The organism is Streptomyces sp. MNU76 (assembly GCF_020982545.1).
Taxonomy (GTDB): Bacteria; Actinomycetota; Actinomycetes; order Streptomycetales; family Streptomycetaceae; genus Streptomyces.
Map to the genome: position 1 here is coordinate 1,321,574 of NZ_JAJKLK010000001.1, position 57,671 is coordinate 1,379,244.

Genomic DNA, 57,671 nt, shown 5'->3' on the forward strand with positions numbered 1-57,671 from the left:
CGCATGAGACGCGTGACGCGCATCGGCCGCGTCCGACGCACGAGGCGGACGAGGCGACCGCACACGGTGTGAAGGGGACGGTGAGTGAGTCCGACGAACGAACTCGCGGGGACGCCGGGCGAGTCCGGCACCCGACCCCACAGGGAGGGCGCGTGAGCAGGAAACCCGAACTGAGGGGCCGGGCGGCCCGTCTCGCGCGGCTCCTGCCCACGCGGCCCAAGGGCGCCGCCCGCACCCCCTTCGTCCTCCTGGTCGTCCTCCTCCTGGGCGGCGGCCTCATCGGCCTCCTCGTGCTGAACTCCGCGCTCAGCGAAGGGTCGTTCAAGCTCGACGACCTCCAGGACGACGTGAAGAGCTACACCGACGAGGAACAGGCGCTCCAACGGGACGTGGACGCCTACTCCGCGCCCGACGCCCTCCAACGCCGTGCCCGCGAGCTGGGCATGGTCCCCGGCGGCGACCCGGCCTTCCTCGACCCCGACGGCACGGTCAAGGGCATTCCGAGCGCCGCCCAGCAGACCGCGGCCCGAATGCCGCTCGTCCTCGCACCCGAGATCCTCGACCCCGGCCCGCCCGCGAGCCCCACGCCCTCCGGGAGCCCGACATCCTCCGGGAGCCCCACGCCCTCCGGGAGCTCGACGTCCTCCGGCTCCCCGACACCGCCCGCCACGCCGACGCCGACCGGGCCCGAGCCGCAGTCGCACGCCCGGACGCCGCAGCCCCCGGCCACCCCACCACACCGCCCGCACAGCCCACCCAGCTCCCGACGACCCCCGGCAGGTGACGGAAGTGGCCGATTCAGGCAGGCAGCCCCCGCCGCCGCGTACCCGGACCAGCCCGGCCCGTACGACCCGGCGGTAAGCGCCGACCGGGACCCGGCGCCCGCCCGCCGCACAGCGCCGTCCGGCCGCGCCCCGGCAGCCGCCCGGGCGCACCATCCGGCTGGGCAGCCCCCGCCCCCGGCTGCGCATGGTGAGCCTCGCGCTGACCCTGGTGATGATCGCCTTCGTCGTACGGCTGCTCCAGGTGCAGGCCGTCGACGCGAGCGAGTACGCCGCCAAGGCCGACCAGAACCGTTACGTCGGCCGGGTGCTGGCCGCCGAGCGCGGCGGCATCACCGACCGCAACGGCGTCGCCCTGGCGATGAGCACCGACGCCAACGACATCACCGCCGACCCGACGATGTTCACGCGCGAAGAGCTGAAGATCGACGACGGGCCCGAGCAGGCGGCAGCGCTCCTCGCGCCGATCCTCGGCGCGGACCAGGAGACCCTCACCGAGAGGCTCCGCACCAAGAACACGCGCTATGTGCTGCTCGCCCGCCGCCAGACCCCCCAGGTGTGGAACCAGATCAGCGACCTGAAGACCGCGCTCGTCAAGCGGGCCGCGGACGAGAAGGACACGGTCAACGTCCTGGCCGGCGTCTTCCAGGAGCCCAGCAGCAAGCGCGTGTACCCCAACGGCGACCTCGCCGCCGGGATACTGGGCTGGGTCAACGCCGAGGGCAAGGGCGGCGGCGGCATCGAGCAGCAGTGGAACGACCGTCTCTCGGGCAAGGACGGCAAGATCCGCTACGCCCAGTCGGGCGGCCGTCTCGTGCCCACCGCGGGCTCCACCGAGACGCCCGCGGTCGCCGGCTCCGACGTCGAGCTGACCATCGACCGCGACATCCAGTGGGCCGCGCAGAACGCCATCACCGAGCAGGTGAAGAAGTCCAAGGCGGACCGCGGTTACGTGATGGTGCAGGACACCCGCACCGGCGAGATCCTCGCCATGGCCAACTCGCCCGGCTTCGACCCCAACGACCTCACCAAGGCGAACCCGGACGCGCTCGGCAACGCGGCCCTCCAGGACGCCTACGAACCCGGCTCCACCGCCAAGGTCATGTCGATGGCCGCCGTGCTGGAGGAGAACGTCGCCACCCCGGGCACGCATGTCACCGTGCCCAACCGGCTGCACCGGGGCGACCGGCTCTTCAAGGACGACATCGACCACCCGACCTGGTACCTGACGCTCAACGGCGTCCTCGCCAAGTCGAGCAACATCGGCACGATCCTCGCCACCGGAGAACTCGGCCGCAACCAGCAGGAGTCCAACAAGATCCTCTACAACTACCTGCGCAAGTTCGGCCTCGGCGAGTACACCGGCCTGGGCTTCCCCGGCGAGACCAAGGGCATCCTCGCCGCACCCGGCGACTGGTCGACCTCGCAGCAGTACACGATCCCTTTCGGTCAGGGCGTGTCGATGAACGCCATGCAGGCGACCTCCGTCTACTCGACCATCGCCAACGGCGGCGTACGGGTCGAACCGACCCTCGTGCGGGGCACCAAGGGGCCCGACGGCCGCTTCACCCCCGCCCCGAAGCCCGGGAAGACCAGGGTCGTGAGCGAGAAGACGGCGAAGACCCTCGCCCGGATGCTGGAGTCCGTCGTGGACGACGAGGAGGGCACGGGCACCAAGGCCCGCATCCCCGGCTACCGGGTCGCGGGCAAGACGGGTACGGCCAACCGTGTGGATCCCGCCACCGGCAGATACCGGGGCTACACCTCGTCGTTCGCCGGGTTCGCGCCCGCCGACAAGCCACGGATCACCGTCTACTGCGCGATCCAGAACGCCACCAAGGGCAACTACTTCGGCGGCCAGATCTGCGGCCCCATCTACAAGGAAGTCATGGAGTTCGCCCTGAAGACCCTCCAGGTGCCGCCCACCGGGGCCAAGCCCGCGAACCTGCCCGTCACCTTCGCCCCTGACCCGCCCCGTCCCACCCCGATCCGCCCGCCGATCAGCGCAACAGCCAGGAACCGACTCGTGACCATGATCACTCCCGACCCCGGGAACCACGCCCCCGAGCCCCGCTCGCACAAACCCTCGCTTCGCCCCGTTGGGGGTGCGCCCGGTACGCTCACCGCCGTGCCACACGCTGATCAGTCCCAAACCACCCAGAAGGACGTTCCCGTGACATATCCGGGACCGCCCAGGCCGGCCCACGTCTCCGCCACACCCCTCGCGGAACTCGCCGGCCAGCTGGGTGCCGAGCAGCCGGCGAGCGCGGACACCACCCAGGTCACGGGCATCACCCACGACTCGCGCGCCGTCCGCCCCGGCGACCTGTACGCCGCCCTGCCCGGTGCCCGTCTGCACGGAGCCGACTTCGTGGACCAGGCCGTCGGCCTCGGTGCCGTCGCCGTCCTCACCGACCCCGGCGGCGCCGAGCGCGCCGCCGCGGCCGGGCTGCCGGCCCTCGTCGTCGACAACCCGCGCGCGCGGATGGGCGAGCTGGCGGCCACCATCTACGGCCGGCCGGGCGGCGACCTGCTGCAGATCGGCATCACCGGCACCTCGGGCAAGACCACCACCGCCTACCTCGTGGAGGGCGGCCTGCGGACCGTCCGCTCCACCGGACTCATCGGCACCGTCGAGATGCGCATCGGCGACGAGCGCATCAAGTCCGAGCGGACCACCCCCGAGGCCACCGACCTCCAGGCCCTGTTCGCCGTCATGCGCGAACGCGGTGTGGACTCGGTCGTCATGGAGGTCTCCAGCCACGCCCTGGTCCTCGGCCGGGTCGACGGCTGCGTCTTCGACGTCGCCGTCTTCAACAACCTCAGCCCGGAGCACATGGAGTTCCACTCCGGCATGGAGGACTACTTCCAGGCCAAGGCGCAGCTCTTCACCCCGGAGCGCAGCAGGCTCGGCGTCGTCAACCTCGACGACGAGTACGGCCGTCGGCTCGTCGACGAGGCCACCGTCCCGGTCGTCACCTTCTCCGCCGAGGGACACCCCGACGCCGACTGGCGCGCCGAGGACGTCCGGGTCGGCCCGCTGGACTCGACGTTCACCGCGGTCGGACCCAAGGGCGAGCGGATCGTCGCCAGGTCGCCGCTGCCGGGCACCTTCAACGTCGCCAACACCCTGGCCGCCGTCGCCACGCTGGCCGTCGCCGGGATCGACCCGCAGACCGCCGCCGACGGCATCGCGGCCGTACCGGGCGTACCGGGCCGGCTGGAGCGGGTGGACGCCGGGCAGCCGTACCTCGCGGTCGTCGACTACGCCCACAAGACGGACGCCGTCGAGTCGGTCCTCAAGGCGCTGCGCAAGGTCACCGAGGGCAGGCTGCACGTCGTGCTCGGCTGCGGCGGCGACCGGGACACCACCAAGCGCGGACCGATGGGCGCCGCCATGGCCCGGCTCTCCGACACCGCCGTACTGACCTCCGACAACCCTCGCTCCGAGGACCCCCTCGCGATCCTCGCGACCATGCTCGAAGGCGCGGCGTCCGTGCCGGCCCACGAGCGCGGCGAGGTCCTCCTCTTCGAGGACCGGGTCGCCGCGATCGCCGCGGCCGTGGCCCGCGCACGGCCGGGCGACACCGTGCTCGTCGCGGGCAAGGGCCATGAGCAGGGCCAGGACATCGCCGGCGTGGTCCGTCCCTTCGACGACCGCCAGGTGCTCCGCGAAGCTATCCAGCAGACCCAGGGATGAACTTGTGATCGCCCTCTCTCTCGCCGAGATCGCAGAAGTCGTCGGCGGGCAGACGCACGACATACCGGATCCGTCGGCGCTGGTCACCGGACCGGTCGTCCGGGACTCCCGTGAGGTGGAACCGGGCAGCCTCTTCGTCGCCTTCGCGGGCGAGCGCGTGGACGGACACGACTTCGCGGCCGCTGTCGTCGAGGCGGGCGCGGCAGCGGTGCTGGCGTCCCGCCCCGTCGGCGTGCCAGCGATCGTGGTCCCCGATGTGCAGGCGGCGCTCGGCGCCCTCGCCCGGCACGTCGTGCGCAGGCTCGGCACGACCCTGGTGGCCCTCACCGGCTCCGCCGGCAAGACCAGCACCAAGGACCTGATCGCCCAGGTGCTCCGGCGCAAGGCGCCGACGGTGTTCACCCCCGGCTCCCTCAACAACGAGATCGGGCTGCCCCTCACCGCCCTCAGCGCCACGGAGGAGACCCGTTTCCTCGTCCTGGAGATGGGCGCCCGCGGCATCGGCCACATCCGGTACCTCACCGAGCTGACCCCGCCGAGGGTCGGTCTCGTGCTCAACGTCGGCACCGCCCACATCGGCGAGTTCGGCGGCCGCGAACAGATCGCCCAGGCCAAGGGCGAGCTGGTGGAGGCCCTGCCCCCCGCCGAGGACGGCGGCGCCGCGATCCTCAACGCCGACGACCCCCTGGTACGCGCCATGGCCTCCCGTACGAAGGCCCGGGTGATCCTCTTCGGAGAGTCCGGCGAAGCGGACGTACGCGCCGAGAACGTGACGCTCACCGAGGCCGGACAGCCCTCGTTCAGGCTTCACACACCCTCCGGTGCAAGTGATGTGACCATGCGCCTGTACGGTGAGCACCACGTGTCGAACGCGCTCGCCGCGGCCGCCGTCGCCCATGAGCTGGGCATGTCCGCAAGTGAGATCGCCACCGCGCTCTCCGAGGCGGGCTCCCTCTCCCGCTGGCGCATGGAGGTCACCGAGCGCCCGGACGGCGTGACGGTCGTCAACGACGCCTACAACGCGAACCCCGAGTCCATGCGGGCCGCTCTGCGCGCGCTCGCAGCCATGGGCAAGGGGCGGCGGACCTGGGCGGTGCTCGGCAAGATGGCCGAGCTCGGGGACGAATCGCTCGCCGAGCACGACGCGGTCGGACGGCTCGCCGTCCGGCTCAATGTCGGCAAGCTCGTCGCGGTCGGGGGCAGGGAAGCGTCCTGGCTGCAACTGGGCGCATACAACGAGGGTTCGTGGGGTGAGGAGTCGGTGCACGTGTCCGACGCACAGGCGGCGATCGACCTGTTGCGCAGTCAGTTGCGCCCGGGGGACGTCGTACTCGTGAAGGCGTCCCGGTCGGTCGGGCTCGAGAGCGTGGCGCAGGCGCTGCTCGACAGCGGCAACGAGGGTGAGGTTGCCGCGCGATGATGAATCAGATCCTGTTCGCAGGAGTCATCGGTCTCTTCCTGACCCTGGTCGGTACCCCGCTGCTGATCAAGCTGCTGGCCCGCAAGGGGTACGGCCAGTACATCCGGGACGACGGCCCGCGTGAGCACGCCAGCAAGCGCGGTACGCCGACCATGGGTGGTATCGCCTTCATCCTGGCGACGATCGTCGCGTACTTCCTGGCCAAGGTGATCTCGGGCCAGCCGCCGACCTTCTCCGGTCTGCTGGTGCTCGGCCTGATGGCGGGCATGGGCCTCGTCGGCTTCCTCGACGACTACATCAAGATCGTCAAGCGTCGTTCGCTCGGCCTGCGGGCCAAGGCGAAGATGGCCGGCCAGCTGATCGTCGGTATCGCCTTCGCGGTCCTCGCGCTGCAGTTCCCGGACGCCCGCGACCAGACGCCGGCCTCCACCAAGCTCTCGTTCGTGCAGGACTTCGGCTGGTCCATCGGCCCGGTGCTGTTCGTGATCTGGGCGCTGTTCATGATCCTCGCCATGTCGAACGGCGTGAACCTGACCGACGGTCTGGACGGCCTCGCCACCGGTGCCTCGGTGCTCGTCTTCGGCGCGTACACGTTCATCGGCGTCTGGCAGTTCCAGGAGTCCTGCGCCAACACGGAGACGCTGACCAACCCGACCGCCTGCTACGAGGTACGGGATCCGCTCGACCTGGCGATCGTGGCCTCCGCGCTGATGGGCGCCTGCCTCGGCTTCCTGTGGTGGAACACCTCGCCCGCGAAGATCTTCATGGGCGACACGGGTTCGCTGGCCCTCGGCGGCGCGCTCGCCGGTCTCGCGATCTGCTCCCGCACCGAGCTGCTCCTCGCGCTCCTCGGCGGTCTGTTCGTCCTCATCACCATGTCGGTCGTCATCCAGGTCGGCTCGTTCAAGCTGACCGGCAAGCGGGTCTTCCGGATGGCCCCGCTCCAGCACCACTTCGAGCTCAAGGGCTGGTCCGAGGTCCTGGTCGTGGTCCGCTTCTGGATCATCCAGGGCATCTGTGTGATCGTCGGACTGGGCCTCTTCTACGCGGGATGGGCAGCGGACAAGTGACCGACTGGCAGGGCAAGCACGTCACCGTCGCCGGTCTGGGCGTCTCGGGCATCCCGGCGGCCAAGGTCCTGCAGGGCCTCGGCGCGGTGGTCACGGTCGTCAACGACGGCGACGACGAACGCGCCCGCGTGCAGGCCGCCGAACTGGAGGCGCTCGGCATCACCGTGCGCCTCGGCGACGGCGCGACCCTGCCGCAGGGCACCGAACTCGTCGTCACCGCCCCGGGCTGGAAGCCGGACAAGCCGCTCTTCACGGCCGCCCGCGCGGCCGGCCTGGAGATCTGGGGCGACGTCGAACTCGCCTGGCGGCTGCGGGGCCCCGACGCCGCCCCCTGGCTGGCCGTCACGGGCACCAACGGCAAGACCACCACCGTCCAGATGCTCGCCTCGATCCTGACGGCCGCGGGCCTGCGCACGGCCGCCGTCGGCAACATCGGGGTCTCGCTGCTGGACGCGGTCCTCGGCGACGAGGAGTACGACGTCCTGGCCGTCGAGCTCTCCAGCTACCAGCTGCACTGGGCGCCCTCGCTGCGCGCCCACTCCGCCGCCGTCCTCAACCTCGCCCCCGACCACCTCGACTGGCACGGCTCCATGGAGGCGTACGCCGCCGACAAGGGCCGTGTCTACGAGGGCAACCGGATCGCCTGCGTCTACAACGTCGCCGACAAGGCCACCGAGGACCTGGTGCGCGAGGCGGACGTCGAGGAGGGCTGCCGGGCCGTCGGATTCACGCTCGGCACGCCCGGCCCGTCCCAACTCGGCGTGGTGGAGGGCATCCTGGTCGACCGCGCCTTCGTCGAGAACCGGCAGAAGAACGCCCAGGAACTCGCCGAGGTCTCGGACGTGAACCCGCCGGCCCCGCACAACATCGCCAACGCCCTCGCGGCCGCCGCCCTCGCCCGCGCCTACGGGGTGCCCGCCGCGGCCGTACGCGACGGTCTGCGGGCCTTCACCCCGGACGCCCACCGCATCGCGCACGTCGCCGACGTGGACGGCGTGGCGTACATCGACGACTCCAAGGCCACCAACACGCACGCGGCGGGGGCCTCGTTGGCGGCGTACGAGTCGATCGTGTGGATCGCCGGCGGACTCGCCAAGGGAGCCACCTTCGACGAACTCGTCGCCGGTGCCGCCGGGCGGCTGCGGGGCGTCGTGCTGATCGGCGCGGATCGCGCGCTGATCCGGGAAGCGCTCGCGCGACACGCGCCCGAAGTGCCGGTCGTCGACCTCGACCGGACCGACACTGGGGCGATGCTCGCCGCCGTCCGCGAGGCGCGGACGCTGGCGCGGACGGGCGACACGGTGCTGCTGGCGCCGGCCTGTGCGTCGATGGACATGTTCGTCAACTACAACAGGCGTGGGGACGCGTTCGCGGAGGCTGTGCGCGAACTGGCCTCCACGGACGGCTGACCCGGCCCGGCTTCGCCTGGCGGCGCCGGGTGAGACTGGGAGGGACGCGTGACACGGAACTGGTCGGTCGGCGGCGAGGGCGCCCCCGATGCCGAGTAGCCGTACGAGCCGTGCGCCCCTCCAGCGTGTCACCCGGCGGCCCCCCGTCCCCCGGCCGCCGCGCGAGAACCCCCTGCGGCGGCTGCACACCCGGGCGCGCAAGGCCTGGGACCGGCCGCTGACCGCGTACTACCTGATCCTCGGCGGCAGTCTGCTGATCACCGTGCTGGGACTGGTGATGGTCTACTCGGCCTCACAGATCACCGCCCTGCAGAAGTCGCTGCCCGGGTCCTTCTTCTTCCGCAAGCAGTTCCTCTCGGCCTCGATCGGCACTCTGCTGCTGCTCGTGGCCTCGCGGATGCCGGTCAAGCTGCACCGTGCGCTGGCGTATCCGATCCTGGCCGGCTGTGTGTTCCTGATGGCCCTGGTTCAAGTGCCCGGGATAGGGCAGTCGGTCAACGGCAACCAGAACTGGATCGCCGTCGGCGGCTCCTTCCAGATCCAGCCCAGCGAGTTCGGCAAGCTGGCGCTCGTGCTGTGGGCGGCCGACCTGCTGGCCCGCAAGGAGGACAAGCGGCTGCTCACACAGTGGAAGCACATGCTGGTGCCGCTCGTTCCGGTGGCGTTCCTGCTCCTCGGGCTGATCATGCTCGGGGGTGACATGGGCACCGCGATCATTCTCACGGCGATCCTGTTCGGCCTGCTGTGGCTCGCGGGCGCCCCGACGCGGCTCTTCGCGGGCGTGCTGTCGGTCGCCGGACTCCTCGGGCTCGTCCTGATCACCACCAGCGAGAACCGGATGGGCCGCCTGGCCTGCATCGGAGCCACCGAGCCCCGGACCGGCGCCGACTGCTGGCAGGCCGTGCACGGCATCTACGCCCTGGCCTCGGGCGGAATCTTCGGCTCCGGGCTCGGTGCCAGTGTGGAAAAATGGGGCCAACTCCCGGAAGCGCACACCGACTTCATCTTCGCCGTCACCGGTGAGGAACTGGGCCTCGCGGGGACGCTGTCGGTGCTCGCCCTCTTCGCGGCTCTAGGCTATGCGGGTATCCGCGTGGCCGGACGCACGGAGGACCCCTTCGTCAGGTATGCCGCGGGAGGCGTGACCACCTGGATCACCGCTCAGGCGGTGATCAACATCGGTGCGGTGCTCGGTCTGCTGCCGATCGCCGGAGTCCCGCTCCCGCTGTTCTCCTACGGGGGATCCGCCCTGCTGCCGACCATGTTCGCCATCGGGTTGCTGATCGCGTTCGCGCGCGACGAACCCGCTGCGCGGGCGGCGCTTGCGATGCGGCAACCTCGCTTTGGTAGAAAACGGGGCGGTGGTCCTTCGGGGCCCGGGAGATGGAACACGATGCGACGGCGTGTCTCGGCACGTTCGTCCGGAGAGCGGTGAATTTCGGTGCATGTCGTACTCGCCGGTGGCGGAACCGCCGGTCACATCGAGCCCGCGCTCGCCCTCGCGGACGCCCTGCGCAGGCAGGACCCGACCGTGGGCATCACGGCCCTGGGCACGGAGCGCGGCCTCGAGACACGCCTCGTCCCCGAGCGCGGCTACGAACTCGCGCTGATCCCCGCCGTACCCCTGCCGCGCAAGCCCACCCCCGAGCTGATCACCGTGCCCGGCCGGCTGCGCGGCACGATCAAGGCGACCGAGCAGATCCTGGAGCGCACCAAGGCGGACGCGGTCGTCGGCTTCGGCGGCTATGTCGCCCTGCCCGGCTACCTGGCCGCCAAGCGGCTCGGCGTGCCGATCATCGTCCACGAGGCCAACGCCCGCCCCGGCCTCGCCAACAAGATCGGCTCCCGCTACGCCGCCCAGGTCGCCGTCTCCACCCCGGACAGCAAGCTCCGCGACGCCCGCTACATCGGCATCCCGCTGCGCCGCTCCATCGCCACGCTCGACCGCGCCGCCGTGCGCCCCGAGGCCCGCGCGCTGTTCGGCCTCGACCCCAACCTGCCGACCCTGCTGGTCTCCGGCGGCTCCCAGGGCGCGCGTCGGCTCAACGAGGTCGTCCAGCAGGTCGCGCCCTACCTCCAGCAGGCCGGGATCCAGATCCTGCACGCGGTCGGCCCGAAGAACGAACTGCCGCAGGTGCACCAGATGCCGGGAATGCCCCCTTATATCCCGGTACCGTACGTGGACCGGATGGACCTCGCGTACGCCGCGGCGGACATGATGCTCTGCCGCGCGGGCGCGATGACCGTCGCCGAACTCTCCGCCGTAGGGCTCCCGGCCGCCTACGTCCCGCTGCCCATCGGTAACGGCGAACAGCGGCTGAACGCCCAGCCGGTGGTCAAGGCCGGCGGCGGACTGCTGGTCGACGACGCGGAACTGACCCCCCAGTGGGTCCAGCAGAACGTGCTGCCCGTCCTCGCCGACCCGCACCGGCTGTACGAGATGTCCCGCGCCGCCAGCGAGTTCGGCCGCCGGGACGCCGACGACCTGCTCGTCGGGATGGTGTACGAGGCGATCGCGTCGCGCCGTTAAGGGCGCGACAGGAGGCAGGGGAGCGTGGCCGGACCGACCACCGCCGAACGTGGCGCAGACGAGGATCTGGAGTCCGGCCCGCCGCCCCGGCGGAGGCTCCCGGCCCCCCGGCGCTGATCGCCGCCGCGGTCGTGCTGGTGCTCCTCGGCGGCGCCTCGCTCTGGGTCATGTACGGCTCTTCGTGGCTGAGGGTCGAGCGGGTCTCCGTGTCGGGCACCCGGGTGCTGACGGAGGCCCAGGTGCGCGAGGTGGCCGCCGTCCCGCTCGGCGACCCGCTGATCTCCGTCGACCTCGACGCGATCGAGTCACGGCTGCTCGCGAAATTGCCCCGAATCGACTCCGTCGAGGTAACCCGTTCCTGGCCCCATGGAATCGGGCTGAAAGTGAGTGAACGTACTCCGGTTCTAATGGTCGAAGCGACCGGAAATTCGGGCAACTACGTCGAAGTGGACGCGAAAGGTGTGCGTTTTGCCACGGTTTCACGCGCCCCGGAAGGTGTCCCCCTCCTGGAATTGACGGTCTCCAGGTCCGGTTCGTCCGCCGCCAGCCTGCGGCGATTCGGCGAGGACCGGCTCGTTCGGGAGGCCGCGCGGGTCGCCGACGCGATTCCGGCCGCGATCGCGCCCCAGACCCTGGTCGTCAAGGTCCGTTCCTACGACGCCATCTCGCTGGAGCTGAGCGGAGACCGTACGGTCGCCTGGGGGAGTGCGGAGAGGGGGCGCGCGAAGGGCCGCGCGCTCACCGCGCTGATGAAAGCGGCGCCCGATGCGGGGCACTTCGACGTGAGTGTCCCCACCGCGCCCGCGTCATCGGGGAGTTGACGCACATCCGCGCAGGCCAGCACCCTGGTTGGGCACCGCTACGGCTGATCACATAGGGTGAAAAGAAAAACGGGAGGTTCGGCGTGTTCGTTGAACGTGCGCCACTTGTCGACTTAGTGTCCTGTTCGGAAGAGTCCAAGGAACAGTCACACTGGTAACCCTAAACTTCAGCGTTAGGGTTCGGGTCGGCGTTCGGACCGTCCCACTTCGGCATCAGTCGTCGGCTCGCGGGTACCCCGCGAAGCGGCGACACGTAACTCGAGGCGAGAGGCCTTCGACGTGGCAGCACCGCAGAACTACCTCGCAGTCATCAAAGTCATCGGTGTCGGCGGCGGTGGTGTCAATGCCATCAACCGGATGATCGAGGTCGGTCTCAAGGGCGTCGAGTTCATCGCCATCAACACCGACGCGCAAGCTCTGTTGATGAGCGACGCCGACGTCAAGCTCGACGTCGGCCGTGAACTCACCCGCGGACTCGGCGCCGGCGCCAACCCGGCCGTCGGCCGGAAGGCCGCCGAGGACCACCGCGAGGAGATCGAGGAGGTCCTCAAGGGGGCCGACATGGTCTTCGTGACGGCCGGCGAGGGCGGCGGCACCGGCACCGGCGGCGCGCCCGTCGTGGCCAACATCGCCCGCTCCCTCGGCGCCCTCACCATCGGCGTGGTCACCCGCCCCTTCACCTTCGAGGGCCGCCGCCGCGCCAACCAGGCCGAGGACGGCATCGCCGAGCTGCGCGAAGAGGTCGACACCCTCATCGTCATCCCGAACGACCGGCTGCTGTCCATCTCGGACCGCCAGGTCTCCGTGCTGGACGCGTTCAAGTCGGCCGACCAGGTCCTGCTCTCCGGTGTCCAGGGCATCACCGACCTGATCACCACCCCCGGTCTGATCAACCTCGACTTCGCCGACGTCAAGTCCGTCATGTCCGAGGCCGGTTCGGCCCTCATGGGCATCGGCTCGGCCCGCGGCGACGACCGCGCGGTGGCCGCCGCCGAGATGGCGATCTCCTCGCCGCTCCTGGAGGCCTCCATCGACGGCGCCCGCGGCGTCCTGCTCTCCATCTCCGGCGGCTCGGACCTCGGTCTGTTCGAGATCAACGAGGCCGCCCAGCTGGTCAGCGAGGCCGCCCACCCCGAGGCCAACATCATCTTCGGCGCGGTCATCGACGACGCCCTCGGCGACGAGGTCCGCGTCACGGTCATCGCGGCCGGCTTCGACGGCGGCCAGCCCCCGGCCAAGCGGGACAACATCCTCGGCTCGGCCGCGGCCAAGCGCGAGGAGCCCGCTCCGGCGCGGCCCGCCGAGAACCGCCCGTCCTTCGGTTCACTCGGCAGCGTCAAGCCGAAGGAGGAGCCGCCGGCGCCCGCCCCGGAACCGGTGAACGAGGTTCCGGTCGCCCCGCCGGTCCCGCCGTCCCGGTCCTACTCGGACAGCGCCGCGGAGGAGCTGGACGTGCCGGACTTCCTCAAGTGATAGGACGGCGCGAGAACGTGAGCGGCGCGCACTTCGCCTTCACCGACAGGTGGGGCGGGGTGAGCGCCGCTCCGTATGAGGAGCTCAATCTCGGCGGGGCGGTCGGGGACGACGCATCCGCCGTGACGACCAACCGGGAGCTGGCGGCCAAGTCGCTGGGTCTGGAACCCGACCGGGTCGTCTGGATGAACCAGGTGCACGGCGCGGATGTCGCCGTGGTCGACGGACCGTGGGGGTCCGGCTCCGGCACTGGTTCCGGCTCCGCCTCCGGCGACATTCCGCCCGTCGACGCGATCGTCACCACCCGGCGCGGTCTCGCGCTCGCCGTCCTCACCGCCGACTGTGTGCCCGTGCTGCTGGCCGACCCGGTAGCCGGGGTCGTCGCCGCCGCTCACGCGGGCCGGCCCGGCATGATCGCCGGGGTGGTCCCCGCGGCCGTACGGGCCATGGCCGAACTCGGCGCCGACCCCGCCCGGATCGTCGCCCGCACCGGACCCGCCGTCTGCGGCCGGTGTTACGAAGTGCCCGAGGCGATGCGCGCCGAGGTGGCCTCCGTCGAGCCGGCGGCGTACGCCGAGACCAGTTGGGGCACGCCCTCCGTCGATGTGTGCGCCGGAGTGCACGCACAGCTGGAGCGCCTCGGGGTGTGCGACCGGGAGCAGTCGCCCGTGTGCACGCTGGAGTCGCGCGATCACTTCTCGTACCGTCGCGACCGCGCCACAGGGCGACTCGCGGGATATGTCTGGCTGGACTGAGGGGCATGACCGACCGTAAGACGCAACTCGCCGGAAATCTGGCGAAGGTGGAGGAGCGCATCGCCGCGGCCTGCGTGGCCGCGGGCCGCAAACGGGAAGAGGTGACCCTGATCGTGGTCACCAAGACCTACCCGGCGAGCGATGTGCGGATCCTGTCGGAACTCGGTGTGCGCCACGTCGCCGAGAACAAGGACCAGGACGCGGCGCCCAAGGCGGCCGAATGCTCGGATCTGCCCCTTGTATGGCACTTCGTGGGCCAGTTGCAGACCAACAAGGTCCGTTCTGTGGTGCGTTACGCGGATCTCGTGCAGTCCGTCGATCGTTCCAGGCTTGTCACGGCTGTGTCGAAGGAAGCCGTTCGGGTCGGACGTGAGGTGGGATGTCTCATCCAGGTCGCGCTCGACGCCGACGAGAGCGGCCGGGGGGAGCGAGGAGGTGTCGGTCCGGGCGGAATCGAAGAGCTGGCCGACCTCCTGGCCCGGTCGCCGGGAGTGCGGGTCGATGGTCTGATGACCGTCGCGCCGCTCACCGGGCAGTACGCCGGACGCCAACGGGCCGCGTTCGAGCGGTTGATGGATTTGTCGACCGACCTGCGCCGAGCCCATCCGGCTGCGAACATGGTCTCCGCAGGGATGAGTGCGGACCTCGAGGATGCCGTGGCGGCCGGAGCGACACATGTGCGCGTCGGCACTGCGGTACTCGGAGTCCGTCCCGGGCTCGGGTAACGTCGCCAAGAAGTCGGACCACAGCAGAAAATATGGTCATTCCGTCGAGAGGCGGGCGCAACGACCTCGTGGATCGCGGGCACTTGGGAAGTCGTCAGTCGATCCACCACAGAGCGGAGGACTCAGAGCATGGCCGGCGCGATGCGCAAGATGGCGGTCTACCTCGGCCTCGTGGAGGACGATGGGTACGACGGCAGGGGATTCGACCCCGATGACGACTTCGAGCCCGAGCTCGATCCGGAGCCCGAGCGGGACCACCGCCGGCACGAGCCGGTGCACCAGTCACATCAGTCACATCAGTCCCAAAGGGATGAATCGGTACGAGTGGTGCAGCCCCCGGTGCAGCGCGAGCCGGTGTCGCACGCCTCTTCGCTCCCCGCGGAATCGGTGCGACCCGCCCGGATCGCGCCCGTGGCGTCCATCACACAAGAACGTTCGAGTCTGGAGAAGAACGCGCCGGTGATCATGCCCAAGGTCGTGTCCGAACGAGAGCCTTACCGGATCACCACGTTGCACCCGCGGACCTACAACGAGGCCCGTACCATCGGGGAACACTTCCGTGAGGGCACCCCGGTGATCATGAATCTGACTGAGATGGACGACACAGATGCGAAGCGACTTGTCGACTTTGCGGCCGGTTTGGTGTTTGGTCTTCACGGCAGCATCGAGCGGGTGACGCAGAAGGTGTTCCTGTTGTCGCCTGCTAACGTCGATGTCACGGCGGAGGACAAGGCCCGCATCGCAGAGGGCGGGTTCTTCAACCAGAGCTGAGACGTACGACCGAAAACAGCGGTAGAGCAACACGGCATTGGGGAGAGGGAAACACCGAACATGAGCGTGGTCTTGACGATCCTCTACATCGCGCTGACGGTGTTCTTCATCGTGTTGATCTTCCGGTTGGTCATGGACTACGTCTTCCAGTTCGCCCGCTCATGGCAACCCGGCAAGGCGATGGTGGTCGTTCTGGAGGCCACCTACACTGTCACCGATCCACCGCTCAAGCTTCTGCGGCGGTTCATTCCGCCGCTGCGTCTCGGGGGCGTGGCGCTCGACCTGTCCTTCTTCGTGCTGATGATCATCGTTTTCATCCTGCGTGCGGTGGTAGCCAGCGGGATGGGAGCGGTGTGAGAGATGCGGTCTTGCCGAATGCCGACGACTACGTTGAGGTGAAGAGATGCCGTTGACCCCCGAGGACGTGCGGAACAAGCAGTTCACGACCGTCCGCCTCCGAGAAGGCTATGACGAGGACGAGGTCGATGCCTTCCTCGATGAGGTCGAAGCCGAACTGACGCGGCTGCTTCGCGAGAACGAGGACCTGCGCGCCAAACTGGCCGCGGCCACGCGCGCCGCTGCCCAGAACCAGCAGAACATGCGCAAGCCGCCGGAGCCGCAGGACCAGCAGGGCGGCATGCAGCAACAGGGTGGCATGCAGCAGGGCGGCATGCAGCAACAGGGCGGTATGCAGCAACAGGGCGGTATGCAGCAGCAGGGTATGCGAGGTCCCGGTGGACCCGTACCCGCCGGCATATCGGGCCCGCCGCAGCAGATGGGGGGCCCCATGGGTGGCCCGCCCCAGCTGCCGAGCGGTGCTCCGCAGCTGCCCGCCGGCCCCGGTGGCCAGGGTGGGCAGCAGGGTCCCGGCCCGATGGGTCAGGGACCGATGGGCCAGGGCCCCATGGGTCAGGGCCAGATGCAGCCGCAGATGGGCCAGGGCCAGATGGGCCAGGGTCCCATGGGCGGCCAGCCTCCCATGCAGCAGATGGGTGGCCCGATGGGCGGCCCCATGGGTGGTCCGATGGGCGGCCCCGGTCAGGGTCCCGGCGGCGACAGCGCCGCGCGCGTGCTCTCGCTGGCCCAGCAGACCGCCGACCAGGCGATCGCCGAGGCCCGTTCCGAGGCCAACAAGATCGTCGGTGAGGCCCGTAGCCGCGCCGAGGGTCTGGAGCGGGACGCCCGTGCCAAGGCCGACGCGCTGGAGCGGGACGCGCAGGAGAAGCACCGCGTCGCGATGGGCTCCCTGGAGTCCGCCCGCGCCACGCTGGAGCGCAAGGTCGAGGACCTGCGTGGCTTCGAGCGCGAGTACCGCACGCGTCTGAAGTCCTACCTGGAGTCGCAGCTGCGTCAGCTGGAGACCCAGGCGGACGACTCGCTGGCCCCGCCGCGTACCCCGGCGACCGCGTCGCTGCCGCCGTCCCCGGCGCCCTCCATGGCTCCGGCCGGCGCGAGCGCCCCGTCGTACGGCGGCAACCCGGGCGGCATGGGTGGAGGCATGGGCGGTGCCCCGGCTCCGGCCGCGCCCTCCTACGGCGGTCAGCAGCAGATGTCTCCGGCCATGACCCAGCCGATGGCTCCGGTCCGGCCGCAGGGCCCCTCTCCGATGGGGCAGGCTCCCTCGCCGATGCGTGGGTTCCTCATCGACGAGGACGACAACTGACGACTACTGGTACGCCGTAGGCGTCGGCAGCGTTCAGGGCGGGGCCCCGGATTTTGATCCGGGGCCCCGCCCTTTTGCTGTGCGCGGGCGGGGCGTGGTGGGGGCAGGTGTCCTGCGTACGCAACGCCGAAGGCCTGGGTCGCCGAGATTTTCGGGCTCCAGGCCTTCGGGGTGCGCGGTGGCTGTCGCGGGACGGGTCGGGGGCGCTTGCCGGCGCTGACAGGGCGCCGCTGCGCCCACCCTCCCCACTCTCGGCTTCGCTCGAGCGGGAGGTGCCCCGTCGCCCCAGCGGCACGATTGCCCGCAGCTGGGGACAGCTGAGCCCGTGCCCCTTCAGGGGCACGGGGAACTGCGCGATCAGCCGCATCTCGGCCGCAGCGCGAGGACGGCCTTGCCGGGCAGGGCGTGGCCCGGCCCGGCGCGGGACGTCACGCCTTGCGCAGGCTGAAGGTCAGCGTCAGTGCCTCGTCCGTGAAGGGCTTGCCGAACGTGTCGTCGGCCTCGCCGGAGGCGAAGTCCGTCGCGAGGACCTCGTCCGCGATCAGGCCCGAGTGCTCGGTCAGCGCCGCGGTCACCGCCGGGTCCGTCGCCGTCCAGCGGAGCGCGATCCGGTCGGCCACGTCGAGGCCGCTGTTCTTGCGGGCCTCCTGGATGAGCCGGATGGCGTCCCGGGCGAGGCCGGCCCGGCGGAGTTCCTCCGTGATCTCCAGGTCGAGGGCGACCGTCGCACCGGAGTCGGAGGCCACCGACCAGCCCTCGCGGGGGGTCTCCGTGATGATGACCTCGTCAGGGGCGAGGGTGACGGTCTCGCCGTCGACCTCGACCGTCGCCGTGCCCTCACGCAGGGCCAGGGACAGGGCAGCCGCGTCGGCGTTCGCCACGGCCTTGGCCACGTCCTGGACGCGCTTGCCGAAGCGCTTGCCCAGCGCGCGGAAGTTGGCCTTGGCGGTGGTGTCCACCAGCGAGCCGCCGACCTCGGAGAGCGAGGCCAGCGAGCTGACGTTCAGCTCCTCCGTGATCTGCGCGTGCAGCTCGGGGTTCAGGGCGTCGAAGCCCGTCGCCGCCACCAGGGCGCGGGACAGGGGCTGACGGGTCTTGACACCGGACTCCGCGCGCGTGGCCCGGCCCAGCTCCACCAGGCGGCGGACCAGGACCATCTGCTTCGACAGGTCGGGGTCGATCGCGGAGAGGTCCGCCTCGGGCCAGGAGGCCAGGTGTACGGACTCGGGGGCGACCGGGGAGACCGGAACGATCAGGTCCTGCCAGACCCGCTCGGTGATGAACGGGGTCAGCGGGGCCATCAGCTTGGTGACCGTCTCGACGACCTCGTGCAGGGTGCGCAGCGCGGCCTTGTCGCCCTGCCAGAAGCGGCGGCGCGACCGGCGCACGTACCAGTTGGACAGATCGTCGACGAACGCCGAGAGGAGCTTTCCGGCGCGCTGGGTGTCGTACGCCTCCAGGGCCCCGGTCACCTGGTCGGTGAGGGCGTGCAGCTCCGAGAGCAGCCAGCGGTCCAGGACCGGGCGGTCGGCCGGGGCCGGGTCCGCCGCGCTGGGCGCCCAGTTCGACGTACGGGCGTACAGGGCCTGGAAGGCGACCGTGTTCCAGTACGTGAGGAGCGTCTTGCGGACGACCTCCTGGATGGTGCCGTGGCCGACGCGGCGGGCCGCCCAGGGGGAGCCGCCGGCGGCCATGAACCAGCGGACGGCGTCGGCGCCGTGCTGGTCCATGAGCGGGATGGGCTGCAGGATGTTGCCCAGGTGCTTGGACATCTTGCGGCCGTCCTCGGCGAGGATGTGGCCGAGGCAGACGACGTTCTCGTACGACGACTTGTCGAAGACCAGGGTGCCGACGGCCATCAGCGTGTAGAACCAGCCGCGGGTCTGGTCGATGGCCTCGCTGATGAACTGGGCCGGGTAGCGGGACTCGAAGAGTTCCTTGTTCTTGTACGGGTAGCCCCACTGAGCGAACGGCATCGAGCCCGAGTCGTACCAGGCGTCGATGACCTCCGGGACGCGCGTGGCCGTGCTGCCGCAGCCGTCCTCGGGGCAGGGGAAGGTGACCGCGTCGATGAACGGGCGGTGCGGGTCCAGCTCCGACTGGTCGGTGCCGGAGAGCCGGCTCAGCTCCTCGCGGGAGCCGACGCAGGTCAGGTGGTTCTCCTCACAGCGCCAGATCGGCAGCGGTGTGCCCCAGTAGCGGCTGCGGGAGAGCGCCCAGTCGATGTTGTTGTTCAGCCAGTCGCCGAAGCGGCCGTGCTTGACCGAGTCCGGGAACCAGTTGGTCTTCTCGTTCTCCTGGAGGAGGCGGTCCTTGACGGCGGTGGTGCGGATGTACCAGGACGGCTGCGCGTAGTAGAGGAGCGCGGTGTGGCAGCGCCAGCAGTGCGGGTAGCTGTGCTCGTACGGGATGTGCCTGAAGAGCAGGCCACGCTGCTGGAGGTCCTCGGTGAGCTGTTCGTCCGCCTTCTTGAAGAAGACGCCGCCGACGAGGGGGACGTCCTCCTCGAAGGTGCCGTCGGGGCGGACCGGGTTCACCACGGGCAGGCCGTACGAGCGGCAGACCTTGAGGTCGTCCTCACCGAAGGCGGGGGACTGGTGGACCAGACCCGTACCGTCCTCGGTCGTCACGTACTCGGCGTTGACGACGTAGTGCGCCTCGGCCGGGAACTCCACGAGCTCGAACGGACGTTGATAGGTCCAGCGCTCCATCTCGGCGCCGGTGAAGGTCTGGCCGGTGGTCTGCCAGCCCTCGCCGAGCGCCTTGGCGACGAGCGGCTCGGCGACGACGAGCTTCTCGCTGCCGTCCGTGGCGACCACGTAGGTGACCTCGGGGTGGGCGGCGACCGCGGTGTTGGACACCAGCGTCCACGGCGTGGTCGTCCACACCAGGAGCGCCGCCTCACCGGCGAGCGGACCGGAGGTGAGCGGGAAACGGACGTACACCGACGGGTCGACGACCGTCTCGTAGCCCTGCGCCAGCTCGTGGTCCGACAGACCGGTGCCGCAGCGGGGGCACCAGGGGGCGACGCGGTGGTCCTGGACCAGCAGGCCCTTGTTGAAGATCTCCTTGAGCGACCACCAGACGGACTCGACGTACTCCGGGTCCATGGTCCGGTAGGCGTCGTCGAGGTCGACCCAGTAGCCCATGCGGGTCGTGAGCTCGGTGAAGGCGTCGGTGTGCCGGGTCACCGAGTCCCGGCACTTGGCGTTGAACTCGGCGATGCCGTACGCCTCGATGTCCTTCTTGCCGTTGAAGCCGAGTTCCTTCTCGACCGCCAGCTCCACGGGGAGGCCGTGGCAGTCCCAGCCGGCCTTGCGGGCCACGTGGTAGCCGCGCATCGTGCGGAAGCGGGGGAAGACGTCCTTGAAGACGCGCGCCTCGATGTGGTGGGCGCCCGGCATGCCGTTGGCGGTGGGCGGGCCCTCGTAGAACACCCACTCGGGGCGGCCCTCGGACTGCTCCAGGCTCTTGGCGAAGATCTTCTGCTCGCGCCAGAAGTCGAGCACCGCGTGCTCGAGCGCGGGCAGATCGACCTGGGCGGGCACCTGGCGGTACGTCGGCTCTGTCATGAGCGGGCTTCCTCCAACGGACTTGCTGCCTTCCGTCGGAGGGACGAGAGCTTCGATCCTTCGTACGCCGTGTGCGGCGCGCTCCCGCGGTACCACCCTCCTTGGCCCGCCTGCGCGCCGTGTGCGCCGGTGAGCCCCCTCATTGAGGTCGCGATGCCGGGTCTACTCGCCACGTCCCACGGACTGCGCCATGCGGTGCGGCTTTCTTCCGGCGGCTCCGGGGTGATCTTCACATCGCGCTCGCCCCCGGGCTTCCACCGTCCCCGGGTCGCTCTGGGCTGCGTACGACGCTACTCGTCCCCATCCACGCTTCTCGCTCCGCCCAGTGTACGGCGCCGTACGGACAGCGGCCGACCGGATTTCCGGCGGCCGTGGGAGGGGCTCGGCGGGACCTCGGCCGGGGTTGTCGGGCGGGAGCGGGGTGACCTGCGCGATGACCCGAATGGAGCGGGTGGGGCCTCCGGATCCTGGGACGTGCGGCGTGGCGGAATACCCGGCGGGGAGCTGGGCACAACGCTTGCAGGCTCGTCGCGCGACGGTCGTGGGGTGGGCGGAATGGGTGGTCTGCCCCGTTGCCGCGGGACTCGGGTCGATTTATCGTCCCAGCACGATACGCGTGCAAGATCACAATATGTGAAGGGGCGCGGCCATGGTGGCGAAGAAGACCGCCGTACAGCAGTCGGCGTCCGGCAGATCCACGGTGGCCTCCGGCGGTGGGGACGAGGGGCAGAAGGCCGAGGCGGTGAAGGCGGCCGGCAAGAAGAGGGTGGCGAAGAAGGCGGTGGCCACGAAGGCGGGGGCGAAGAAGGCGGGGGCGAAGCGCGCGGTGACCAGGAAGAACGCGGCCGCGAAGTCGGTCGCGGGCGAAGCGGTCGCCGGGAAGTCGGTCGCCGAGAAGTCCGGTGTCGGGAAATCGGGCGTCGGGAAGTCGGCGGGCAGGAAGTCGGTCGGTGGTGAGTCGGCCGTCGGGAAGACCGCGGCCAAGAAGACGACGGCCAAGAAGAGCACCTCTGCGACGAAGAGCACGGTCAAGAAGGCGGGCGCGGCCGAGGCCGCCGAGACGACGGGAGCCACGACGGTGGTTGCGAAGAACACTCCTGGTACGGCTACGGCGGCGAAGAAGAAGCCCACCGCCGTCCCCAAGGCACGGCCCGCCGCGGTGGAGGCCGGCGAGCTCGCGGTACGCCCCGGCGAGGATCCCTGGAGCCCCGACGAGGTGGACGAGGCCCGGACGGAGCTGCAGTCCGAGGCGATGCGGCTGAGGACCGAGCTGGAGGCCTCCGAGCGGGCCCTGACGGGTCTGATGCGGGACTCCGGGGACGGCGCGGGCGACGACCAGGCCGACACCGGGGCCAAGAACATCACGCGCGAGCACGAGCTGTCCCTCGCCCACAACGCGCGCGAGATGCTCGACCAGACCGAGCGCGCCCTCCACCGGCTCGCCTCGGGCACCTACGGTCTCTGCGAGAACTGCGGCAATCCGATCGGAAAGGCGCGAATGCAGGCTTTCCCCCGGGCCACACTGTGCGTCGAGTGCAAGCAGAAGCAGGAACGCCGCTAGCGATCGCCGACTGAGCCGCTGGTCCGCGGCGGGCGTGTCGTACCTTTGTCCTCAGTCAGGAACCTAGGTTGAGGGACTCACGTGGCAGAGGCGGAGCGCATCATCGGTACGCCGGATATTCCAGACGCGGCGGGGACCGACCCGGAGCAGTCCGACGGCGGCGACGCCGCGGCGCAGCGGACCGAGGCGGCGGCCGAGCCGCGCGGGCGGCGCCGGATCGCCGTGCTGTTCGGGGTCGCCGCGCTGGCGTACGCGCTCGACCTGGTCAGCAAGATGATCGTGGTCGCGAAGCTGGAGCACCACGAGCCGATCGAGATCATCGGAGACTGGCTGAAGTTCGAGGCGATCCGCAACGCGGGCGCGGCCTTCGGCTTCGGCGAGGCCTTCACGATCATCTTCACGGTGATCGCGGCGATCGTGATCGTGGTGATCGCCCGGCTCGCCCGCAAGCTCTACAGCCTGCCCTGGGCGATCGCGCTCGGTCTGCTGCTCGGCGGCGCGCTGGGCAACCTCACCGACCGGGTCTTCCGGTCGCCGGGTGTCTTCGAGGGCGCGGTCGTCGACTTCATCGCGCCGAAGGGCTTCGCGGTCTTCAACCTCGCGGATTCGGCCATCGTGTGCGGCGGCATCCTGATCGTGCTGCTGTCGTTCCGGGGGCTCGACCCGGACGGGACCGTCCACAAGGACTGAGTCCACGGGGGCGAGGGCGGGGCCCGGGCGGGTCCGAGACGGGGCCGACCGGGTTTTCCACAGGCGCGGTCGGGCGTGTCGTGACGGTCCGGCATACTCGTCGGGTGAGCACGATTCCCGAGATCCGTACCCTGCCCGTGCCCGACGGCCTGGAGGGCGAGCGCGTCGACGCCGCCATCTCCCGCATGTTCGGCTTCTCCCGCACCAAGGCGGCCGAGCTCGCCGCCGCGGGGAAGGTCACGGTCGACGGGTCGGTGGTCGGCAAGTCGGAGCGGGTGCACGGCGGGGCCTGGCTGGAGGTCGAGATGCCGCAGGCGCCCGCCCCGGTGCAGGTCGTCGCCGAGCCGGTCGAGGGCATGGAGATCGTGCACGACGACGACGACGTGGTCGTGATCGTCAAGCCGGTCGGTGTGGCCGCGCACCCCAGCCCCGGCTGGTCCGGGCCCACCGTGATCGGCGGGCTCGCTGCCGCCGGGTACCGGATCTCGACGTCCGGTGCCGCCGAGCGCCAGGGCATCGTGCACCGGCTCGACGTGGGCACCTCGGGCCTCATGGTGGTCGCCAAGTCGGAGTACGCGTACACCTCCCTGAAGCGCCAGTTCAAGGAGCGGACGGTCGACAAGCGGTACCACGCGCTGGTCCAGGGCCACCCCGACCCGACGAGCGGCACCATCGACGCGCCCATCGGACGGCATCCGAACCACGACTACAAGTGGGCCGTCACCGCCGAGGGCAAGCCGTCGGTCACGCACTACGACCTCATCGAGGCGTTCCGTGCCGCCTCCCTGCTCGACATCAAGCTGGAGACCGGGCGCACCCACCAGATCCGCGTCCACATGTCCGCCCACCGGCACCCTTGCGTCGGCGACCTGACGTACGGCGCCGATCCGACGCTCGCCAAGCGGCTCGGCATCACCCGCCAGTGGCTGCAGGCCGTCCGGCTCGGCTTCGAGCACCCCGGGGACGGGAGCTGGGTCGAGTTCGAGTGCGACTACCCGGCGGATCTGCAGAAGGCCCTGGACAAGGTCCGGGAGGAGACGTACGCGTGAGCCCCGTACCGGTGTCCTACGAGGTGCGCGTCGCCGACGGCCCCGGCGATCGCGAGGCGTGCTTCGCGGTGCGCAAGGAGGTCTTCGTCGTCGAGCAGGGGGTGCCGGAGGACCTGGAGTACGACGCGTACGACGCCGGGGCCGTGCACGTCCTCGCCGTACGGGACGACGGGGTGCCCCTCGGGGCCGGGCGGCTGCTGTACGGGGAGGCCGCCGCCTGCAAGACCGGAGGGGGTTCGGGGTCGGGTCCCTGGGGCGGCTCGCGGTCGTGCCGGAGGCCGAGGGCTGGGCGTCGGGGTCGCGCTGGTGCGGGCCGTCGAGGAGGCGGCCCGGGAGCGCGGGCTGACCGAGGTGGACCTGGGGGCGCAGACACACGCGCTGGGTTTCTACGAGCGGCTGGGGTATGCGGCGTACGGACCGGAGTTCCTGGACGCGGGCATACCTCATCGCGCGATGCGGCGCAGGCTTTGATGTGGCGCAGGCTTTGACGCGGTGCAGGCCTTAGCGTTGCGTGGTGCGGGTGGGGCACCCGGGCATCCGGTCGGTCGTGATCGTCCAGCACCAGCGGAGCGCCCCATGGATCAGTTGGCCCTGTTCTTCGTCCTGCTGGTGGGGCCGTGGTCAGTGTGCCGGTGGGGAGCGGCTGAAGCTGCCCGCGCCGGTGCTGATGACCTTGCTCGGTATCGCGCTGGCCATCCCGGGTTCGTGCCCAACGTGGAGATCCCGCCGGACCTCATCCTGCCGCTGCTGTTGCCGCCGCTGCTGTACGCGGCATGTGCTTCCGCTGCGGGTGGGACGGATGTCCCCTGCGTCCGGTTCCTTCCGCGCCCCGACTTTTTGCCGCCCTCCCCCTCGCCCTCCGCTCGGAGATGGGTCAGGAGCGGCAGAAGTCTGGCTCTGCCACGGGCGCAGCGGCTCTTCACCGTGCCGGTCGGCACATCGAGGATGCGGGCGGCTTCCGCCACCGGATAGCCCTGCATGTCCACCAGGACGAGTGCCGCCCGCTGATCCTTCGGGAGGGTGCCCAGAGCCTCCAGCAGCTGGCGGTGCAGATCGTTGCGCTCGGCAGGAGCGGACGCCGATTCGTGCGGCTCCAGGAGCTGTTCCAGACGCTCGGTGTCGTCGACGGGCGACGTCTTGCGGGACGCCGCCTTGCGGGCACGATCCAGGCAGGCGTTCACCGTGATGCGGTGGAGCCAGGTCGTGACGGCCGACTGGCCACGGAAGGTGTGGGCGGCCCGGTAGGCGGACACCAGGGCGTCCTGGACGGCGTCGGCGGCTTCCTCGCGGTCTCCCAGGGTCCGCAGCGCCACCGCCCAGAGGCGGTCCCGGTGCCGCCGTACGAGTTCGCTGAAGGCGTCGGGGTCGCCCTCGACATGGCGGGCCAGGAGATCCTGATCGCTCACCCCGCTGTGATCGGCGCTGTGCGCCACCGGACCCCCCTTCTTCGACGAGCTCTCAGCCCATGAACTTCACGTCGGTGATCGCCTGCTTGTATCCGGCACCACTGAACTGGTCACCGTCGCCCTTGGGTACATCGGTGAGCCAGACGAGAACGTACCGGGTCTTCACCGGCTTTTTGGTGGAGATCTTCAGGTCCGTGCCGCTCGTCCTGTTCGTAGCGATCTTCGTCATGGAGCTGAGGGGGGGCGGACGACGACAGGGAGTCCGCCGCGTACAGCGTGGCCGTGGTGTGGTCCCCGGAGTAGTAGAGCCCTATCGAGGCCGCTGACACGTCCTTGGCCGAGCCCAGGTCGTAGACGATGCCGACACCCTGCTTGAAGGGGGCCAGCGTGGGGCCGTCCCTGAAGGAGTAGGTCCTCCAGTACGTCGACGAGCTGTTGTCGTACGTCAGATCCGCGTCGTCCGCGTGCTGGGGCTTCCCGTCCGGGTAGTACTCCGCGGCGCCCGTGATGCTGAGCGCCGTGATGGGCTTTGCCTTGTCGGTGCCCTTGTCGTTGCCGTCGGTCGTCTGGCTCGTGTCCGGCTCGCCGGACTGGCCTCCCTTCCCGATGAGCGCGTCGGCCAGTTGCCAACTGCCGAGACCGAGTGCGGCGATCAGCAGGGCCGAGACGGCCCACTTGAGGGCCTTGCCGGTGCGGCTCTGCAGCGGGGGCGGCGGGGGCGGCAGGGGTTGCGTGATACCGGCGTGAGGGGACTGACGGCCATACGTGCCCTGCTGGTACGTCGTGTGCTGGTAGTCCGGCGGCGCGGTGAACGCGGGCTCCGGCGGGCGGATGCGGGGCATCTCGCCGATCGCCTTCACCAGCTCCTCCGGCGTCGTGCACGGGGACTCATGACGGGAGGCGGTGGCACCGTCGTTGACGAGCGCCCGCATGGACAGCTCCGACAGCCCTCGGTGGACGCCCGCTCGGACCTGATCGGGCGCGATGAGACCGACGCCCTTGGGGAGCCCGGAGAGGCCGTGCGCGTCGTTCTCGTACGGCCAGCGCTGGGTGAGCGCCGCGTACAGCAGCGCGCCGATCGCCTCCGTGTCCGTGCGCTGCGGGGTGTCCGAGCCGATGCCGCGCAGGGCGGCGTTCACCGCGAGACCGCGAATGCGCCACTGGCCGGAGGCGGAACGCAGCACCGCACTCGGGTTGAGCCGCAGATGCGAGAGGCCCTCCCGGTGCGCGGCGGCCATGGCGTGGGAGATCTGCGTGACCATCTGGTAGGCGTCATGCGGTTCCAGTGGACCCGACGCCAGCAGCGTCGTCAGTTCCGTGGCGTCGGGCAGCCATTCGTGCACCACGTACACGAGGTCGTTCTCCTCGACCGCGTCCAGCACCTGGACGAAGCGAGGATCACCCAGCAACGCGGAGGAACGGGCCGCCGCCAGTACGGAACGGGCGCGTGCGTGATCGGCGGGCAGCACATGTACCCCGACCGCGCGACGGAGTTTCTCGTCCACGGCACGCCAACTGCTGAAACCGTCCAGACGGGTGACGCACTCTTCGAGGCGGTAACGCCTGGCGAGCTTGTGGCCGCTGTGCAGTTCGGGCGGTGTCGTCTTCGAAGGGACCTCGGTACCGCCGCTTCCCTGTGCCTCTTCGCTCGCCGAGCTTTCCGTGTCCCGCTCCCGGTTCTGGGCCTCCCCGTCGGCCGTGGACTGGTCCGCTTGTGCGGTCAGCGGCTCGTCGCCGCTGTTGTCTGCCACGTCGACGGCAGCCGTGCTCCGTTCCGCCACCGTCGTCCCTGCCTCCCCATCCGTTGAGCGTTCCAAGACGCCAAAGCCAATTGTGCCCACAGTCCGCCGCTATGAGCGACACGCGTCGGCGGACGATGGTTGTGCGCGTACCCCAGCCTCAGCGCCCCAGCCGTCCACGGACCATACCGACCATCGAGTTGAGCTCTTCGATGCGCATGCGTCGCGCGGCGACGTAGAAGACACCGAGCAGAACGATTCCTCCCCCGAAGAGTGCGAGCATCGAGCCGCCGACGCCCTGTCCCAGAGCGCGGCTGATGCCGTAGCAGGCGGCACCACTGAGCAGCGCCGCGGGCAGCGAGGCGATGGACAGTCGCGCGTAGGTCCGCATGACCCTGGAGCCGTCCAGGTCCCCGCCCAGCCGCTTCTTGAGGCGACGCCAGGCCACGCCGACACCGATCATGTAGGCGAGACCGTACGAGGCCGCCATGCCGACCACGGCCCAGCGGGCCGGGATCACGAAGAAGCAGACCGCCGAGGCGCTCGCGTTGACGGCCGCCACCATGACCGTGTTGTAGAAGGGCGTCCGGGTGTCCTCGTACGCGTAGAAGGCGCGGAGGACGACGTACTGCACGGAGTACGGGATCAGGCCGAGCCCGAAGGCCATCAGCATGAAGCCCATGTTCGTCGCCGCGCCGGTGCCGGACGAACCGAAGATCAGCGTGCACATCGGGATGCCGAGCGAGACGAAGCCGAAGGCGATCGGCACGATGGCGACGGCCGTGGTGCGCAGGCCCTGTGAGATGTCGTCACGCACGGCACCGGCGTCGTCCTCGGCGGCCGAGCGCGAGATGCGAGGCAGGAGGGCGGCCATGAGCGAGACCGTGATGATGGCCTGCGGCAGGCCCCAGATGAGCTGGGCGTTGGCGTAGGCGCTGAAACCGGTGCCGGCGATTTTCGTGTCCGTGACCGCCGCGGTCGCCAGCTGAGTCACGACCAGGGCGCCCGCCTGGTTGGCGAGCACGAACAGGATGGTCCACTTGGCCAGCATCGCGGCCTTGCCGAGACCGTGGCCCTTCCAGTCGAAACGCAGCCGCATCCGGAACCCGGTCTCCCGCAGGTACGGGATCATCGCCAGGGCTTGCACGACCAGACCCAGGAGGATGCCGATACCGAGGAGCCGCTCGCCCTCCGGCGGGATGTTTTCAACCGTCATTCCGGAGTCGGCGGCGCTGCCGTAGACCCACAGGAACGCTCCGAGCGTGACGATGATGACGATGTTGTTGAGGACCGGGGTCCACATCATCGCGCCGAAGCGGCCACGTGCGTTGAGGATCTGGCCCATCACCACGTGGATGCCCATGAAGAAGATCGAGGGCAGGAAGTACCGGGTGAAGGTGACCGCGACGTCGTTGGCGGCGGGATCGTTGGCGAGGGGTGTCGACAGCGCACGGACAAGAAGCGGCGCGGCGAACATGGCGAGTGCGGTCAGCAGGCCGAGGATCACCATGACCAGGGTCAGCAGCCTGTTGGCATACGCCTCCCCACCGTCGTCGTCATCCTTCATAGCCCGAACGAGCTGTGGCACGAAGACGGAGTTCAGACCGCCACCGACGGTCAAAATGTAGATCATCGTCGGCAGCTGGTAGGCGACCTGGAAGGACTCACCCAGCAGAGCGAGGCCGAGCGCCGAGACGATCATCGCCGAGCGGATGAAGCCCGTGAGGCGCGAGACCATGGTGCCCGCCGCCATGACGGCGCTCGACTTCAGCAGGCCCGACGCCCGGCCGCCCTTCTTCGCGGCAGGGGCGGACGTGGGAACGGGTGCGGGCTCCGCGAGCGTCGGCCGGCCGGCCCCGGGGCCCGAGGGCGGGGTCGGACCCGGAACGGACGGCTGTCCCACCGGGGAGCCGCCCTGCTGCTGGTCGCGGAGGAGATGGGCGAAGGCGTCCGGCTCGTGGCGCTCCTCACCGGCCTGGGTCACCAGGTCGTCCACACCGACGAACTGGGTGGTACGGGCGTCGTCGCCGTACGGCAGATGCCGGGTCGGCCCCTCGGGCTCGGGCGCCGGCGTCTGGGCCCACACACGAGGGTCGGGCGTGTACTGCGGAGCCGACGGCTGCGTGTAGAGCGGCTGCTGCGGCTGGTAGGTGCCCGGAGCCGGTGGCGGGTGGGCGGCACGGTCGTAGAGAGCCTCCGCGACCGGATCCTGGGCGGCGAGATCCCGAGCGCGGTAGGGGTCCTGGTCGTAGGCGTCCTGGAGGTACATGTCCGCGGGGGGCTGCGGCGGCACCTGGCCCGGCCCGGGCAGCGGGCCGTCGGGATACCCCGAGTCGGCCGCGCCCTGGCCGCGGTCACCGTCGTACGGCGCGTTCATGGTTACCCCACCTCATCGTCCCCGGGCCCACCGGCCACGACAATCGCTCAACGGTCCACTCTCTCACCCGTGCCGGACGGGTCGGCGCTTTCCGGAGCGGTGTCCGGTGCCGGGTCACTCGGGTGCTCCGGCTCGTCTGTCCCGGAATTCACCGGGCGCTCCTCCTCGACAGTGTGTACGACTGAGGCGGCCTCGGTGTTCGCGTCGTCGTCCCTCGGGGTGCTCTCCGACGCCTCGTCGTCCGCCGGGGCTCCCTCCGCCTCCAGCCGGGCGGCGGCGCGCTTGCGCTGGGTGTACATCCGGAAACCGGCGAGGACGAGAAGCAGGACACCTCCGGCGATGACCAGCATCACCGTGGGGGTGATCTCGGTGACGTCCACCGTGAACGTGACCTCGTCACCATACTTCTCGCCGTCCACGGTGTAGAGCTGGGCGACGACGGTGACCGGCCCGTTGGCCTCGGCGTTGGTGGTGAACTTCACCGACTCGCTGTGCCCACCGGAGATGTCGACGGACTGCTCGTCGAAGTCGTCGTCATCGATCTTCAGACGCTTCGGCGCTTCGGACGTGAGGCGCAGCGTCAGGTTGTCGACACCCTGCACGAGGTTGTTCTGCACGGTCACGGGGATCGTCGCGCTGCGGCCCGAGAGCTTCGTCTCGGACTTCTCGATCAACCGCACCTGCTCGGTGAGGGAGTTGAGGTACGACTGGACGCTGTTGCGGTACACCGCCGCGTCCATGGAACGGCCTCGCCAGGAGGTGGACATCTCCCGGTCCATGGTCCTGCCGAACGGTGTGACCACGCGGGACTGGTCGGAGAGGATCACCTTGAAGCGGTCGAGGTCGGCCTGCGTGGTCCGGATCTCCTCGAAGGCGGACTTCGGCAGTGCCTGCTTCCGCAGTGACGAGGGGTAGGCCGAGGCCGACGGGATCTTGGTGTTGGCGCTCGGATCGGGCTTCGCGGCGGCGGCAGCCGCGAGTTCCTGGGGCTGCGACCAGGTTCCGCCCTGGAGCGCCGTGAGAGCCTGCGCCATCGTCTGTGCCTGGCTGGCTGACGGCATGCGCTGCGGAGCGATCACGATGCTGCGCTGCTTGCTGTTCTGGAGGTCCGTGGTCAGGCTCTGGGCGAGGAACCGCTGCACCGCCAGCGTGGAACTCTCGGCCTTCGTCATGTCGCCCTGGAAAGCCGTCGACAGTCGGGCGTCCGCGACCACCGCCGTGGTGCCGCCGCCGACGGGCCGAGCCGCGTTGGGCGTGTAGGACAGGCCGCTGCTCTCCTGCAGACTGTCGCTGCGGGCGATCACCTTGTCGGCGCCCGCGGAGATGGCGACCTTGACGATCGACGGGTCGACGGCGCCGTTCACCGGCCAGGCGAAGTCGGTCTCCGGCTCCACCCTGAGGATGTTCTGGACCGTGTCCGATGCCACATCGGTGGCGTCCTTCAGGCGGCTCAGCGAGCCGGTGATCGTCCTGCCGTTGTGGGCCAGCGCCGCGAGGTCGGGGTCGGCGAAGGGAAGGGCGATCACCTCCTCGCCCTGGACCGCTGTCTCCAGCTCCGCCAGCCAATCCTTGGCGACGGCCTGATTCCTGCCCGCGACGGTGGTGTCCCCGCTGCGGACCTGGTAGCCGCCCGTCATCGCGACCACGGATGCCAGCAGGTCCGGATCGATCACCCACGTGATGTCCAGGTCCTTGCCCAGCGTGAGCAGCTGCTCCAGACGTCCGCCCGTGGAGATCTCCTTGGCCAGGTCGTCGTTGCGGAAGATAGGCGTCTGTCGTTCGCCGGGACCGGTCTCGGCCGTCAGATGGGTGCTCGAGATCAGCGGCCAGAGGAACGTGGTCTTGGTCTTGGTGCCCGACTCGTCCGGCTGCCAGGGCAGGAACGTGCGCTGGATGCCGAGGACCTGGTCGTACTGCGCTGCGGCGGTCCTGCCCGAGAGGGAGACTCCCAGCTGATAGACACCGTCCGAGCCGAGGTCCAGTTCCTTGACGGGCACGGAGATGGTGAAGGGCTGGGCCACGCCGGAGGCGAGCGCGGAGAACTTCTCCACGTACTTGCCGCCGACCTCCGGGCCGTCGGCGTACTGGTCGAAGCCGGTCCGTTTGGCCGCGTCGTCGATGGAGGAGCGGCCCTTCACGGCAGCCGGGGCCACACGCAGGCCCACATGGGCGTCCGTGACGGTCTGCTTGCCCTTGTTCGTGACCGTGCCCGAGACGGTCACGGTGTCGCCCTCGGTGGGCACGCTGGGGCTGAGCGAGTCGAGGGAGACCTCGACGGTGTTCGACCCCGTGGCCTCGGCCAGGGCGGCCTTCGGGGCCGCCTGCGCCGACGGGACCGCGGGCAGTTGGAACAGGCCGGCCAGCAGAGGCACCCCGGCGAAGAGGGCCCCGGTGCGCAGCAGCCACCGGCGGGCAGGTGAGGGACTCGTCCCCTGGAAGTCTGCCGCCTCGGCCACGCGCTCGCCCGTCCCTCGTCGTCGTCAGTGGTCGTCGGAATGTGCGTCCCCGCATGGTAACGATGTGCGCTGAGGGGAAGTGCCGCGGTCCGCTCCACAAGATCGGGGGACGAGGCCGGGCTGTCCCCGTATGTGCACGTATCAAAGGGGTGGGCGAGGAGGTCACCTGCACGAAGCCTTTGTGCACGTTCAACGGAGGCGACCGCGGCCACCGGCGCCCCGTACCCTTTTCAGTTGTGCCGAACGCCAACGAAGACCTCAGTGCCCTGAGCCAGGTGCAGCGCCGCGCGGTGAGTGAACTGCTGCGGGTGTCCCCTGTCGCCGACGACCTCGCCCGCCGTTTCCAGGAGGCCGGGTCCTCGCTCGCCCTGGTCGGTGGGTCGGTCAGGGACGCGCTGCTCGGCCGGCTCGGCAACGATCTGGACTTCACGACGGACGCCCGCCCCGAGGACGTGCTGAGGATCGTGCGGCCCTGGGCGGACGCCGTCTGGGAGGTCGGGATCGCGTTCGGCACGGTGGGCGCGCAGAAGGACGGCTACCAGATCGAGGTCACGACCTACCGCTCCGAGGCGTACGACCGGACCTCGCGCAAGCCCGAGGTCTCGTACGGCGACTCGATCGAGGATGATCTCGTACGCCGTGACTTCACCGTGAACGCGATGGCGGTGGCCCTGCCCGAGAAGGAGTTCATCGATCCGCATGGCGGGCTGGAGGACCTCTCTGCGCGTGTTCTGCGTACCCCCGGGACACCTGAGGCGTCTTTCTCTGACGACCCGCTGCGCATGATGAGGGCGGCGCGCTTCGCCGCCCAGCTGGACTTCGAGGTGGCTCCCGAGGTCGTCCAGGCGATGAGCGACATGGCCGGTCGGCTGGAGATCGTCTCGGCGGAGCGGGTGAGGGACGAGCTGAACAAGCTGATCCTCTCCGCCCACCCCCGTGAGGGCCTGACCCTGCTGGTCGACACCGGCCTTGCCGAGCACGTCCTGCCCGAGCTGCCGGCGCTGCGACTGGAACGGGACGAGCACCATCGGCACAAGGATGTCTACGAACACACCTTGATCGTCCTGGAACAGGCGATCGCGCTTGAGGAGAGCGGCCCGGACCTCACGCTGCGGCTCGCCGCGCTGTTGCACGACATCGGTAAGCCCCGTACCCGTCGCTTCGAGAAGGACGGCCGGGTCTCCTTCCACCACCATGAGGTGGTGGGCGCAAAGATGACCAAGAAGCGCATGACGGCCCTGAAGTACTCCAACGACCTCGTGAGGGATGTCTCACGGTTGGTGGAGCTCCATCTGCGCTTCCACGGATACGGCACCGGCGAGTGGACGGACTCCGCTGTACGCCGCTACGTGCGCGACGCGGGCCCGCTCCTCGACCGCCTCCACAAACTGACTCGCTCCGACTGCACCACCCGGAACAAGCGCAAGGCGAACGCTCTCTCCCGCGCGTACGACGGCCTGGAGGAGCGCATCGCCCAGCTCCAGGAGCAGGAAGAGCTGGACGCCATCCGCCCGGATCTCGACGGCAACCAGATCATGGAGATCCTGGGCGTGGGGCCCGGCCCGGTGATCGGGCAGGCGTACAAGTTCCTGCTGGAACTGCGTCTGGAGAACGGGCCGATGGAACACGACGAGGCCGTGACAGCACTCAAGGAGTGGTGGGCGCAGACGTCGCAGGTTTCCTGACGGCAGCCACTCCGTCGCTTTCGTTCGGCATCGACGCGACGCGATGTTTCACGTGAAACATCGCTCGTTCCGCATCAGCGCTGCTTCGTCACGCCGAATCGGGCCATGGCCGCAGCGATCGATCCATAGATCACCGCCACAGTGATCACCAAAGCGGCCGAGCGGCCGTCCGGCGGGAGTATCAGGGCGGCCACGGCAGCGGCGCCGACGAAGGCGATGTTGAACAGGACGTCATAGAGGGAGAAGATCCGGCCCCGGTATCCGTCCTCGACGGACGACTGGACGATCGTATCCGTCGAGATCTTCGCTCCCTGTGTGACCAGACCCAGGACGAACGCCGCGATCAGTATGGGCACTTCCGTGAAGGGCAGGCCGAGCGCCGGTTCCAGCACGGCTGCAGCCGCGGAGCAGGTGACGATCCACAGGCCGGGGCCCAACCGTCCAGCGGCCCAGGGCGTGATCACCGCCGCTGTGAAGAAGCCCGCTCCCGAGATGCCCACGGCGAGACCGAGGAGGGCCAGTCCTTCCTCGGAGTCGGACGCCCCAGAGCTGTCGGACGGCCACGCGTAACGGCAGAGCATGAGCACCATGACGGTCAGGGCGCCGTAGCAGAACCGCATCAGCGTCATCGAGGCCAGCGCCCAGGCAGCCGCCCGCCGTCCCGGTTCGGTGAGATGCCGTACACCCGCTGTCAGACCTCGCGCGGTGCCGGCCAGGGCGGCTCCCAGTCGTGGCTGCACCAGCTCGGGATCCGGGCCCAGCAGTTCCCGGGCGATACGCAGGGAGGCCAGAGCCGAACACAGGTAGAGGCCCGCACCCAGGAGGACCACTGCGGCGTCGGAATCCGACGCCACCAGGCGTACGACGAAGGCGAGTCCGCCGCCGGCGGTCGCGGCGAGCGTCCCGGCTGTCGGTGAGAGCGAGTTGGCGACCACCAGGCGGTCGGCGTCCACCACTCGGGGCAGTGCGGCGGAGAGGCCCGCCAGGACGAAGCGATTGACCGCCGTGACGCAGAGCGCGGAGACGTAGAAGAGCCAGTCGGGCACATGGCTCAGGATCAGGACGGCGGTCACCGAAGCCAGGAGAGCGCGGAGCAGGTTTCCGTACAGCAGTACCTGGCGCCGTCGCCAACGGTCGAGCAGGACGCCGGCGAAGGGGCCGACGAGGGAGTACGGAAGAAGCAGGACCGCCATCGCGGAAGCGATCGCGGCTGCCGACGTCTGCTTCTCGGGTGAGAAGACGACGTACGTGGCCAGCGCGACCTGAAAGACGCCATCGGCTCCCTGGGACAGCAGCCGTACGGCGAGCAGACGCCGGAAGTCCCGGAAACGGAGCAGGACGCGCAGGTCGCGTACGACGGACATGGGGCACAGCCTCACATACGGGAAGGGTCCCCGGGCGCTTGCCCCGGGGACCCTCAACGGCCCACTACGAGCGCGTGATCAGCGCTCGACCTCGCCCTTGATGAACTTCTCGACGTTCTCACGGGCCTGGTCGTCGAAGTACTGCACCGGCGGGGACTTCATGAAGTACGACGACGCCGACAGGATCGGGCCGCCGATGCCACGGTCCATGGCGATCTTCGCGGCGCGCAGCGCGTCGATGATGACGCCGGCGGAGTTCGGGGAGTCCCAGACCTCGAGCTTGTACTCCAGGTTCAGCGGGACGTCACCGAAGGCACGGCCCTCGAGACGGACGTACGCCCACTTGCGGTCGTCGAGCCAGGCGACGTAGTCCGACGGGCCGATGTGGACGTTCTTCTCGCCGAGCTCCCGGTCGGGGATCTGGGAAGTGACGGCCTGGGTCTTGGAGATCTTCTTCGACTCCAGGCGGTCCCGCTCCAACATGTTCTTGAAGTCCATGTTGCCGCCGACGTTCAGCTGCATCGTGCGGTCCAGGATCACGCCACGGTCCTCGAACAGCTTCGCCATGACGCGGTGCGTGATGGTGGCGCCCACCTGGGACTTGATGTCGTCACCGACGATCGGGACGCCCGCCTCGGTGAACTTGTCGGCCCACTCCTTGGTGCCGGCGATGAAGACCGGAAGGGCGTTGACGAAGGCGACCTTGGCGTCGATGGCGCACTGGGCGTAGAACTTCGCCGCGTCCTCGGAACCCACGGGCAGGTAGCAGACGAGGACGTCGACCTGCTTGTCCTTGAGGACCTGGACCACGTCGACCGGGGCCTCGGTGGACTCCTCGATGGTCTCGCGGTAGTACTTCCCGAGGCCGTCCAGCGTGTGGCCGCGCTGCACGGTCACACCGGTGCTCGGCACGTCGCAGATCTTGATCGTGTTGTTCTCGGAGGCGCCGATGGCGTCCGCGAGGTCCAGACCGACCTTCTTGGCGTCGACGTCGAAGGCGGCGACGAACTCCACGTCACTGACGTGGTAGTCCCCGAACTGCACGTGCATGAGACCCGGGACCTTGGACGCCGGGTCGGCGTCCTTGTAGTACTCGACTCCCTGCACCAGCGACGCGGCGCAGTTGCCCACGCCGACGACGGCTACGCGAACCGAACCCATTCCGGTTGCTCCCTGTGTGTACGAGTGAGGTCCTGGCAGGGACCTCACGTGGTGGTGTCGCCGGGCGCATCCGGACCGGGGGCGTCCCCGGTCCGGGGCAGGGCGCCCGGCGCTCCCTCTGTGGTGTCGCGAGCGGGCTCTCCGCGGCCGGGACCTTTCAGGTCCCGGCCTGCCCGCTCGCTCTCGATGAGCTCGTTCAGCCAGCGCACTTCGCGCTCCACGGACTCCATCCCGTGGCGCTGGAGCTCAAGCGTGTAGTCGTCGAGGCGCTCGCGGGTGCGGGTCAGAGAGACGCGCATCTTCTCCAGCCGTTCCTCCAGACGGCTGCGACGGCCCTCAAGGACGCGCATCCGCACATCCCGGGAGGTCTGCCCGAAGAACGCGAAACGAGCGGCGAAGTGCTCGTCCTCGTAGGCGTCGGGACCCGTCTGCGAGAGCAGCTCCTCGAAGTGCTCCTTACCTTCCGCCGTCAACCGGTAGACGATCTTGGCGCGGCGACCCGTGAGAGGGACGGCGCCAGCATCCTCCGGGGTACTGCTCGATTCCTCGATCAACCAGCCGTTGGCGACCAGCGTCTTGAGGCAGGGGTAGAGCGTCCCGTAGCTGAAGGCCCGGAACACGCCCAACGACGTGTTGAGTCGTTTGCGCAGCTCATAGCCGTGCATCGGGGCTTCGCGGAGCAGGCCGAGGACGGCGAACTCGAGTATCCCGGAGCGCCGGCTCATCGTCGCCTCCCGTCTCCCGCTGGCCCTGTCGGCACGATGTATGCCGAGCTGATGTATCGACTCGATACATCACGACGATAGAACGCCCCTACGGATGCGACAAGTGGGGATCCGGTGAACGGGGTCACATCACCGATTAGAAGGAAGCAAGTTGCCTGATTTGGGATGAAGTTAAGTGCCAGGTGGGTTTGGGCGGTGCGTAGTCTGTGCGGCATGCACACCACCGGGAACCGAGTGACGTATGAGCACGTCGTCGTCCTGGGTGCGGTACGGATGAATGCCTGCACGACCGCATCCGTACTTCGGGGGGACCGGAAACCAGCCGCCGTTTCCAGGCGCGCACGGATGCGCCTGCCCGAGGAGTAGTCGTTCGATGAGCGAGCACCGTCGCAAACCGCCGCAGCCGCAGGGAGGCGGACGTGCCGCGGCCCGACGCGGCCAGTCGGCGTCCTCCGGCCGCCGCGCGGCACCGCGGGGCGCCACCGGGTCACTTTCCGATACCTATGGTGCGGGAGGTGAGGAGTCCCCGTTCGAGGGCCGCGCGGCTACGCGACGTGCGGCGCAGAGAAGCACCGGCGCGGGTGCGGGCGGTGGCCGTCGCAGAGCGGCCGAGCCCGCAGGGCGTGGGCCGGGTCGTGGCCGAGGGCGTGCCGCTCCACCTGGCAAACAGCGCTTTATCGACTATCCGCGCGCCGACAAGTACGGGGCGATGCGGTGGGTGCCCTCCTGGCGCCAGGTGACAGGGCTGTTCATCGGTTTCTTCGGCTGCCTCGTGGCAGCCGCGGGCATTGGGTACGCGGTGGTGGCGGTACCCGACCCGGCTCAGGCCGCGACAGCGCAGAACAACGTCTACTACTGGTCGGACGGCTCGCAGATGGTCGCGACGGGTGGTGAGGTCAACCGCCAGATCATCGCGTACGAGAAGATCCCCAAGGCGATGCGCTACGCCGTCATGTCGGCCGAGAACAAGACGTTCGAGACCGACAGCGGCGTCGACCCGATGGGAATCGCGCGCGCCGTCGTCAACATGGCCAAGGGCGGGCAGACGCAGGGTGGCTCGACCATCACCCAGCAGTACGTGAAGAACGCCATGCTCGACGACCAGTCGCAGACGCTGTCCCGGAAGGTGAAGGAACTCTTCATCTCGGTGAAGGTGGGCGCCTCAGTCGACAAGAACGAGATCATGCGCGGTTACCTGAACACGGCCTACTTCGGCCGTGGAGCCTATGGTCTCCAGGCGGCCGCCCGCACCTACTTCGGCAAGGACGCGGAAAAGCTCAACCCCAGCGAGTGTGCCTTCCTCGCCGCGGTGCTCAAGGGCGCCACGTACTACGACCCGGCGGGTGCGACGTCGATCGACCCGGCCGCCACGCCGGATGCCAACACCAAGCGGGCCACGGAACGCTGGAGCTGGATCCTCAACGAGATGGTCAAGGACAAGCATCTGTCCGCGGCCGAGGCGGCCAAGTACCCCAACTTCCCCAAGATCCAGCGGCCCCGCTCCAACGCACAGCTCGGCGGGCAGATCGGCTACCTGGTCGACACGGCCAAGGGCTACATCCTCAACAACACCGACATCACGCAGAAGCAGCTCGAACAGGGCGGCTACGAGATCCACACGACCTTCGACAAGAAGAAGGTCAAGGAACTCGAGAAGGCCGTGACGAAGGTCCGCAAGGAGAACATCAAGCCGGACCTGCGCCCGAAGACCGACACCCACGTGCAGTTCGGTGGCGCGTCGGTGAACCCGAAGTCGGGCGCCATCGAGGCGATCTACGGTGGCGAGGACGCCACCAAGCACTTCACCAACAACGCCGACGTCACCGGAGCGCAGGTCGGCTCGGTGTTCAAGCCCTACGTCCTGGCGGCGGCCATGACCTGGGGCAAGCGCGACCCTGACCTCGATCCGGACCAGGCGCAGGACGAGCGGACCATCGTCTCGCCGAAGAGTCTCTACAACGGTAAGAACAACCTCAAGATCAGGGACTACAACGGCGACATCTGGACCAACGAAGAGGGCAAGGAGTGGCTGCAGGCCAACGACGGCGACGAGTCGTACGGCAGCCCGCCGAAGTACCAGATCGATCTCCGTGAGGCGATGCGGGTCTCGGCGAACTCCCCGTACGTGCAGCTGGGCATGGACGTCGGCCTGGAGCGGGTGAAGGAGGCGGCCATGGAGGCAGGCCTCAAGGAGGGCAGCCTCACAGGCACGAGCTTCCCGTCCTTCTCGATCGGTATCTCCGACCCGAGTGCGATCCGTATGGCGGGCTCGTACGCGACCTTCGCCGCGAGTGGCAAGCAGAACGAGCCGTTCTCGGTGAAGTCCGTCGAGTACGAGGGGCTGACCCGGTTCGACCACGACGACATCGCCGACACCAAGCGGGCCTTCACCTCGAAGGTCGCCGACAACGTGACCGACGTCCTCAAGACCGTCGTCGACGAGGGAACCGGTACGTCGGCCCAGCTGCCCGGCCGCGAGGTGGCGGGCAAGACCGGCACCACCGACGGCAACAAGTCGGCCTGGTTCGTCGGGTACACCCCGCAGCTGTCGACCGCGATCAGCATGTACCGCATGGACGACGACGAGTCGAACAAGAACCGCAGGTTCCTGGAGATGTATGGCACAGGTGGCCAGGAAACGATCCACGGCGCCTCGTTCCCGGCCGAGATCTGGCACGACTACATGGAGGACGCGCTCAAGGGCCAGCCGGCGGAGGACTTCCCGGAGCCGGAGCCGATCGGTGTCATCGTCAACGAGGACCCGGAGCCGACGCCGACCCCGACGGTGACCGAGTCGGAGGAGGAGTCGCCCGAGCCGAGCCCGACGCCCACCGAGAGCGAGGCTCTGCCCTCGCCGACCCCCAGCGAGACCTGCCGCAACCCGTTCAACCCCACCTGTGAGGAGACCGGCGGTGCCGACACGGGTGGCACGGACACCGGTGGAATCGACGGCGGGGTGACCGCGTCGCCCTCGGAGTCGGAGGATGATTCGAGAGGCAACCAGAACGGCGGTCTCTTCGGAGGCAACGACGGGTAGCTCCCCACCCGGCAGTATCTGTTTCACGTGAAACATGGGCCACCGCACCGGCCAGGTGCGGTGGCCCATGCCGTATTCCCTGCCCGCACCCGGTGAAGAAGCGGCCTGTGTTTCACGTGAAACACAGGCCGCCGGATACGGCGGGATGCGGTGGTCCTCGGCGTATTCCTAGGTACGTACGGCAGGATGTGCGGCATGCCCAGTGCAGAGACGACGCGAGTGAGCACGGACGAGCCGGAGCCGGTGCGGCCCACCAAGGAGGACGAGGTCGCTGCGACCGGCAGTGAGCTGATCGGCGGCCCGATCGGGCGCCGGGCGCTGCTCGGCACCTCCTGGTGGACGCCGGTGCGGGTCGTCGCGCTGGTGGCCATCGGCATGTTCGCGCTGGGCATGGTGCAGAAGCTGCCCTGCTACGACGGCGCATGGTTCTTCGGGGCCAGCTCCCAGTACACGCACGCCTGCTACTCGGACATCCCGCATCTGTACCAGGGGCGTGGCTTCGCGGACGGCCTCGTGCCGTACTTCGACAAGATCCCCGGCGACATGGAGTACCTGGAGTACCCGGTACTGACCGGCGTGTTCATGGAGGTCGCCGCCTGGCTCACGCCGGGCAGCGGCACCATCCAGGACCAGGAGCAGTGGTACTGGATGGTCAACGCCGGAATGCTCATGGTGTGCGCGGCGGTGATCGCGGTCTGCTGCGCGCGCATTCACCGCCGGCGCCCGTGGGACGGCCTTCTGGTGGCCCTGGCGCCCGCTTTCGCCCTGACCGCCACCATCAACTGGGATCTCCTCGCGGTGGCCCTGCTGGCCGCCGCGATGCTGATGTGGTCGCGTCGGCGCCCCCTCGCCTTCGGTGTGCTGATCGGGCTCGCCACGGCCGCCAAGTTCTACCCGTTCCTGGTGCTCGGACCGCTCTTCGTGTTGTGCTGGCGAGCGGGCAAGTGGCGCGCGTTCGCGACCGCGCTGCTCGGTGCCGTCGGGGCCTGGCTCGCGGTGAACCTCCCGGTGATGCTGCTGGCACCCGACGGATGGTCGAAGTTCTACCGCTTCAGCCAGGAGCGCGGTGTGGACTTCGGTTCTTTCTTCCTCGTCATCTCGCAACGGCTCAACATCCAGATCACCGCCGAGACGGCGAACGCGTACGCGATGGTCTCGATGGTGATCGTCTGCGCCGGCATCGTCGCGCTCACGCTCACCGCCCCACGCCGTCCCCGCTTCGCGCAGCTCGCCTTCCTGATCGTCGCGGCCTTCATCCTGACCAACAAGGTCTACTCGCCGCAGTACGTGCTCTGGCTGGTCCCGCTCGCCGCCCTGGCCCGGCCCCGCTGGCGGGACTTCCTGATCTGGCAGGCCTGTGAGGTGGCGTACTTCCTGGGGATCTGGATGTACCTGGCTTACACGACCAGCGGAGACGCTCACAAGGGCCTGCCTGCCGAGGGCTACCAACTCGCCATCATGGCGCACCTGTTGGGCATGCTCTACCTGTGTGTCGTCGTCGTGTGCGACATCTTCATGCCCGAGCGGGACGTGGTGCGCAGGGCCGGTGACGACGATCCCTCCGGAGGGGTCCTCGACGGCGCGGAGGATCTCCACGTGTTCGGCGCGGCCGCCCGCCCTCCGAGGCACGCGATGCCCTTCGAAGGGCCTCAGGTCGAGTGGGGAAGTCGCGGCCCAGGCGGCAGTTCGCTCTGAGCGAACAGGGCGGAAAAGCGCCCCTGGGACGGCACGGGGACGAACGACAAACGCAGAAGGCCGTACACGACATCGCGTGTACGGCCTTCCGCATGCGGCCTTCCGTATGCGTCCTTGCGGAGCTGATCTGCTCGGCGCTCGCCTCCTCCGCCCTTCGGAGCGGGGGGTTCAGCGGTCGACGATCCGGTCGAACTGTGTGGTGGTGTGCCGCAGATGCGCCACCAGTTCCTCACCGACCTTCGGCTCCGGGGCGTCCGACGGCACGAAGAGGATCGACACCTGCATGTGCGGAGGCTCGGCGAACCAGCGCTGCTTGCCGCCCCAGACGAACGGAGAAAGGTTCCGGTTGACCGTGGCGAGGCCGGCCCGGGCGACGCCCTTGGCGCGCGGCATGACGCCGTGCAGGGCCTTCGGGGCCTCCAGGCCCACTCCGTGCGACGTACCGCCCGCCACGACGACCAGGAAGCCGTCGGAGGCCGCCTTCTGCTGCCGGTAGCCGAAACGGTCCCCCTTGGCGACGCGGGTGACATCCAGCACCGCGCCGCGGTACTCGGTCGCCTCGTGGTCGCCCAGCCACAGCCGTGTGCCGATACGGGCCCGGAAGCGGGTCTGCGGGAACTGCTGCTGGAGGCGGATGAGGTCCTCGGACTTGAGGTGGCTGACGAACATGGTGTGCAGCGGCAGACGAGCCGCCCGGAGCCGGTCCATCCAGCCGATGACCTCCTCGACGGCGTCCGAGCCGTCGGTGCGGTCCAGTGGCAGGTGGATGGCGAAGCCCTCCAGGCGCACGTTCTCTATGGCCGCGTGGAGCTGGGGCAGTTCCTGCTCGCTCACCCCGTGCCGCTTCATCGAGGACATGACCTCGATGACGACGCGGGCCCCCACGAGGCCGTACACGCCGTCGACCGACGACACGGAGCGGATGACGCGGTCGGGCAGGGGGACGGGCTCTTCGGCGCGCCGATAGGGGGTCAGCACCAGCAGGTCGCCGCTGAACCAGTCCTTGATCCGGGCGGCCTCGTACGTGGTGCCGACGGCGAGGATGTCCGACCCGAGACGCGTGGCCTCTTCCGCCAGCTTCTCGTGTCCGAAGCCGTAGCCGTTGCCCTTGCAGACGGGGACGAGTCCCGGGAACTGCTCCTGAACGTGCTTGTGGTGTGCCCGCCAGCGCGCGGTGTCGACGTACAGCGTGAGCGCCATGGACGGTCCCGGAACCTTTCTCGTGGCTGCGGTGTATCAGATGTATGGAAGCAAAAACGGGGGCTTCAGCGGCGCGACATGTAGATGTCGAGCGCCTTGTGGAGCAGCTTGTTCAGCGGGAAGTCCCACTCACCGAGGTACTCGGCGGCCTGTCCGCCCGTGCCCACCTTGAACTGGATCAGGCCGAAGAGGTGATCCGTCTCGTCCAGCGAGTCGGAGATGCCTCGCAGGTCGTAGACGGTCGCGCCGAGGGCGTAGGCGTCGCGCAGCATGCGCCACTGCATCGCGTTCGAGGGCCGGACCTCACGGCCGATGTTGTCCGAGGCACCGTAGGAGTACCAGACGTGCCCGCCGACGACGAGCATGGTCGCCGCGGACAGGTTCACGCCGTTGTGCCGGGCGAAATAGAGCCGCATGCGGTTGGGGTCCTCGGTGTTGAGGGCCGTCCACATGCGCTGGAAGTAGGACAGCGGGCGGGGCCGGAAGCGGTCGCGCACGGCAGTGATCTCGTACAGCCGCTGCCACTCCTCCAGGTCGTGATAGCCGCCTTGGACGACCTCGACCCCGGCCTTCTCGGCCTTCTTGATGTTGCGGCGCCACAGCTGGTTGAAGTTCTTGTGGACCTCTTCCAGGGACCGGTTGGCGAGCGGCACCTGGTAGACGTAGCGCGGCTGTACGTCACCGAAGCCGGCCCCGCCGTCCTCCCCCTGTTGCCAGCCCATGCGGCGCAGTTTGTCGGCGACCTCGAAGGCCCGCGGTTCGATGAAGTCGGCCTCGATGTCGCGCAGGCGCTTCACGTCCGGGTTCTGGATGCCCGCCTTGATGGAGGTGGCCTCCCAGCGCCGGATGATCACCGGCGGGCCCATCTTCACCGAGAAGGCGCCCTGGTGCTTGAGGTGCGCGAGCATCGGCTCCAGCCAGTCGGTCAGGTTCGGTGCGAACCAGTTGATGACCGGACCTTCGGGCAGATACGCGAGGTAGCGCTTGATCTTGGGCAGCTGGCGATACAGCACCAGGCCGGCGCCGACCATCTCGCCCGTCCTGTCGTCGAACCACCCGAGGCTCTCGGAGCGCCACTCGGCCTTGACGTCGGCCCAGGCCGGGACCTGCATGTGGCTAGCCGAGGGCAGGCTCTGGATGTATGCCAGATGCTGCTCACGGCTGATCGTCCTCAGGGTCAGGCTCATTCGGGGCGCTCCTCGGGCTGGTGTGTCCCCATGGGTACAGGGGCTCCGGCTCTCGCGCCGAAGCCTACTGCGCCCTGCGGGCGCCCCGAATGGCTGTATGGAACCTGGAAGCCCGCCCAGCACGTGGTCAGGACGTCAGGTGGTGTTATTCGGCCGCTTGGTCCGATGTGAGACCACGGACAGCATGGCGCACCGGCCGCCGACCGTTCGACCGGGGCGGCGGAGTCAGCCGATGACCCCGCCGAAGAGACCCCCGTGGGCCATGCCGAGGAAGAATCCGACGGCCGAGGCACCGAGACCCACGATCAGGCCGAAGCGCTCACGGGTCGTCTCCGAGATGAACTGCCCGTACGCGCCGGTCAGAATTCCCACCAGGCCCGTCCAGGAACTGAGCAGGTGCAGATGGTGGAACATCGCCGTGATGAAAGAGACCGCCCCGAGCACGAGCGTCACGGCCAGCAGGGTGTCCTGCACTGGGTGAGGCTTGTCGTCGGTGGCGAACAGGGAGCCGGCGATGTTGGGTCGCAATGTCTGTGCCATGGGGCACCTCCTGCGGAAGGCGGCGCATCGTAGCGCCATACACACCCGATGTGTACAGATTGACGGTCACCGCCACCTGATTTCAACCGGAAGCGGGTGTGCAGGTAGTCTGTACCGTCTGCACCGGTGTCTGCCCAGGCCATGACAGGGATCCCCCACGGGACCCCCGATTGTCAGTGGCTGCCGATACCGTTGCGTACGCATCACAACCCTCCTGCCACGGAACGACCGTGGCCGCTGAGTCCAAAGGAGGTGGGTTCCACATGCGTCACTACGAGGTGATGGTCATCCTCGACCCCGATCTGGAGGAGCGCGCTGTCGCCCCCCTGATCGAGAACTTCCTCTCCGTCGTCCGTGAAGGCAACGGAAAGGTCGAGAAGGTCGACACCTGGGGCCGTCGTCGTCTCTCGTACGAGATCAAGAAGAAGCCTGAGGGCATCTACTCGGTCATCGACCTGCAGGCCGAGCCTGCGGTCGTCAAGGAACTCGACCGCCAGATGAACCTGAACGAGTCGGTCCTCCGGACCAAGGTCCTCCGCCCCGAGACCCACTGAGCCTTCCCGCTCAGTGGGTCCCGGGATCCGAGTAGCAGCACAAGCAGCCAGCAGCAAACCCGCCGAGAGGTTCCCCCATGGCAGGCGAGACCGTCATCACGGTCGTCGGCAATCTTGTCGACGACCCCGAGCTGCGCTTCACCCCTTCCGGTGCGGCGGTCGCGAAGTTCCGTGTCGCGTCCACCCCCCGCACCTTCGACCGTCAGACCAACGAGTGGAAGGACGGCGAGAGCCTGTTCCTGACCTGCTCGGTCTGGCGTCAGGCGGCGGAGAACGTCGCCGAGTCGCTCCAGCGAGGCATGCGCGTCATCGTGCAGGGCCGGCTGAAGCAGCGGTCCTACGAGGACCGTGAGGGCGTCAAGCGCACGGTCTACGAGCTGGACGTCGAGGAAGTCGGCGCCAGCCTGCGCAGTGCCACGGCCAAGGTCACCAAGACCGCCGGCGGTGCCGGCCGCGGTGGCCAGGGCGGTTACGGTGGCGGTGGCGGTGGCGGTGGCGGCCAGGGTGGCGGCGGCTGGGGCAGTGGCCCCGGCGGCGGTCAGCAGGGCGGTGGCGCTCCCGCCGACGACCCGTGGGCCAGCGGCGCTCCCGCCGGTGGCAACCAGGGCGGTGGCGGCGGCTGGGGCGGAAGCTCCGGCGGCGGTGGCGGCGGCTACTCGGACGAGCCCCCCTTCTAAGTCCTCGTGGCCGGGATCACCGGTCTTCGAGGTCGAGGGCGGGGCCGTACCCCAAACTTCTTGATCACACAGGAGAAACACCATGGCGAAGCCGCCTGTGCGCAAGCCGAAGAAGAAGGTCTGCGCTTTCTGCAAGGACAAGGTCACGTACGTGGACTACAAGGACACGAACATGCTGCGGAAGTTCATTTCCGACCGTGGCAAGATCCGTGCCCGTCGCGTGACCGGCAACTGCACGCAGCACCAGCGTGACGTCGCCACGGCCGTCAAGAACAGCCGTGAGATGGCGCTGCTGCCCTACACGTCCACCGCGCGATAAGGGAAGGGTGACCGACACATGAAGATCATCCTCACCCACGAGGTCTCCGGCCTCGGCGCTGCCGGCGACGTCGTCGACGTCAAGGACGGCTACGCTCGCAACTACCTGATCCCGCGGAAGTTCGCTATCCGCTGGACCAAGGGCGGCGAGAAGGACGTCGAGCAGATCCGTCGTGCTCGCAAGATCCACGAGATCCAGACCATCGAGCAGGCCAACCAGATCAAGGGTCAGCTCGAGGCCGTCAAGGTTCGTCTGGCCGTCCGCTCCGGCGACGCCGGTCGTCTCTTCGGTTCCGTCACCCCGGCCGACATCGCTTCCGCGATCAAGGCTTCCGGTGGCCCCGAGGTCGACAAGCGCCGCATCGAGCTGGCTGCTCCGATCAAGACGCTGGGCGCTCACGAGACGTCCGTGCGTCTGCACCCCGAGGTTGCCGCCAAGGTCAACATCGAGGTCATCGCGGCCTAAGGGTCGCGCTCGCTGAAGTGATGTATGGGGCCGCACCCTTCGCAGGGTGCGGCCCCATATGCATGACGCGGCGATGTTTCACGTGAAACGGAGCGGACTTCGGCAGGTTCTCGGCGTGGAGTATCGCCCGGAACTCAGCGCGTCGCACCTGTGACGATCCAGAGCCCGGACCGGGACCGCAGCCACAGGGTCAGCATGCGGGTCGCCATCATCAGCGTCATGGCGCCCCAGAGGGCGGTCAGACCACCGCCGAAGGTGGGGACGAGCAGCGCGGTCGGGACGAAGACCGCCAGGGTGAGGAGCATGGCCCAGGCCAGGTAGGGGCCGTCTCCCGCGCCCATCAGTACTCCGTCGAGCACGAAGACGACGCCGGAGATCGGCTGGGCGAGCGCCACCACGACCAGAGCGGGCAGTGCCGCTTCCTGAACCGTCGGATCGCTCGTGAAGATGGGGGTGAACAAGGGACGGGCGGCGACCACCAGGAGTCCGAGCAGGGAACCCGTGGCGACTCCCCACTGGACCATCCGGCGGCAGGCATCGCGGGCTCCCTGGGCGTCGCCCGCGCCGAGGTAGCGGCCGATGATGGCCTGTCCGGCGATGGCGATCGCGTCCAGGGCGAAGGCAAGCAGGCTCCAGAGCGAGAGGATGATCTGGTGTGCGGCGATGTCCTCGTCCCCGAGCCGGGCGGCCACCGCGGTGGCGATCATGAGGATCGCCCGCAGCGAGAGCGTACGGACCAGCAGGGGCACCCCCGCCTGGGCCGAGGCTCGTATGCCGGCGATGTCCGGACGCAGCGAGGCGCCGTGTCTGTGGGCACCACGGATCACGACCCAGAGATATGCGGCGGCCATGCCGAGTTGGGCGACGACCGTGCCCCAGGCGGATCCCGCGATACCGAGGTCGGCCCCATAGACGAGGCCTACGTTCAGTACACCGTTGGCGACGAACCCCGCCACGGCGACGTACAGCGGTGTCTTCGTGTCCTGGAGGCCACGCAGGACGCCCGTGGCGGCGAGCACGACGAGCATGGCCGGGATGCCGAGGGCCGAGATCCGGAGATAGGTCGTGGCGTAGGGAGCCGCAGTGTCCGAGGCCCCGAAGAGGGACACGAGGGTGGGGGCCATGGGGACGACGACGGAGACAACAGCCGCTCCGAGCAGCAGGGCCAGCCAGATACCGTCCAGGCCCTGACGGATGGCGGCCCGTAGGTCTCCCGCTCCCACGCGGCGGGCGACGGCGGCCGTGGTGGCGTAGGCGAGGAAGACGAAGACGCTCACCGCGGTGACGAGGAGGGCTGAGGCGACCCCAAGACCGGCCAGTTGGGCGGTGCCGAGGTGGCCGACGATGGCGGTGTCGACCATGAGGAAGAGCGGCTCCGCGACGAGCGCGCCGAAGGCCGGAACGGCCAGCGTGATGATCTCTCGATCGTGCCGACGCCGGGCGGCCTTGGTGGTCTCGGAAGCCTGTGTCATGAGCACCAATCTAATCTTCCACAGGTAAGAGATGCAAAGCACTTGCAGTCATTACATGCTGCCTGGTCGGGTACGTTCTCGTGCGCCGATCTTGATGATCTTGATCCGGTCGAGAAAGTTTTTCTTCTGCACAGCCCGTGGATGGTAAAGGTGCAGGTCAGGGCGATGGTGAACCTATGGTCCGGTTCTTGTTCACAGGCCTGTCCACCGAGTCGTGCACAGGTTTTGCAGAGTTCTCCACAGCATCTGGGCCGTCGTCCACATGGCCTGTGGATAACCAGATTGGCTGACGGTGCCGACGGGCCTACGGTGGTGCGGCGCCCACTCCCTGGCTGATCGCGGAAACCTCGCAAAACCGACGCGCCAGAACCGGAGTTGGGCCTCTCATTTGTCAGTGTCGTGCCGTAGAAATGAGAAGCACGGCGAGGTCCGCTCGGCGGACGGGAGGAGGTCGCTCGGTGAGCATTTCCGAGCCCCTGGACGACCCGTGGGCCGACAGCGGGCCCAGCGATCGTCTGCCCCCTTCCCGCCGGCGTCCGGACGGTGACCGGAGCAGGGACGAGCGGCACGACCGGGGCCGGGACAACCGGGAGTGGGACGGCGGGGGTTCGGCCTTCGAACGCGTACCGCCGCAGGACCTCGACGCCGAGCAGTCCGTCCTCGGCGGCATGCTGCTGTCCAAGGACGCCATCGCCGACGTGGTCGAGATCCTCAAGGGGCCCGACTTCTACAAGCCGGCTCACGAAACCATCTACCAGGCGATCCTCGACGTCTATGCCAAGGGCGAGCCCGCCGACCCCATCACCATCGCCGCCGAGCTCACCAAGCGCGGCGAGATCACCAAGGTGGGCGGCGCCTCCTATCTGCACACTCTCGTCCAGACGGTGCCGACGGCGGCGAACGCCGAGTACTACGCAGAGATCGTCCATGAGCGCGCCGTCCTGCGCCGCCTGGTCGAGGCCGGCACCCGCATCACCCAGATGGGATACGCGGCCGACGACGACGTGGACGAGATCGTCAACAGGGCCCAGGCGGAGATCTTCGCGGTCACCGAGCAGCGCACGACCGAGGACTATCTGCCGCTCGGCGACATCATGGAGGGCGCGCTCGACGAGATCGAGGCGATCGGTTCGCGGTCGGGGGAGATGACCGGTGTGCCGACCGGCTTCACGGATCTCGACCAGCTCACCAACGGTCTGCACCCGGGTCAGATGATCATCATCGCGGCCCGTCCCGCCATGGGTAAGTCCACGCTGGCGCTGGACTTCGCGCGAGCCTGCTCGATCAAGCACAACATGCCGAGCGTGATCTTCTCGCTCGAGATGGGGCGCAACGAGATCGCGATGCGTCTGCTGTCGGCGGAGGCGCGCGTGGCCCTTCACCACATGCGGTCCGGCACGATGACCGACGAGGACTGGACGCGCCTGGCCCGCCGGATGCCGGACGTGTCGGCCGCGCCGCTCTACATCGACGACTCCCCGAACCTGTCGATGATGGAGATCCGCGCCAAGTGCCGGCGCTTGAAGCAGCGCAACGACCTGAAGCTCGTCATCATCGACTATCTGCAGCTCATGCAGTCCGGCGGCAAGCGGTCCGAGAGCCGTCAGCAGGAAGTCTCGGACATGTCGCGAAACCTGAAGCTACTGGCCAAGGAGCTGGAGCTGCCGGTGATCGCCCTGTCACAGCTCAACCGTGGGCCCGAGCAGCGTACGGACAAGAAGCCCATGGTCTCCGACCTGCGTGAGTCGGGATCGATCGAGCAGGACGCGGACATGGTGATCCTGCTGCACCGCGAGGACGCCTACGAGAAGGAGTCGCCGCGCGCCGGCGAGGCCGACATCATCGTGGGCAAGCACCGTAACGGTCCGACGGCCACGATCACGGTCGCCTTTCAGGGCCACTACTCGCGGTTCGTGGACATGGCACAGACCTGACCGGGCGAAATGCGCTCGACTCCCGGTGCCCGGCCCGGTGGACTGAGCGCATGACAACACCTCATCAAGAGCTGCTCCCCGCCACACGCCGGGCACTGCTGCACCGCATCGCCGTCGCCCAGACCGAGGGGCGGGCTCCGTCTCTGGTCGCCGCGGTGGTCCGGGGCGGGGAGACGGTGTGGAACGGGGCGCGGACTTCGGTGACCGGGCACGGGCCGGACGCGAACGTGCAGTACCGGATCGGTTCGATCACCAAGACCTTCACCGCTGTTCTGGTCATGCGGCTGCGTGACGAGGGCGTGCTGGACCTCGGCGATCCGCTGGAGAAGCACCTGCCCGGGACAGGTGCGGGGGAGGCGACCATCGCCGAACTGCTCGCGCACACAGGGGGACTGGCGGCGGAGTCTCCTTCGCCCTGGTGGGAACGGACGTCAGGGTCCCTGCGCCCAGATCTCGCCGACGTTCTCGGGGAGCAGCCCCACCGCCATCCCGTAGGCCGTCGATTCCACTACTCCAACCCCGGGTTCACGCTCCTCGGCGCGCTCGTCGAGGAGCTGCGAAGTGCTCCCTGGGAAGAGGTCCTGCGACGCGAGGTGCTCGAACCCCTCGGCCTGCGCCGCACGACCTGGCACCCGGAGGCGCCGCACACCGGTGGCTGGGCCGTGCACCCCTGGGCGGACGTGATGCTGCCGGAGCAGGTCGAGGACCTGGGCCGTATGGGACCGGCCGGTCAACTCTGGTCCACGACGGGTGACTTGGCGCGGTTCGCGGCCTTCCTGGCCAAGGGGGACGAGCGGGTGCTGAGCGCGGAGTCGGTCCTGGAGATGCGGACGCCGGCCGCGCCGGGCGAGGCCGCCGATGTGGCGGCCGGAGCGGCGTACGGGCTCGGGATGCAGTTGCAGCACCGTGACGGCCGGTTCCTCGTCGGTCACGGGGGCTCGGTGCCGGGTTTCCTCGCCCAGTTGACCATCAGTGTCGAGGACGATGTGGCAGCCGTGGTGCTGACCAACTGCACCTCCGGGCCGGCGCTGTCGGAGGTGGCCGCCGACCTCGTACGCATCGTGGCGGAGGCCGAGCCGCGGATCCCCGAGCCGTGGCGGCCGCTGACCGAAGTGGACCGATCGGTCCTGGAGTTGGCCGGACCTTGGTATTGGGGGACGTACAGCTTCGTGTTGCGGCTCACCGGCGGGGGAGGTCTCTCGCTGGAGCCGCTTGCCGCGACTCTGCGCAGTGCTCGATTCCGACGGAACGACGACGGCAGCTGGACGGGGCTCAACGGCTACTTCGCCGGAGAGCTCCTGCGGGCCGTACGAGGGCCCGACGGGGCGGTGAGCCACCTGGACCTCGGATCGTTCGTGTTCACGCGTCAGCCGTACGACGAGGGGGCTCCGGTGCCCGGCGGAGTGGATCCCGAGGGGTGGCGGGGGATCGCGTAGCCCGTATCTGCGCCTGTGAGGAGCTCGTCTTGTGATGTTTCACGTGAAACGCGCCCCGACAGCCGTTCACGGGCGCCGTCTCAGAGGGGCAGCTTGAAACCCACGTGGGTGGCCTGGAATCCGAGCCGCTCGTAGAAGCGGTGGGCTTCGGTGCGCGTGACATCGGACGTCAGCTGCACCAACTGACAGCCCTCTGCTCGTGATGCGTTGATCGCCCACTCGATGAGCTGTGTTCCGAGTCCGGTGCTGCGCTCATCGGCGTGCACCCGTACGCCTTCGATGATCGCGCGGGTGGAGCCGCGTCTGGAGAGCCCTGGAACGATCGTCAGTTGGAGTGTGCCGACGACACGGCCCTGACGGACGGCGACCATCACGTGTTGGTGGGGGTCGTCACTGAGGCGCTCCAGGGCGGTGCGGTAGGGGGCCAGGTCGTCCGGTGATTCGCGCTGGGCGCCCAAAGGATCGTCGGCCAGCATCGCAACGATCTCGGGGATGTCGTCCTCGGTCGCCGGGCGAATGTCCAGATCTCCCATGCCCGCACCCTACGCGGACACGTTCAGCGACTCCACGACGCGGACGAGGGGGGCCAGTTCGGGGTTCTCGGCGGCCGCGTCCAGAGACTCGCGCAGAGCGGTGTCATTGGTGGGGCGTGCTGCCGCGAGAAGGCGCAGACCCGCCTCGGGGACATCGGTGTAGATACCCCGGCGGTCGGTCGGGCACAGATAGCGCGAGAGCAGTCCGCGATCCTCGAGCCGAGTGACCAGACGGGTGGTCGCGCGCTGGCTGAGGACGACCGCGTCGGCGACCTGCTTCATCTGCAGGTGCCCGCCCTCACCGTCGTGCTGGCGACTGAGCACATCGAGCAGCGAGTACGCCCTCATGCCTCTCGCGCTTCTGGCTATTGCGATCGGGGCCTTCGGTATCCGCCGGCTTCGCCGACTCCTCCGTCACCTGGCTCCTCGTCCTCTTCGGCCTAGGCATGGTCGGTGGCAACCTGGTGGGCGGCAAGTACGCGGATCGCGCGCTCATGCCCATGCTGTACGTCTCGCTGGGCGCCCTGGCTGTCGTCCTCGCCCTGTTCTCCTTCACCGCTCACGACAAGATCGCGGCCGCTGTCGCCCTCACGCTGGTCGGCGCACTCGGCTTCGCGACCGTGCCGCCGCTGCAGAAGAGGGTCTTCGACCAGGCGCATGGCGCACCCACCCTGGCCTCGGCTGTGAACATAGGTGCCTTCAACCTCGGCAACGCGCTCGCCGCCTGGCTCGGCGGCCTGGTCATCGACGCGGGCCTCGGCTACACGGCACCCAACTGGGTCGCAGCCGCTCTCGCCGTGAGCGCACTCGTGCTGGCCTTCGTCGCGGCGGCGCTGGAGCGCGGGGAGAGCGCCGTCGGAACGGGTGTCGCCCGATCTGCGGGAGCGGACGCCCGATCGGCACCTGCCCGCCACTGACGGTCGGCGGGACGAGGCCGCGGAGTACCGGCCTCAGCCCGCTGCCACGGTCAGTGGCGCGTAGCGCCGAGTCCAGTCACCCGGCAGCTCAGGGATCCCGTACGTCATCACGGAGTTGAAGGCGATCACCGCCAGACCGCGGTCCTGCACCCACGTCAGCAGTTCCTCGTGGCGAACGTCGATGTCGGTGCGCAACTGCAGATCCGTGTGTGCGGCGAGGGAAGTGATGAGCGCCTTCGCCACCTCGGTGTCACGGGCGATCAACGGACCGACGACCTGGTTGTCGAGGTTGGGCCAGGCGGCCGCGTATCCGATGATCTTGCCGTTCTCCTCCGCGACGCGCAGTTGGTCGGAGAACGCGGGGAGCCGGGTGAGGATGTGGGTCCGGTCCGTGCCGAAGACCTCTTCGTCGAGCCGAAGGATCGTGGTGAGATCCCCGGCCGTGGCCGGACGGGTGGAGACCGCAGGGTCCGGTCCTCCTGCCGTGAAGTGCCCGCGCACCATCTCGGCCCGTCCGGTGACCTTGAAGCCGAGCTCTTCGTAGAGCGGGCGTCCGTTCGGAGTGGCGTGCAGCGTCAGCGGTGTCGTGCCCATCTCCGCGAGGACATGGCGCATCAGGCGGCGGCCGATGCCCTGGCGGGAATGCCGCTCGGCGACCAGCACCATGCCGATCGCCCCCAGAGCCGGGCGGCCCGCCGGGCCGTACTCGGTGACCACGCAGGCGGTGATCAGCCCGCCCTCGGGGTCATCGATGCCATATCCGGTGCCGGCCGACAGCAGTAGCCCCCACTTGTGCTCCTCGCGAGGCCAGCCCCGGTCCTCGGACAAGTCGGCGCAGGCGGTGAGATCGCGAGGCGTCAGACGGCGGATGGGCACAAGGGTGGGGGAAGGTGTCGGCACGCAGGTCAGGCTGTCCGACACGCGCCCCCGTCGTCCACTGGTTTGCTGTCGACGTGCGCTGTTCTGGCCATCTCGTGCACAACCGAACAGCGTGTGGACGGATGTTTCACGTGAAACATCCGTCTGCGGGCATACCCGCACAGGCGTGGCTGCGTAGGCACTCGGCGGCAGGATCTGTGGGATGCCTATGAATGAGTATGGCGCGCCCGGTAATTGAAGGAATCACTGATTCGCGCCAGTTGAATTCCCGGTACTGCCAGGGGGGACTTGTGTGTGACGGCCCTGCCGGTAGGGTCGAGTCCGGTTCGTGTCCGAAGCGAGATGCAGTCGTCTCATGGTGGGGGTACGAACGCAGCTCAATGCAGCCTAACCGGACAGGGAGACCGAGAACCTGCGTTTTCCGCTACGAGGCGGGGGCGTTCGCGCGTTGTGGAACGCTGCCGTGAGTGCTGCGGCTCACGTCACACTCTCATCTACTTGTCCGTACGGAGCTGGATTCCGGGTTGAATGTGGCCGCATTGGTCGACGGGGAACGAACGGGGAATGCAAGGCCGTCCGCGGGGGGAACGTGCGACTTCCGGCTGGGAGGGCGTACGCAGATCGACCGAAAGATGCTCGAGGCGAGGCAGACCATGGACGCTCCGACCACCACGTCGGCCGGCAACGGTACTTCGGGGGATGCTGACGGAGGCGGTTGGTTCACGCCTCGCACATCGCCGCCACTCCCTGGTGGGGACCAGGAACCAGACGGCAACCGCCTCGCAGGCCTGCGGCCCGTGGGCCGCTCCCAGGAGCCACCGACCGGCGTGCGGCACCACCGGGAAGGCGCGGCGCGGGAGCGAATACAGACCGGCGCGGGCCTTCCTCCCAGCACCCCACTCAGCCCTCCACCCGCCCCGGACCACGGCACCGAGCACTCCGTCTTCGAACCGCGCGTGCCGGACGAGCCCGCCGGACAGACGGCGCCCCCCTCCCCCGATGCCGTTCTGATCCGGCGGACCATGGCCGAGGTCGGACCGGTCGCCGACAAGGTCACCTCGTACTTCTACGCGCTGCTCTTCGTCCAGCACCCCGAACTGCGGTCGATGTTCCCCCCGGCCATGGACGCCCAGCGCGACCGCTTGCTCAAGGCACTGCTGACCGCTGCCGAGCACGTCGACAACACTCCCGTCCTCGTCGACTACCTGCAGAGCCTCGGCCGTGGCCATCGCAAGTACGGGACCCAGGCCGAGCACTACCCGGCGGTCGGCGAATGTCTGATCGGTGCGCTGAGCCGGTACGCCAAGGGGATCTGGGACGAGGAGACCGAGGCCGCCTGGGTCAGGACGTACACGACGATCTCCCAGGTGATGATCGACGCGGCGGCCGCGGACGAGCTTCGTTCCCCGCCCTGGTGGCTCGCCGAGGTCGTCTCACACGATCTGAGAACGGCGGACACAGCGATCCTCACCGTCCGCCCGAACCAGCCGTACCCTTTCCTCGCCGGGCAGTACACGAGCCTGGAGACCCCTTGGTGGCCGCGGATCTGGCGGCACTACTCCTTCGCCTCGGCGCCCCGCTCGGACGGGTTGCTGTCGTTCCATGTGAAGGCGATCTCCGCGGGCTGGGTCTCCAACTCGCTCGTGCACCGCGCCCGGCCCGGTGACGTGCTGCGACTGGGACCGCCGGCCGGTGCGATGACCGTCGATCACAGCAGCGACAGCGGCCTGCTCTGTCTGGGTGGGGGCACCGGGATAGCGCCGATCAAGGCCATCGTGGAGGACGTGGCCGAACATGGACGGCACCGTCCCGTCGAGGTCTTCTACGGCGCCCGCACGGGCCAGGACCTCTATGACCTGGACACGCTGCTACGGCTGCAGCAGAGCAACTCGTGGCTCGAGGTCCGCCCGGTTGTGGACAAGCACGGACTGCTGCAACTACCCGACGCTATACGGGACCACGGGCCCTGGAACGGGTACGACGCCTACCTCTCCGGACCGCCCGGCATGATCCGCAGCGGTGTGGACGCCTTGAAGGCCGCCGGTATCTCCGCCGACCGCATACGCCACGACTCGGTGGAGGAACTGGTGGCGGCGGGGGACTGACACCTGGGACACGCAGAGCGGCTGACGGCGGAGACCGAGCGAGCGGCTGGTCTTCGGCGGTCGTCCGCGGACGCTCAGCCGAGGTCGGGCGCGTGCATCGCCCGTACGCCCTCGATGTTCCCGTCCAGGTAGTGCCGCAGGGACAACGGGACGAGGTGTACGGAGGCGATGCCGACCCGGGTGAAGGGGATGCGCACGATCTCGTACTCCCCGAGTGGCTCGTCCACCTCGGGGCCGTGTCGCTTGGAAGGGTCCATGGACTCCAGGCGACAGACGAAGAAGTGCTGGACCTTCACCCCGGTGGCGCCGCCGTCCTCACCGATGTGCTCGACGGTGTCCACGAAACAGGGCACCACATCGGTGATCTTGGCGCCGAGTTCCTCATGCACTTCGCGGTGCAACGCGTCGACGACCGTGGTGTCCTCCGGCTCGACACCGCCGCCCGGCGTGAGCCAGTAGGGATCCATGCCCGGCTTGGTCCGCTTGATCAGGATCAGGTCGTCGCCGTCGAGCAGAACGGCGCGGGCGGTGCGCTTGACCACGGGTCGTACGGTCATGGGAGAAATGTGGCCCCGCATGTTCCACGTGAAACATCACAGGCGCGAGGAAGAGGGGCACCCCGGCGCTCACGGTCGGTCCGTGATCGGCTCTCCCCTCCGCCCAGGGGTTCCAAGGTGGTCTCAGGACCAGTTCGCCGCGGTCTCCAGCAGCCACTCGTGCGCCCGCGCGATGTGCGGCATGGCCAGGGTGCCGGTACGGACCACCAGGAAATAGGTCCGCAACGGGGGCACCGCGGGATCCAGGAGCGTGACGAGGTCACCGCGCTCCAGGGCGGAAGCGCACAGGTAGCGGGGAACCACGGCCAGTCCGGCGCCCGAGACGGCACAGCCGACGACCGCGCGCAGGTCCGGGACGACGACGGTCCCGGAGGCGGCGGGCCGCGCGTCGAAGACCGAGGCCCAGTAGCGGGCGATGAAGGGCAGTGACTCGTGTACCTCGACGAGGGGAAGCTCCTCCAGCGCGTGCGCCACCTTGCGCCCCGGCCGGCCCGGACCGATCACGTCCGCCCAGTGCGGGGCGGCGACCAGGATGTGCTCCTCGTCGCAGAGGGGGGCCGCGGTGAGAAGGGCACCACGCGGCTGGGCGGTCGTGATGGCCAGGTCGTGATGTCCGGCGGCGAGGCCCTCCAGCGCCTCGTCCGAGTTTCCGAAGGAGACCCGGAGCGCGAAGCCCCGGCCGTCGTCGCCCTTCAGTTCGGTGAGCGCGGGCAGGGCCCGCTCGGCGGTGAACTCCGGAGGGCCGGCGAGATGGAGGGTCCGTAAGGACGAGTCGTCGTCGAGGCCGGTCTCGGCGATCTCCACCAGCGCGTCGAGATGCGGCGCAGCCTTGTGTGCGAGTTCGTCGCCGATGGTCGTCGGTGTCACGCCCCGGGCTCTGCGCAGGAAGAGCGGGCGGCCCAACTGGCGCTCCAGCGTGCGTATCTGGGAGGTGACGGCCGGCTGCGAGAGACCGAGCAGAGCGGCGGCGCGAGTGAAGGAACCGGCCCGGTGCACGGTCACGAACGTCCGCAGTAAGGCCAGATCCATGGTCGCCTCCCACGCCGCCTTCGGAGCGCCCAACTATAAATAAGTCGATAGGTTTCTGCCGCTACTGTGATTGGACACTGACACAGAGTCAACTAGCCTTGGTCGCGCGGTTCTTCGCGCGCGGAACCGGGGACGGTCCGAGCCACGAGGGGGGAGGCTCGGACCGTCCGTTGTACGTAGCGCGGTACTAGTCGGCAGCGACAGCGAGCGCTCGCAGCACGTCCGCCACGA

The 57,671-nt window shown here is 69.0% G+C and carries 41 protein-coding genes and 9 pseudogenes (2 of these 50 running past the window's edge); 32 read left to right on the forward strand and 18 right to left on the reverse strand.

Going from position 1 to position 57,671, the window contains the following annotated elements:
* The 16 genes and pseudogenes from rsmH to E4N62_RS05780 form a co-directional block, all read left to right on the forward strand.
* On the forward strand, positions 1-7 hold the 3' portion of the coding sequence (rsmH, locus tag E4N62_RS05705; protein ID WP_230212248.1) for a 16S rRNA (cytosine(1402)-N(4))-methyltransferase RsmH. The gene continues 950 nt to the left of window position 1, outside the view; 7 of the gene's 957 nt are visible here — the last part of the coding sequence; its start codon lies off the left edge, out of view; it ends in the stop codon at positions 5-7.
* A gap of 145 nt (positions 8-152) precedes the next feature.
* A pseudogene (locus tag E4N62_RS05710) lies at positions 153-713 on the forward strand (hypothetical protein); the annotation flags it as partial.
* A gap of 83 nt (positions 714-796) precedes the next feature.
* A pseudogene (locus E4N62_RS05715) lies at positions 797-2,748 on the forward strand (peptidoglycan D,D-transpeptidase FtsI family protein); the annotation flags it as partial.
* A 60-nt stretch (positions 2,749-2,808) separates the two neighbouring features.
* Entirely contained in the window at positions 2,809-4,482 is a 1,674-nt protein-coding gene (locus tag E4N62_RS05720; protein ID WP_230212483.1) for a UDP-N-acetylmuramoyl-L-alanyl-D-glutamate--2,6-diaminopimelate ligase, read from the forward strand.
* A 4-nt stretch (positions 4,483-4,486) separates the two neighbouring features.
* On the forward strand, positions 4,487-5,902 hold the full coding sequence (gene murF / locus E4N62_RS05725) for a UDP-N-acetylmuramoyl-tripeptide--D-alanyl-D-alanine ligase (RefSeq protein WP_230212251.1): 1,416 nt from the start codon (positions 4,487-4,489) through the stop codon (positions 5,900-5,902).
* Positions 5,899-6,972 (forward strand): phospho-N-acetylmuramoyl-pentapeptide-transferase, encoded by a 1,074-nt coding sequence (mraY, locus tag E4N62_RS05730; protein ID WP_230212254.1) that lies wholly within the window; start codon positions 5,899-5,901, stop codon positions 6,970-6,972. The genes murF and mraY overlap by 4 nt, the downstream gene beginning before the upstream one ends.
* Entirely contained in the window at positions 6,954-8,381 is a 1,428-nt protein-coding gene (murD, locus tag E4N62_RS05735) for a UDP-N-acetylmuramoyl-L-alanine--D-glutamate ligase (protein ID WP_230212257.1), read from the forward strand. The genes mraY and murD overlap by 19 nt, the downstream gene beginning before the upstream one ends.
* Before the next feature lie 88 nt (positions 8,382-8,469).
* Entirely contained in the window at positions 8,470-9,816 is a 1,347-nt protein-coding gene (ftsW, locus tag E4N62_RS05740) for a putative lipid II flippase FtsW (RefSeq protein WP_230212259.1), read from the forward strand.
* A gap of 6 nt (positions 9,817-9,822) precedes the next feature.
* Positions 9,823-10,911 carry an undecaprenyldiphospho-muramoylpentapeptide beta-N-acetylglucosaminyltransferase gene (gene murG, locus E4N62_RS05745; protein ID WP_184895208.1) on the forward strand — a complete coding sequence of 363 codons (1,089 nt, stop codon included), beginning with the start codon at positions 9,823-9,825 and terminating at the stop codon, positions 10,909-10,911.
* 24 nt (positions 10,912-10,935) lie between these two features.
* Positions 10,936-11,732: pseudogene (locus tag E4N62_RS05750) on the forward strand (cell division protein FtsQ/DivIB).
* Positions 11,733-12,011: 279 nt separating this feature from the next.
* Positions 12,012-13,205 (forward strand): cell division protein FtsZ, encoded by a 1,194-nt coding sequence (gene ftsZ / locus E4N62_RS05755; protein WP_184895212.1) that lies wholly within the window; start codon positions 12,012-12,014, stop codon positions 13,203-13,205.
* Entirely contained in the window at positions 13,202-13,960 is a 759-nt protein-coding gene (pgeF, locus tag E4N62_RS05760) for a peptidoglycan editing factor PgeF (protein ID WP_230212262.1), read from the forward strand. The genes ftsZ and pgeF overlap by 4 nt, the downstream gene beginning before the upstream one ends.
* Before the next feature lie 5 nt (positions 13,961-13,965).
* The gene (locus E4N62_RS05765) at positions 13,966-14,685 is read left to right on the forward strand and encodes a YggS family pyridoxal phosphate-dependent enzyme (RefSeq protein WP_230212264.1); all 720 of its coding nucleotides are present in this window, start codon (positions 13,966-13,968) and stop codon (positions 14,683-14,685) included.
* A gap of 129 nt (positions 14,686-14,814) precedes the next feature.
* Positions 14,815-15,456, forward strand: a complete 642-nt coding sequence (locus E4N62_RS05770; RefSeq protein ID WP_230212266.1) for a cell division protein SepF — start codon at positions 14,815-14,817, stop codon at positions 15,454-15,456.
* A 60-nt stretch (positions 15,457-15,516) separates the two neighbouring features.
* On the forward strand, positions 15,517-15,813 hold the full coding sequence (locus E4N62_RS05775; RefSeq protein WP_033528111.1) for a YggT family protein: 297 nt from the start codon (positions 15,517-15,519) through the stop codon (positions 15,811-15,813).
* Positions 15,814-15,859: 46 nt separating this feature from the next.
* Entirely contained in the window at positions 15,860-17,119 is a 1,260-nt protein-coding gene (locus E4N62_RS05780; RefSeq protein ID WP_230212268.1) for a DivIVA domain-containing protein, read from the forward strand.
* Positions 17,120-17,547: 428 nt separating this feature from the next.
* Here the strand turns inward: E4N62_RS05780 and ileS are convergent, their stop codons facing one another.
* A complete protein-coding gene (gene ileS, locus E4N62_RS05785; protein WP_230212270.1) occupies positions 17,548-20,691 on the reverse strand; it encodes an isoleucine--tRNA ligase in 3,144 nt (1,047 codons plus the stop codon).
* A gap of 649 nt (positions 20,692-21,340) precedes the next feature.
* Between ileS and E4N62_RS05790 the strand changes: the two genes are divergently transcribed.
* From E4N62_RS05790 to E4N62_RS05810, 5 genes and pseudogenes are all read left to right on the forward strand, one after another.
* Complete coding sequence (locus tag E4N62_RS05790) at positions 21,341-22,252, forward strand: TraR/DksA family transcriptional regulator (protein ID WP_230212273.1); 912 nt, start codon at positions 21,341-21,343, stop codon at positions 22,250-22,252.
* Between the two features lie 81 nt (positions 22,253-22,333).
* Positions 22,334-22,942 (forward strand): signal peptidase II, encoded by a 609-nt coding sequence (gene lspA / locus E4N62_RS05795; RefSeq protein WP_230212275.1) that lies wholly within the window; start codon positions 22,334-22,336, stop codon positions 22,940-22,942.
* Between the two features lie 104 nt (positions 22,943-23,046).
* Positions 23,047-23,991 (forward strand): RluA family pseudouridine synthase, encoded by a 945-nt coding sequence (locus E4N62_RS05800; RefSeq protein ID WP_184895226.1) that lies wholly within the window; start codon positions 23,047-23,049, stop codon positions 23,989-23,991.
* A pseudogene (locus E4N62_RS05805) lies at positions 23,988-24,462 on the forward strand (GNAT family N-acetyltransferase). Before E4N62_RS05800 ends, E4N62_RS05805 begins: the two are co-directional and overlap by 4 nt.
* 105 nt (positions 24,463-24,567) lie before the next feature.
* Positions 24,568-24,765, forward strand: a pseudogene (locus E4N62_RS05810) (Na+/H+ antiporter); the annotation flags it as partial.
* On the opposite strand, the pseudogene sigM reads toward E4N62_RS05810, so the two are convergent.
* The 4 genes and pseudogenes from sigM to E4N62_RS05830 all read right to left on the reverse strand — a co-directional run.
* Positions 24,714-25,424, reverse strand: a pseudogene (sigM, locus tag E4N62_RS05815) (RNA polymerase sigma factor SigM); the annotation flags it as partial. The pseudogenes E4N62_RS05810 and sigM sit on opposite strands and share 52 nt — an antisense overlap.
* A 25-nt stretch (positions 25,425-25,449) precedes the next feature.
* A pseudogene (locus tag E4N62_RS05820) lies at positions 25,450-27,178 on the reverse strand (protein kinase family protein).
* 118 nt (positions 27,179-27,296) lie between these two features.
* Positions 27,297-29,513 carry a murein biosynthesis integral membrane protein MurJ gene (gene murJ / locus E4N62_RS05825; protein ID WP_230212277.1) on the reverse strand — a complete coding sequence of 739 codons (2,217 nt, stop codon included), beginning with the start codon at positions 29,511-29,513 and terminating at the stop codon, positions 27,297-27,299.
* Between the two features lie 47 nt (positions 29,514-29,560).
* Complete coding sequence (locus E4N62_RS05830) at positions 29,561-31,969, reverse strand: DUF6049 family protein (RefSeq protein WP_230212279.1); 2,409 nt, start codon at positions 31,967-31,969, stop codon at positions 29,561-29,563.
* A gap of 236 nt (positions 31,970-32,205) precedes the next feature.
* Between E4N62_RS05830 and E4N62_RS05835 the strand changes: the two genes are divergently transcribed.
* On the forward strand, positions 32,206-33,654 hold the full coding sequence (locus E4N62_RS05835; protein ID WP_230212281.1) for a CCA tRNA nucleotidyltransferase: 1,449 nt from the start codon (positions 32,206-32,208) through the stop codon (positions 33,652-33,654).
* Positions 33,655-33,728: 74 nt separating this feature from the next.
* Here E4N62_RS05835 and E4N62_RS05840 read toward each other — a convergent pair whose 3' ends face one another.
* From E4N62_RS05840 to E4N62_RS05850, 3 genes are all read right to left on the reverse strand, one after another.
* Entirely contained in the window at positions 33,729-35,018 is a 1,290-nt protein-coding gene (locus E4N62_RS05840; protein WP_230212284.1) for an MFS transporter, read from the reverse strand.
* 78 nt (positions 35,019-35,096) lie between these two features.
* On the reverse strand, positions 35,097-36,179 hold the full coding sequence (locus E4N62_RS05845) for an inositol-3-phosphate synthase (protein ID WP_230212286.1): 1,083 nt from the start codon (positions 36,177-36,179) through the stop codon (positions 35,097-35,099).
* 44 nt (positions 36,180-36,223) lie between these two features.
* Positions 36,224-36,904 (reverse strand): PadR family transcriptional regulator, encoded by a 681-nt coding sequence (locus E4N62_RS05850; RefSeq protein WP_230212289.1) that lies wholly within the window; start codon positions 36,902-36,904, stop codon positions 36,224-36,226.
* Positions 36,905-37,277: 373 nt separating this feature from the next.
* On the opposite strand from E4N62_RS05850, the gene E4N62_RS05855 reads away from it, so the two are divergent.
* The gene (locus E4N62_RS05855; protein WP_230212291.1) at positions 37,278-39,941 is read left to right on the forward strand and encodes a transglycosylase domain-containing protein; all 2,664 of its coding nucleotides are present in this window, start codon (positions 37,278-37,280) and stop codon (positions 39,939-39,941) included.
* A 186-nt stretch (positions 39,942-40,127) separates the two neighbouring features.
* Positions 40,128-41,636 carry a glycosyltransferase family 87 protein gene (locus tag E4N62_RS05860; protein WP_230212293.1) on the forward strand — a complete coding sequence of 503 codons (1,509 nt, stop codon included), beginning with the start codon at positions 40,128-40,130 and terminating at the stop codon, positions 41,634-41,636.
* Positions 41,637-41,804: 168 nt separating this feature from the next.
* Here the strand turns inward: E4N62_RS05860 and E4N62_RS05865 are convergent, their stop codons facing one another.
* The 3 genes from E4N62_RS05865 to E4N62_RS05875 form a co-directional block, all read right to left on the reverse strand.
* Positions 41,805-42,836, reverse strand: a complete 1,032-nt coding sequence (locus tag E4N62_RS05865) for an alanine racemase (protein ID WP_033530670.1) — start codon at positions 42,834-42,836, stop codon at positions 41,805-41,807.
* A 65-nt stretch (positions 42,837-42,901) separates the two neighbouring features.
* Entirely contained in the window at positions 42,902-44,023 is a 1,122-nt protein-coding gene (femX, locus tag E4N62_RS05870) for a peptidoglycan bridge formation glycyltransferase FemA/FemB family protein (protein WP_215456924.1), read from the reverse strand.
* Positions 44,024-44,248: 225 nt separating this feature from the next.
* Positions 44,249-44,563 (reverse strand): hypothetical protein, encoded by a 315-nt coding sequence (locus tag E4N62_RS05875; RefSeq protein ID WP_005482944.1) that lies wholly within the window; start codon positions 44,561-44,563, stop codon positions 44,249-44,251.
* Positions 44,564-44,826: 263 nt separating this feature from the next.
* On the opposite strand from E4N62_RS05875, the gene rpsF reads away from it, so the two are divergent.
* The 4 genes from rpsF (at position 44,827) to rplI (ending at position 46,578) form a co-directional block, all read left to right on the forward strand.
* Positions 44,827-45,117, forward strand: coding sequence for a 30S ribosomal protein S6 (gene rpsF, locus E4N62_RS05880; RefSeq protein WP_005482942.1), 291 nt, complete (start codon positions 44,827-44,829; stop codon positions 45,115-45,117).
* A gap of 77 nt (positions 45,118-45,194) precedes the next feature.
* A complete protein-coding gene (locus tag E4N62_RS05885; protein ID WP_230212295.1) occupies positions 45,195-45,794 on the forward strand; it encodes a single-stranded DNA-binding protein in 600 nt (199 codons plus the stop codon).
* An 82-nt stretch (positions 45,795-45,876) separates the two neighbouring features.
* Positions 45,877-46,113, forward strand: a complete 237-nt coding sequence (gene rpsR / locus E4N62_RS05890; RefSeq protein ID WP_003949403.1) for a 30S ribosomal protein S18 — start codon at positions 45,877-45,879, stop codon at positions 46,111-46,113.
* Between the two features lie 18 nt (positions 46,114-46,131).
* Complete coding sequence (gene rplI / locus E4N62_RS05895) at positions 46,132-46,578, forward strand: 50S ribosomal protein L9 (RefSeq protein ID WP_184906394.1); 447 nt, start codon at positions 46,132-46,134, stop codon at positions 46,576-46,578.
* 134 nt (positions 46,579-46,712) lie between these two features.
* Here rplI and E4N62_RS05900 read toward each other — a convergent pair whose 3' ends face one another.
* On the reverse strand, positions 46,713-48,059 hold the full coding sequence (locus E4N62_RS05900; protein WP_374116931.1) for an MATE family efflux transporter: 1,347 nt from the start codon (positions 48,057-48,059) through the stop codon (positions 46,713-46,715).
* A gap of 449 nt (positions 48,060-48,508) precedes the next feature.
* Here E4N62_RS05900 and dnaB point away from each other — a divergent pair, with 449 nt between their 5' ends.
* The gene (gene dnaB, locus E4N62_RS05905) at positions 48,509-49,984 is read left to right on the forward strand and encodes a replicative DNA helicase (protein ID WP_184906398.1); all 1,476 of its coding nucleotides are present in this window, start codon (positions 48,509-48,511) and stop codon (positions 49,982-49,984) included.
* A gap of 50 nt (positions 49,985-50,034) precedes the next feature.
* Positions 50,035-51,420: a serine hydrolase gene (locus tag E4N62_RS05910; RefSeq protein WP_230212300.1), complete on the forward strand. Its 1,386-nt coding sequence runs from the start codon at positions 50,035-50,037 to the stop codon at positions 51,418-51,420.
* 80 nt (positions 51,421-51,500) lie between these two features.
* Here E4N62_RS05910 and E4N62_RS05915 read toward each other — a convergent pair whose 3' ends face one another.
* Positions 51,501-51,953 carry a GNAT family N-acetyltransferase gene (locus tag E4N62_RS05915; RefSeq protein ID WP_230212302.1) on the reverse strand — a complete coding sequence of 151 codons (453 nt, stop codon included), beginning with the start codon at positions 51,951-51,953 and terminating at the stop codon, positions 51,501-51,503.
* 9 nt (positions 51,954-51,962) lie between these two features.
* Positions 51,963-52,301, reverse strand: a pseudogene (locus tag E4N62_RS05920) (MarR family winged helix-turn-helix transcriptional regulator); the annotation flags it as partial.
* 44 nt (positions 52,302-52,345) lie between these two features.
* On the opposite strand from E4N62_RS05920, the pseudogene E4N62_RS05925 reads away from it, so the two are divergent.
* Positions 52,346-52,870: pseudogene (locus tag E4N62_RS05925) on the forward strand (MFS transporter); the annotation flags it as partial.
* A gap of 33 nt (positions 52,871-52,903) precedes the next feature.
* Here E4N62_RS05925 and E4N62_RS05930 read toward each other — a convergent pair.
* Positions 52,904-53,770 (reverse strand): GNAT family N-acetyltransferase, encoded by an 867-nt coding sequence (locus tag E4N62_RS05930; protein WP_230212305.1) that lies wholly within the window; start codon positions 53,768-53,770, stop codon positions 52,904-52,906.
* Between the two features lie 611 nt (positions 53,771-54,381).
* On the opposite strand from E4N62_RS05930, the gene E4N62_RS05935 reads away from it, so the two are divergent.
* The gene (locus E4N62_RS05935) at positions 54,382-55,854 is read left to right on the forward strand and encodes a globin domain-containing protein (RefSeq protein ID WP_230212307.1); all 1,473 of its coding nucleotides are present in this window, start codon (positions 54,382-54,384) and stop codon (positions 55,852-55,854) included.
* Positions 55,855-55,928: 74 nt separating this feature from the next.
* Here the strand turns inward: E4N62_RS05935 and E4N62_RS05940 are convergent, their stop codons facing one another.
* The 3 genes from E4N62_RS05940 to E4N62_RS05950 all read right to left on the reverse strand — a co-directional run.
* Complete coding sequence (locus E4N62_RS05940; RefSeq protein ID WP_033530680.1) at positions 55,929-56,411, reverse strand: NUDIX domain-containing protein; 483 nt, start codon at positions 56,409-56,411, stop codon at positions 55,929-55,931.
* Positions 56,412-56,534: 123 nt separating this feature from the next.
* The gene (locus tag E4N62_RS05945; protein WP_230212310.1) at positions 56,535-57,440 is read right to left on the reverse strand and encodes a LysR family transcriptional regulator; all 906 of its coding nucleotides are present in this window, start codon (positions 57,438-57,440) and stop codon (positions 56,535-56,537) included.
* A gap of 187 nt (positions 57,441-57,627) precedes the next feature.
* A protein-coding gene (locus E4N62_RS05950) for a cystathionine gamma-lyase (RefSeq protein WP_230212312.1) crosses the window boundary here: on the reverse strand, positions 57,628-57,671 show its end. It continues 1,102 nt past the right edge of the window; only the last 44 of its 1,146 coding nucleotides appear in the window; the start codon falls outside the window, past its right edge; the stop codon is at positions 57,628-57,630.

Excerpts from the sequence above, each read along its gene's own strand:
- mraY (WP_230212254.1), top strand. The coding sequence starts at position 5,899 with ATGATGAATCAGATCCTGTTCGCAGGAGTCATCGGTCTCTTCCTGACC.
- murD (WP_230212257.1), top strand. The coding sequence starts at position 6,954 with ATGGGCAGCGGACAAGTGACCGACTGGCAGGGCAAGCACGTCACCGTC.
- ftsW (WP_230212259.1), top strand. The coding sequence starts at position 8,470 with ATGCCGAGTAGCCGTACGAGCCGTGCGCCCCTCCAGCGTGTCACCCGG.
- E4N62_RS05765 (WP_230212264.1), top strand. The coding sequence starts at position 13,966 with ATGACCGACCGTAAGACGCAACTCGCCGGAAATCTGGCGAAGGTGGAG.
- E4N62_RS05770 (WP_230212266.1), top strand. The coding sequence starts at position 14,815 with ATGGCCGGCGCGATGCGCAAGATGGCGGTCTACCTCGGCCTCGTGGAG.
- E4N62_RS05775 (WP_033528111.1), top strand. The coding sequence starts at position 15,517 with ATGAGCGTGGTCTTGACGATCCTCTACATCGCGCTGACGGTGTTCTTC.
- E4N62_RS05780 (WP_230212268.1), top strand. The coding sequence starts at position 15,860 with ATGCCGTTGACCCCCGAGGACGTGCGGAACAAGCAGTTCACGACCGTC.
- ileS (WP_230212270.1), bottom strand. The coding sequence starts at position 20,691 with ATGACAGAGCCGACGTACCGCCAGGTGCCCGCCCAGGTCGATCTGCCC.
- E4N62_RS05790 (WP_230212273.1), top strand. The coding sequence starts at position 21,341 with ATGGTGGCGAAGAAGACCGCCGTACAGCAGTCGGCGTCCGGCAGATCC.
- murJ (WP_230212277.1), bottom strand. The coding sequence starts at position 29,513 with ATGAACGCGCCGTACGACGGTGACCGCGGCCAGGGCGCGGCCGACTCG.
- E4N62_RS05840 (WP_230212284.1), bottom strand. The coding sequence starts at position 35,018 with ATGTCCGTCGTACGCGACCTGCGCGTCCTGCTCCGTTTCCGGGACTTC.
- E4N62_RS05845 (WP_230212286.1), bottom strand. The coding sequence starts at position 36,179 with ATGGGTTCGGTTCGCGTAGCCGTCGTCGGCGTGGGCAACTGCGCCGCG.
- E4N62_RS05850 (WP_230212289.1), bottom strand. The coding sequence starts at position 36,904 with ATGAGCCGGCGCTCCGGGATACTCGAGTTCGCCGTCCTCGGCCTGCTC.
- E4N62_RS05855 (WP_230212291.1), top strand. The coding sequence starts at position 37,278 with ATGAGCGAGCACCGTCGCAAACCGCCGCAGCCGCAGGGAGGCGGACGT.
- E4N62_RS05860 (WP_230212293.1), top strand. The coding sequence starts at position 40,128 with ATGTGCGGCATGCCCAGTGCAGAGACGACGCGAGTGAGCACGGACGAG.
- E4N62_RS05865 (WP_033530670.1), bottom strand. The coding sequence starts at position 42,836 with ATGGCGCTCACGCTGTACGTCGACACCGCGCGCTGGCGGGCACACCAC.
- femX (WP_215456924.1), bottom strand. The coding sequence starts at position 44,023 with ATGAGCCTGACCCTGAGGACGATCAGCCGTGAGCAGCATCTGGCATAC.
- E4N62_RS05875 (WP_005482944.1), bottom strand. The coding sequence starts at position 44,563 with ATGGCACAGACATTGCGACCCAACATCGCCGGCTCCCTGTTCGCCACC.
- rpsF (WP_005482942.1), top strand. The coding sequence starts at position 44,827 with ATGCGTCACTACGAGGTGATGGTCATCCTCGACCCCGATCTGGAGGAG.
- E4N62_RS05885 (WP_230212295.1), top strand. The coding sequence starts at position 45,195 with ATGGCAGGCGAGACCGTCATCACGGTCGTCGGCAATCTTGTCGACGAC.
- rpsR (WP_003949403.1), top strand. The coding sequence starts at position 45,877 with ATGGCGAAGCCGCCTGTGCGCAAGCCGAAGAAGAAGGTCTGCGCTTTC.
- rplI (WP_184906394.1), top strand. The coding sequence starts at position 46,132 with ATGAAGATCATCCTCACCCACGAGGTCTCCGGCCTCGGCGCTGCCGGC.
- E4N62_RS05910 (WP_230212300.1), top strand. The coding sequence starts at position 50,035 with ATGACAACACCTCATCAAGAGCTGCTCCCCGCCACACGCCGGGCACTG.
- E4N62_RS05915 (WP_230212302.1), bottom strand. The coding sequence starts at position 51,953 with ATGGGAGATCTGGACATTCGCCCGGCGACCGAGGACGACATCCCCGAG.
- E4N62_RS05935 (WP_230212307.1), top strand. The coding sequence starts at position 54,382 with ATGCTCGAGGCGAGGCAGACCATGGACGCTCCGACCACCACGTCGGCC.
- E4N62_RS05940 (WP_033530680.1), bottom strand. The coding sequence starts at position 56,411 with ATGACCGTACGACCCGTGGTCAAGCGCACCGCCCGCGCCGTTCTGCTC.
- E4N62_RS05945 (WP_230212310.1), bottom strand. The coding sequence starts at position 57,440 with ATGGATCTGGCCTTACTGCGGACGTTCGTGACCGTGCACCGGGCCGGT.